This is a genomic window from Corynebacterium sp. HMSC074H12 (assembly GCF_001813755.1).
GTDB classification, from domain to species: domain Bacteria; phylum Actinomycetota; class Actinomycetes; order Mycobacteriales; family Mycobacteriaceae; genus Corynebacterium; species Corynebacterium hiratae.
Map to the genome: position 1 here is coordinate 1 of NZ_KV813882.1, position 56,290 is coordinate 56,290.

Consider the following 56,290-nt stretch of genomic DNA (forward strand, 5'->3'; position numbering starts at 1 on the left):
ACACTATTGAGTTCTCAAACATCATCCGCACACCACAACAAAAGTTAACCAAACGTTAACCCTCTTGCGGCGGCCCGAACAACCTTACCCAACAAGCTCAACCAAAGTCAAACCCGCCGAACAAACATTGCCCGAACATCTACCACCAGTTAACTTCCCGGCTACCTCGCGGCGACCTCGATAAATATACGCACACCCCCAACAAACAACAAATCCCCAGGTAGTTCACCGAAACGGTGTGTTACATGGGGACGTCGCCAAGCACTGCTGCCTAGTAGAGCTCTTCCTCCTGAGTGCGCTCGATGGTCGCCCCCAGCGTTTGCAGGTTCTCTACAAAGTTGGGATATCCGCGATCGATGTGGAAAACATCGTGGACGGTAGTCGTCTCATCTGCACAGAGCGCAGAGAGCACCAAACCGGCGCCCGCGCGAATGTCGGAGCTCCAGACATGCGTTGAAGACAACCGCTCCTGGCCGCGGATGACAACATGGTGGCCATCCACCTGAGCGTCGGCGCCGAGGCGCAACATCTCATCGACGAATCGGAAACGGGACTCGAACACGTTCTCCGTAATTATGGAAGTACCTTCCGCAACCGCGGACAGTCCAATAGCGATGGGCTGAAGATCCGTTGGAAAGCCTGGGTAAGGCAGCGTTTGGTAGTCCACGGCGGTGGGGCGCCCATCCATACGCACGCGGAAGCCGTTGACATAGTCCTCAATATCGGCACCGGCCGACTTGAGCTTTTCCAAAGGCAGGTGCAGGTGCTTGGGAGCGATGCCGCCCACCGTAATATCTCCGCGCGTCATGACTGCGGCATAGGCCCACGTCCCGGCCACGATGCGGTCACCGATGACCTCGTGTTCCGTCGGCTGAAGCTTGTCCACACCGCGAATCGTGATGGTGGACGTACCTTCACCAGTGATGTCAGCACCCATTTCCTTAAGCATCAGGCACAGATCGACGATTTCCGGTTCGCGGGCGGCGTTGTGGAGCTGAGTTTCGCCGTCGGCAAGCACGGCAGCGGTAAGAATATTCTCTGTGGCGCCCACAGAGGGGAAATCGAGCTTGATGCTTGCGCCGTGCAGGTGGTCAACCTCCGCTACGACGGCACCGTGCTCAATACGCGTGCTCGCACCCATTTTTTCGAGTCCGGACTGGTGCATGTCCAAGGGGCGGGAGCCAATGGCATCTCCACCCGGCAAAGCCACCTTGGCGTGACCGCACCGCGCCGTCAGCGGACCTAGCACGCACACGGACGCGCGGAACTGCCGCACGGCGTCGAAGTCCGCGTTGGAGTGCAGCTCGGCCGGAGTGGTGATGCGCACTGTGTGGCCATCGATCTCCACTGAGCACCCGAGACCTTCGAGGACCTTGCGCATCAGGGGAACATCAAGAATTTCAGGACAGTTGGTCAGCGTGGTCGTGCCCTCCGCCAACAGTGCCGCAGCCATCAGCTTCAGCACACTGTTTTTGGCACCGTCCACCTTGACGGTGCCCTGCAGGCGCGCCCCACCGGAGACAATAAATTGGTCTTTCACGCCCACCCAACTTACCTACAATCAGGGCAGCGCGCCGATACGACGGGCCGCATTGACCGCTTCATAGCGGGTGTGGGCACCCAGTTTGCGCATGACAGAACGCAGATAAGACTTCACCGTTTCGGCTCCGATGCCCATTTCCTCTGCCGCCTCAACGTTGGTGTGCCCCAACGCCACGCAAGACAAAACATCGAGCTCGCGCGCAGACAACTTGGTGGTCTGCTTCACGCGCACCGGGGAGACCATCTGGTCGCAGAGGGCTTCCAATTCCTTGCGGAGGTCCTCATCGTTGACGCGGTTAGCCAGCATCCGCAGCTTGGAGTGCGTCGAGCGCACCTGCTCCCATTCGGCGCCGTTCATCACGTGCCCGCGAGCGGCGCCGCCCTTGCCCCCATCGGCGCGGCGCAGTGCGGAATTAACCGCTAAATCCTGCTCGAGGCAGCGGGCGGTCATGGTGACCTCCTCGATGACCTTGTCACCCAAGCGGACCGGCGAATGAACACCAACATAAAGAACGCCGCGGATCTCACGCTGCACAGTCACCGGCACCGCCACGATGGAGTGCAGTCCCTCATCCTGGATGTAACGGTCGTTCTCGTGGCTGATCGTCGTGGCGCGGGTGTAATCGGATACACCTACAGCGCGGCGAGTGCTGACAACGCGCCCGCCGACGCCCACATTCGCGTCAATCACCAAGTTCTGCAAGGCCGGGGTGCGCAGACCTACCCAGTGGGTAATCTGCAAACGATTATCCGGCAGCAAGGTTCCGTACATCGTAACGGGAATTCCCGTTGCGGTCTTCAGCGACGATAGCGCTGCGCGTACGGCTTCGTCATCATCCTTGAGTCGGTGCGGCTCCATGAGGCTCTCTCTTACTCGGGGGTAACCAGCAGGTGCACCCACATTCCCCGCCTGAAACGGGGGTAGGTGAACACTATTTGCGAAGTATAACCGTCCGACGGGGGTAATTCTAAATCGCACCGCGCCCTACTCCGTCACCCCAAATCCCACATACCATGCCCGAATGCTCTGTTCAGAATTTATATACTACTTTGTCTAGTAGCGGGGTGTAAGGTGTCTGCTGTACATCGGAAGTTATTTACAAGGAGTCCACATCGTGGCTGTATACGACAACATTCTAGAAACCATCGGCGGAACCCCGCTGGTCCGCCTCAACCGTTTGACCGAGGGCCTCGGCGCCGAGGTGCTCGTGAAGGTTGAGTCCTTCAACCCCGCAAATTCCGTCAAGGACCGCATCGCCAAGGCGATTGTCGACACCGCCGTAGAAGCCGGCGAGCTGAAGCCGGGCGGCACCATCGTTGAAGCCACCTCCGGCAACACCGGTATTGGCTTGGCGCTTGTCGGCGCAGCCCAGGGTTACAAGGTCATCCTGACCATGCCGGAGACCATGTCTAACGAGCGCAAGGTGCTGCTGCGCGCTTATGGCGCTGAGATCGTGTTGACCCCGGGCGCTGCCGGAATGAAGGGTGCCGTAGAGAAGGCCAACGAAATTATTGCCGAAACCCCCAACGCGATCCTGGCTTCCCAGTTCGCTAATGAAGCAAACCCGAAGATCCACGAGGCAACCACCGGCCCCGAGATCTGGGAGGACGCCGAGGGCAAGGTTGATGCTTTCGTAGCCGGCGTCGGCACCGGCGGCACCGTCACCGGCGTTGGTCGCTACCTGCGCTCCCAGAACCCGGATACCTACTTGGTAGCTGTAGAGCCCTCCGACTCCCCCGTCCTGTCCGAGGGCAAGGCAGGCCCGCACAAGATCCAGGGCATCGGCGCTAACTTCGTCCCGGAGGTTCTGGACCGCGAGATCCTCAACGAGGTTCTCACCGCCACCACCGAGGAATCTGTCTCCACTGCCCGCAAGCTGGCCACCGAGGAGGGCCTGCTCGTCGGCATTTCCTCCGGTGCCAACGTCTCCGCTGCTCTCAAGCTGGCTGCACGCGAAGAGTTCAAGGGCAAGACCATCGTGGTTGTCGCCCCGGACTTTGGTGAGCGTTATGTCTCCACCATCCTCTTCGAGGACATCCGCGAGGCTTAGAGTTCCCAGCGTGGCTTTCCGCGGGGCGTCGCAAAGCGCACTGCGGTGAGCACCCCGAATAAAAGCGCCCTCTGTGCTAGGGGGCGCTTTTTCTTTCTAGATAGGATGGTTTGCATGCACATCTTGAAGATGATTCGTGAAGACCTCGCCAACGCGCGCGAGCATGATCCGGCCGCGCGCGGCGACGTCGAGAACGCCGTGGTCTACTCCGGCCTCCACGCTATTTGGGCGCACCGCATTGCCCACCGCATGTGGAAGCGTGGCTGGCGCGGGCCGGCACGCATCTTGGCCCAGGTGAACCGCTTCTTCACCGGAATTGAGATCCACCCCGGCGCCACAATTGGTCGGCGCTTCTTCATTGACCACGGAATGGGAATCGTCATTGGTGAGACTGCCGAGATCGGCGATGGCGTTATGCTTTACCACGGTGTCACGCTCGGCGGCCAAGTTCTCACGCAGACAAAGCGCCACCCAACGATTGGGGATAATGTGACTATCGGCGCCGGCGCCAAGGTGCTGGGCCCCATCACTATCGGTGAGGGCTCCGCGGTAGGCGCTAACGCCGTGGTGACGAAAGATGTGCCCGCGTATCACACCGCTACGGGTATTCCCGCTAAGAACCGTCCTCGCAAGAAGGACGAACGCATCAAGCTGGTGGACCCGGACTACTACATCTAAGGGCGGCCGACTCCGTATTTAGAGGCTGCCCTCGCGGGCGGTCAACCGCTGGTACTCGGGGTTCTTCTCGATGAACCGCGCCACGGCGCTGCACGTTGGGATGACTTGGCGGCCTGCCGTCGAGTCATCATCCAACGCCGCCTTAATCAGAGGTTTGGACAGGCCTTGGCCTTGAAAAGACTCAAAAATTTCCGTGTGCGTAAATTCGCGCGTGGTGGCGGAGTCACTGTATTCAGCGAAGCCTGCTTCCTCGCCATCGACGGTGATGACGAAGCGGGATCGATCGGTTTGGTGCGCAACTGAAGTAGTCATGGTGCCCCATTAAACCAAAAAGCAGCAGACCACTAGAGCAACTCCGGGGGAACAAGGAAACAAAAGAGCCCCCTCCAGTACTGGAGGGGGCTTTCTTGTGGCCAGAGCCAGGATCGAACTGGCGACCCCACACTTTTCAGGCGTGTGCTCTACCGACTGAGCTATCTGGCCAGAAGCCACAAGGACTTCGGCGACCCTGACGGGACTTGAACCCGCGACCTCCGCCGTGACAGGGCGGCGCGCTAACCAACTGCGCCACAGGGCCATTTTCAATTATCTCTTGTGCGCTGGGCACGAATAAGTACTCTACACAAAGCTTGAGAAACACACCAAATCAGCATGTCATATACGGTTTTTAAGAGTAAAGAAGTACCGTCCACGCGACTGCCGCACAGCACCTAGACCTATCGGTCCCGACCCCGCCTTGAGTGGGCTATGACAAGCAAAACAATTCAAGCCTCGAAGCGTGTTTCTACAAACACCGCTCCGAGGCTTGGTATGGCGACCCTGACGGGACTTGAACCCGCGACCTCCGCCGTGACAGGGCGGCGCGCTAACCAACTGCGCCACAGGGCCATACATATTGACTTATGTACCAACACGTTAGTGTTGGTACCCCCAACGGGATTCGAACCCGTGCCGCCGCCGTGAAAGGGCGGTGTCCTAGGCCGCTAGACGATGGGGGCCCGTTGCCTTGAGGCAACTTTGTAAAAATATACTGGAGACATCCCTACTTAACCAAATCGCCCCGGCAGAAAGGCGGAAAACCATGGCTGACCAGCGCGATACTTGCTCCTGCCACGAGCCCGGCGTTCACGGCTACAACTCCGATAGCGAGCAAAAGGCAAAATACTTAGCGCGTCTCAAGCGCATCGAGGGCCAAACCAGAGGCATCCACCGCATGATTGCGGAAGACCAATATTGCATCGACATCATCACGCAGATCTCCGCGGTCACCTCAGCGCTCGAGAACGTCTCCCTAGCGCTGCTAGAAGACCACATAGAGCACTGCGTGGCAGGAGCCGCCGCCGAGGACGGGCAAGTAGCCACAGAGAAGCTAGAGGAGGCCATGCGGGCCATCCGGAAGCTCGTGAAGAGCTAGAGGAGCAAAGCCTGCTGAGTGGGCCACCCTACAACGCAAAAGAGCCGCCCGAAGGCGGCTCTTTCTGTGGGCCCTGCGGGGCTCGAACCCGCGACCTGCGGATTAAAAGTCCGTAGCTCTACCAACTGAGCTAAAGGCCCAACGCCCATCCATCTTAGTAGGTGACACTAAGGAAAAGGAAATGGCCCTCACCTCCAGCGGTAAGGGCCACGACCGAGCGGCATGAGCGATTAACCGCGCATGTCACCCTTCTCCATGAAGTTCACCTGGAAGTCAAAGGCGGTCTTCAGATCGTGCGGGGTGTGCTGGAACTTATTAGCCTTGGCACGCTCGTAGTATTCCTCAAGCAGCGGGCGGTAGTCCGGGTGCGCCACGGCGATAACCTTCTCCACGCGCTCCTTCGGAGCGAGACCACGCAGGTCCGCCACACCGTACTCGGTGATGATGACCATGGTGTCGTGCTCGGTGTGGTCGGTGTGGGACACAAACGGCACGATGGCGGAGATTGCGCCATCCTTGGCCACCGACGGGGAGACGAAGGTGGAGATGTAAGCGTTACGGGTGAAGTCACCGGAGCCGCCGGTACCGTTCATGATGCGGGAACCGGAAACGTTGGTGGAGTTGATGTTGCCGTAAATGTCGCCCTCAATCATGCCGTTGGAGGAAATCAGGCCAACGCGGCGAATAACCTCCGGGTGGTTGGACACCTGCTGCGGGCGCAGGATGATGTGCTTGGCGTAGCGCTCAGCCTCAGCGTTCATCTTGTCCGCGTACTCCGGGGACAGAGCGAAGGAGGTAGCAGAGGCGACGGTCATCTTGCCGGCGTCGATCAGATCCAGCATGCCGTCCTGGATAACCTCGGTGTACGCCTGAATGTTTTCAAACTTGGAGTCCAGCAGGCCGGCCATCACAGCGTTCGGGACGTTACCCACACCGGACTGCATGATGAACTTGTCATACTCAAGGCGGCCGGCAGCGACCTCGCCCTCAAGGAACTCGATGAAGTTCGCAGCAATCTTCTCGGAGACCTCATCCGGAGCCTTGAACGGTGCGTTGCGGTCCGGAGCGTCGGTCTTGACCACTGCCACGACCTTTTCTTCCGGGATCTCAATGTAGGTGGTTCCAACGCGGTCGGCCGGCTTGGTGATCGGAATGGGCTGACGGTTCGGCAGCTTCTCAATCCGGTAGATATCGTGCATGCCCTCAAGGTTGAGGGACTGCCACTCGTTCACCTCGATGATGATCTTGTCGGCGGCCTCAATGTATTCGAGGTTGTTGCCCACGGCCGAGGACGGAATGATGTTTCCGTTCTCGTCGATACGCACGGCCTCAATAATGGCTACCTGGAAGTCACCGTAGAAGCCCTCCTCGACCTGCTGACCGGAGTGCGAAAGGTGGATGTCCTGGTACAGCGCGGAGCCGTCGTTGAAGCGGCCACGCAGAACTGGGTCGGAGTTGTACGGGGAGCGGAAGCGAATGGCGTTAGCCTCAGCCAGCACGCCGTCGCAGTCCGGGGCAGTCGAAGCGCCAGAGAAGACGTCAATCTTGAACTCTTCACCCGCCTCGTGCGCTGCCTTTGCCTTTTCCGCGATGGCGGTAGGCAGGGCCTTGGGGTAGCCAGCACCAGTAAAGCCGGAGATTCCCACACGGTCACCGTGATTGACGAACTTAGCTGCCTCGTCAGCGCTCATAACGAGCTTTTCAAACGGCGCGTATGCAATTCTCTCAGACATGAGTCCTCCTTTTATGTGCAGAAAAGACCTAGGTTACGGTCCTTTCCTATTAGTTACATGCACCACACTAGCGAATCGGTGGCGAATTTACCGCACTCTGCCCCAAACCGTGTGCACCCCTCACTTTTTTCATCAGAATTTGCCACCCTAGGCTTGTTCCGCGCACAATTGGCGGCGTGACTCTTGCTATCGGAAAAATCCAGCTCAACTCCCCCGTTGTCCTCGCCCCTATGGCGGGCGTGACCAACGTGGCCTTTCGCGTGCTGTGCCGCGAGCAAGAGATAGCGAAGACCGGAACCGTCTCCGGCCTCTACGTGTGTGAAATGGTCACCGCACGCGCCCTCGTTGAGCGCAACCCAAAGACCTTGCACATGACCACGTTTGACCCACAAGAACAGCCGCGCTCACTGCAGCTGTACACCGTCGATCCGGAGTACACGTACAAGGCGGCCAAAATGATCGTGGACGAGAACCTCGCAGACCACATCGACATGAACTTCGGCTGCCCGGTTCCCAAGGTCACGCGCCGCGGCGGTGGTTCTGCCCTGCCCTATAAGCGCCGTTTGTTTGGCAACATCATTGCTGCGGCTGTCAAAGCGACGGAGGGCACGGACATTCCAGTCACCGTCAAGATGCGCGTCGGCATCGATGACGAGCACAAAACGCACCTCGACGCCGGCCGGATCGCCGTTGCTGAGGGTGCCGCAGCCGTCGCTCTACACGGTCGCACGGCGGCACAACGCTACTCCGGCCACGCCGACTGGGGTGAGATTGCCCGCTTGAAGGAACACTTGGCGGACACCGGCATCCCGGTCTTGGGTAACGGCGATATCTTCAAGGCAACCGATGCGCACGACATGATGGAGCAAACGGGATGTGACGGCGTCGTCGTAGGCCGTGGCTGTTTGGGACGCCCGTGGCTCTTCGCGGAGCTCTCCGCCCACCTGCGGGGTGAGCCGGTGCCGCCGGAGCCCACGCTAGGCGAAGTCACGCGCATCATGATCCGCCATGCGGAGCTTCTGGCCCAGCATGAGGGCGAGGCTCAAGCCAGCCGCGATATTCGCAAGCACATTGGCTGGTACCTGCGTGGTTTTCCCGTGGGCGGACAGGTACGTGCGGGGCTTTCTCGCGTCAATTCCTTGGAGGATCTGCGCGAGCTATTGGCGCCGTGGGCCGACTCGCCCGCGCTTGCCGACGACGCCGATGGTGCCCGCGGCCGCCAGGGCTCACCCGCCAAGGTAGTCCTTCCCGAGGGTTGGCTCGATGATCCGGAGGATGCCACTGTGCCGGAAGGCGCGGAGATCATGCACTCCGGAGGCTAAGAGCAGAACCTGCCTTGATCGTGTTGCCCGACAGGCACTAGACCAATAGTTGGGCTAAAGTACGTGGCATGCGCGCTGCTTACCGTGAACAGTTGGATAACTTTGCCCATGATCTGATCATCATGAGCACGACCGTCCACAGGTTGATGACTCTTGCCTCCCAGGCATTAATCGAGGCTTCCCTGCAACCAGCTGAGGAGGCCGTGTCGCTGCGCGATGAACTGGATGAGGTCCGCACGCGCTGTGAAGACCGTGCGGTGTCCCTTCTGGCCTTGGAGAACCCCATGGCCAAGGACCTACGCCAAGTGATCTCCTCCATCTATATTGTGGAAGATTTCTACCGCATGGGCCGCCTATCCCAGCACATTGCAACGAGCGCGCGTCGCCGCCACCCAGAGCCGGTTGTACCGGCAGAAATCATGGGCTATTTCGAGGAGTACACCCGCCTCGTCCTCGACATGTCTGCAGGGCTCAAAGACATCCTCATCACCCGCGATCCGGAGCTCGCGCTGCGCCTGACCGAAGATGACGATGCCGTGGATGACATCAACCATCACCTGCTGCGCATGCTGACCCAGCGGGAGTGGAAGGGAACGGTGCGCCAAGCCGTGGAGACTTCGCAGCTGTCACGCTACTACGAGCGATTCGCAGATCATTGTGCCGCCGCTGCCGGGCGCATCATCTACCTGGCCACGGGCTTGGACCCGGATCGCTATATGCGCAAGCGCGACCAGGAGCAGCGCGACGCCGAGATGGAAGCCCGCATGGCGGAGCTCGAGCGCCAATTCCGCAACTAGGCAGGCGTGTGGGCGTGGGTGATCCACCCGGCTCGATCCGAAGCACAAGAAAGCCGGCGCCTCTCCTAGACCTTAAACAGGTGAGAGAGGGCGCCGGCTTTGGGCACTAGTGGCATTTAGCCGAAGCGGCCAGAGATGTAATCCTCGGTGTCCTTCTTGGACGGGTTTTCGAAGATCTTGGTGGTGTCATCGAACTCGACGAGGTGGCCCGGCTTGCCGGTGGCCTCTAGAGAGAAGAAACCAGTCTTATCGGACACGCGGGCTGCCTGCTGCATGTTGTGGGTCACGATAACGATGGTGAAGTTTTCCTTCAGCTCGTGGATGAGGTCCTCAACAGCCAGGGTGGAAATCGGGTCCAGCGCCGAGCACGGCTCATCCATGAGGAGAACCTCCGGCTCCACGGCAATCGCACGGGCGATGCACAGGCGCTGCTGCTGACCACCCGACAAGCCGCCGCCCGGCTTATCCAGACGGTCCTTCACCTCGTCCCAGAGGTTAGCGCCGCGCAGGGACTTCTCGGCGACTTCCTTGAGCTTCTTCTTGTTCTTCTCACCGGACAGCTTCAGGCCGGCGACAACGTTGTCCTCGATGGACATGGTCGGGAACGGGTTGGCCTTCTGGAATACCATGCCGATGGTGTTGCGGACAGACACCGGGTCAACCTTGGAGCCGTAGATGTTCTGTCCATCCAAGAGGATCTCACCCTTGACGTAGGCGCCGGGGATGACCTCGTGCATACGGTTGAGGGTGCGCAGAACGGTGGACTTACCGCAGCCGGAGGGGCCGATGAAGGCGGTGACGGCCTTCGCCGGAATTTGCATGTTGACATTCTGTACGGCGTGGAAGTCACCGTAGTAGATGTTCACGTCGTTGAGCTCAAGCTTGGACATGAGTAGTGCTCCTATGGGGGTAGGTAGAAAGTGAAGACGGTTACTTCTTGACGGAGAATTTCGCCGAAACGATGCGCGCGCCAATGTTGAGAATCGCGATGAGGACAACCAACGTGAGGGCCGCGCCCCACAGCTTGTCCAGAACAGCCGGATCAGCACCGGACTTGTACATATCCAGCATCATCAGTGGCAGCGAGGACTGCGCGCCCTTGAGGGCATCCCAGTTGATGGAGGACGTAGAGCCCACCAACACCAGCACCGGCGCGGACTCACCCATGATGCGGGCCACGGCGAGCATGATGCCGGTGACGATGCCGGAGAGAGCGGTCGGCAGAACGATGCGGGCGATGGTCTTCCACTTCGGTACACCGAGGGCATAGGAAGCCTCACGCAGGTCCATGGGGACCACACGGAGCATCTCCTCCGTATTGCGGACCACAATCGGAATCATCAGGAGTACCAAGGACAGTGCCACAGCCATACCGGAGCGCTTGAAGCCGAACAGCGTAATCCACATGGCGAAGATGAACAGTGCGGCCACGATGGAGGGCACACCGGACAGAATGTCCACCATGAAGGTGGTGAGGCGGCTCAGGGGGCCACCGCGGGAGTACTCCACAAGGTAAATCGCGGTAAAGATACCAATCGGAACCGAAATAACGGTCGCGATGATGGTCTGAACGAACGTACCGATGATGGCGTGCAGTGCACCACCGCCGGCTTCAGTATCCAGGATGCCGCGCTGGGATTCGGTCCACCACTCGGGGCTCAGGACAGCACCGGAACCGCGAACGATGAGCTCGAAGAGGACCCACAGCAGCGGGATCATGGCGATGATCATCGTCGCCCACACGAGAACGGTGGCGATGTTGTTGGTGGTCTTGCGGCTCGAGGAAATATCCAGGAAGGTCGGGCCGGAAGAAGCCGGGACAGAGTTAGAGGTTGTAGTCGTAGTCATCTCTGTTCCCTCCTTACTTGCTCTTCACGATGGAACGGGCAATTGCGTTGACCACGAAGGTCAGAAGGAACAGCATGAGGCCTGCAGCGATGTAGGCGCCGGCACGCATCTCATTACCGAACTCTGCGGCCGCCAAGGCAATGGCGGTGGCGAAGGTGGTACCGCCATCGAACAGCGAGAAGCGGAAGTCGACCAACGGGGAGACAACCATGTACAGCGCCATGGTCTCACCCAGCGCGCGACCCAGGCCCAGCATCGAGCCGGCAATATAGCCGGACATACCGAAGGGAAGGACCGTCATACGAATAACTTCCCAGCGGGTGGCGCCGAGTGCCAAGGCAGACTCGATCTGGCCCGGAGGGGTCTGCACGAAGACCTCGCGGGCGGTGGCGGCGATGATCGGCAGGATCATCACTGCCAGAACGATGCCACCGGTGAGGACGTTGCGGCCCGTCGCAAAGTGCGGGGAGTTGTCGTAGACCTTGAACAGGAAGAAGCCACCTGCCCAGGAGTGCAGCCACGTGTAGAAGCCGGACAATGCGGGGCCGAGAACCTGCCAGCCCCACAGGCCGTACACGATGGACGGCACGGCAGCGAGCATGTCGACGAGGAAGCCCAGCGGCTTCACCAGCTTGGCCGGTGCGTAGTTGGACAAGAAGATAGCAATACCGAGTGCCACCGGCATCGCGATGATGAGTGCCACGATGGAAATCAGCACGGTATGGCCGAACATGGTCGGAATACCGAACTTCATTGCGTCGGTATCATTGGTTTCCCAACGCTCGCCGTAGGTGAAGAAACCTACGATGCCGCCCTCATTGACGGCAAGCGAGGGAACCGCTTGCCACACAAGGAAGACTGCGATGGCAGCGATCATCACCGTGATCAGCGTGGCGGACGCAGTGGACAGGAATTCAAAGACACGATCGCCCGGGCGCTTGACGCCCGTCTTAACGGCTGGGGTAGGGGCAGCATCAGCGGTGGATGCATGCACGCTAGGACGAATCGCCGAAACGGCATCCTCCCTCGCGGATGACGCTGTGGTGAGATTATTGTCTGCCATGAGACTAGGGAATCCTTTTCAACGGGATCAATAAAAAATGCGGGACACGCTACCGCCCCCAAAGCGCTCGTTAACGGCGGATTGGGGGCGGAAGTGTGTATTTAAACGGCAACTACGGCACTAAGGCCCGCAGTTAACGCGCTTACTGGATAGCGTCGACAGCTGCCTTCAGGCGCTCGAGGTGGTCACCAGCAACCGGGATGAAGCCTGCGTTCTCCAGCTCGTCATTCTGGTTGTCCAGAACGGTGTTGAAGAATGCCTTCACCAGAGCGGAGGTTTCCTCATCGTAGCCAGCAGAGCAGACGATGTTGTAAGTGGTCAGGATGAGCGGGTAGGCGCCCTCGTCGTTGGAAGCAAAGAGCTTGTCGGAGTCAACAACCATGTTGTGCTCGGAGCCGGTGTCCTTGAAAGCAAGGTGGTCCAGAGCAACACCGACGGACTCAGCGTTGAGCTCAACCGGGCCGTTGCCGAAGTCAATCTTGGCAATCTTGACGCCATCGGCTTCCTTCTGGTGAGCGTAGCCAGCTTCAACGTAGGTGATAGCACCCTCGATGGAAGCGACCTGGTCAGCCACACCGGAGGAACCGTTAGCGCCCTCACCAACAGCATCCGGGAACTGCTTGCCCTCGCTGTCCCAGTTGCCGGTAGCGGCGGTCAGGAACTTCTGGAAGTTGTCGGAGGTACCGGACTCATCAGAGCGGAAGATAACGGTGATGTTCTTGTCCGGCAGGTCGGTGCCCTCGTTCTCAGCCTTGATGGCGTCATCATTCCACTTGGTGATCTCGCCCTTGAAAATCTTAGCCAGGGTGTCGGTGGAGAGGTTGACCTCGGTGTCACCCAGGTTGTAGGCGATAGCAACCGGGCCGATGGTGGTCGGCAGGTGCCATGCATCGTTGCCATCGCAACGCTCCTTAGCAGCCTCAACCTCACCCTTGTCCTCCTTCAGGGCGGAGTCGGAACCAGCGAAGTCAACGGTGCCACCGTTGAAAGCCTTCACACCAGCGCCGGAACCGGAGGAGGTGTAGGAGAAGTTAGCATCCGGATGCTCGTTCAGGAAGGCCTTCTCGAAGACAGACATTGCGGACTTCTGGGAGGAAGCGCCCTCACCAGAGAGGTCACCGGAGACCTCTACGGAGTCGGAGCCGCCATCGGCGGAATCAGACTCGTTGGACTCGGAGCAGGCAACGAGAGCGGTGGAGGTGGCGGCGACGATGCCGAAGATAGCGGCAGTGCGCTTGAAGTTGCGAATCACGGGGAACCTTTCCGGTACGGATACAAGAGAATGATTTTTCGAGGAAATCGCCCCCAACCCTCTCCAAAGGCAAGCGCGATTAACTCACGGGAAGTAAAGCTATATGCGGAGGGTTAACCCCACAGGGATCAAGAGGTGAACAATCGGTTAACTTGTACCAAAAGGCGGTGAGACTAGTCACTTTTCGCCCAGACGCAGTGCTCCTCCGCAGTACCAAAGCCGAGCTTCTCATAGGCCTTTACTGCCGGCTCATTGTCCGCCTCGACGTACAAGATGACCTTGTCCGCTCCTTTAGCGACCATGCGCTGCAAGCCAGCGGTGAGCAACGGGCCGCCGAGCCCGCGCCCGCGATAGTCCTCGCTCAGCCCCACAACATAGACCTCACCGAAGGCTGGGATGTCCTCCTCATGCCATTTCAGCCAGTGAAAGCCGGCCATGGTTGGGGCACTGTGCTCACCACCGTGCGAATCCCACAGGAAGAGCACGTCGGCCGGATCGAACCATTCGGCTTCCATCCCGCGGTGTAAACGCTCCAGGTCCCACCCACCTTGCTCTGGGTGCCAGGAAAAAGCCTCGTTGTTGGCTCGTAACCACTCCGCCTCGACGTACTCGCGCCCGAAACGCTCGACCGACTCCGTGTACGTGCAGATCTCTAGGCCTTCGACCTTTGCGGACGCTTCCTCCGCCGCGCGTAGGTCCCGTCCCTCAATCGCCATGACGAGCAGGCGCCTGACGACGTCCATCCCATTGCGCTTCGCCAGCGCCTGGGCGGCCGGGAGGTTGCCATGAGCCCAGATCTGGGGGGAGGTTGGGAGGGCGTCGACAAGCGCCTGCCCCACCCCGCGCCCGCGGTGTTCGACGTCGACGACGAGCTCTACCGTCTGCCCTTCGACGGCAGCCACACCTGTTATCTCACCGTCTTCAAGTGCGAGCAGGTGGCGGTGCCCAAGGCGACCATCTCGCAGGCCGACCACAAACTGCTCGGAGAACGGCGCATAACCATCGTGCGTTTCGGCGCGTGTGGCCAGCTCCTCCACGCGCTGTGCCAAATCCGGATTCTGCGGCAGGGTAAGGGTCCCAATATTCATGTTTCCCAGCTTACGTGCGGTAGTAATAGAAGGGTGACCGTCATCTACCTCAGCCGCCCCGTCGTCCGACTCGCCGCCGTCGCGGGAGTGGTTCTGACCGCATGGCTGGCGGATTCCGCGGTGGCGATGCATGCCGAGCACACCGTGGCACAGAAGGCGAAAGCCAGTTCCCAGCTGGAAAATAGCCCCAATGTGTATATCGGCGGCGTTCCTTTTACCCTCGGCGCTCTGACCAAAGAGGTTCCTTACCTCGAGGTCAACTCCTCCGACGTGGAGGTGCCCAAGCTCGGGATGGTCAACGCCTCCACGACGCTGCGCGATATCACCATTCGTCCCGAACAGCTCTTCAGCGGGGACCTAGAAGGTGCACCGGTCTCCACTTACACGCGCAGCATTAGCATCGACGGAGTAGCCCTCGGCCGCCTGCTGGGCATTACGGACCTATCCATCGCCAACCCAGATGACATGTCCCCCACCGGCGGCCCGTCTGCCGAAGCGGAGCTCACCGGCACGCTGCCGGGAGACACCACCAAGTCCACGGCGACGGTAACGTTGCGCCTCGTTGGGCCGGAATTTCGCATGAGCGTCTACGGGACCGATGATGAGCGCCTCAAGAAAGCATTCGGGTTGGTCTTGGATACCCGTCAACTACCGTTGCCTGCCCAGGCCACCTCCGTGAAGCTGCACGGCGGTTCCATTACGTTCGAGGTGCAGCGCCGCAACATCACTTTGAAGACGGCGCAGCTCTCCCCTCTCGAAATCGATGGATCGGAGGAAAAGGCCGTCGAGGATGCAGCGCAAAAGGCACAGGACACCGCCAACGAAGTAGGCAGCGCACCGACGACGCCGCCGAGTTGGCGCCAAAACTAGTTGATGCGAACGAGGTCGCGCAGGATCCTGCGGACGTTGCGGTGTATGGGCGGGGCCGGATCGGTAGGAGCGAAGACTTCCAACGCGTCCGCCTCCGATTCCAGATGCACCTCCGTGAAGGTTCCCTCCGACTCTCCGTCTGCCTGGAAGCGGTGCGGCTTCGGGCACACCAAATCCACCTCGACGGCATCCTCAAAGTGCAGCGTTCGGGCATCCGTGACCTTATTCAGCCAGTGGCGGTGATCCACGCCAAAGAGGTGGAGCACGCCCACAAGACCATCAATGCCACCGAGGTCTGACACCCCGAAGAGGCCAAGGCCTTGGTCGAAAGAGTTGCGCGGATTCGTCACCACCGGCAGCGGTCCGAGGAAGGTCCACGGGTTGGTATTCGAGGTGAACATGACGGGCACGTCATCAGCCGAGAAGGTGTCTCCCGAGCCGGAGCGCGCACGCACGCTAATGCGCGGTGGGCGAATGCGGGCGCGCTGATAGGCCTGAAAGGCCACGGCCAAATAGCGCAACGGGGTAGCTGCAAAGCCCATTTCCCGAGCACGGTCCACGCGAGCGAGCACGTCGGCATCCAATCCGAAACCAGCGTTGACCGCGAACCACCGGTCATTCCACACCCCCAAGGACACGGTGCGGCGCGTATTGCGTTCCAGCATCCGAGCCAGCACGTGTGCTGCCTCGACTGGAGTATTGGGGAAGCCGAGGGCGCGGACGAAGACGTTGGCGGAGCCCGTGGGAATCACCGCGAGAGCCGGAATGTCCTGGGGGCTGGGACGTTCCGCGGAATCTGCGGGGCCCAACAGCCCGTTCACAATTTCGTTCACCGTGCCATCTCCCCCGAAAACCAAGATGACATCGAAGTCTTCCCTGGTCATGCCCCGCACTATATCCTCCGCGTGCCCCGGATAATGCGTAAAGCGAGCAAGCAGCTGCAGCCCCTCCACGTCCCGAATGACGGGCAGAACCTCACGGAAAAGGGCCGAATTCTGGCTCGTGGAGTTCGGGTTTGAGATCAGCAATGCGCGCATGACCCCCTAGACTACTGGAGCCTAGTGGTTTCCGCGGCGCCCCCACGACTACGCTGGGGCAGCATGAGCGAACAGACGAATAATGAGAATCACCCGGAAAACACCCAGCCGGAGAACGGCAAGATTGATGGCAACGCAGCCGTCAACCAAGCCGCGGAAGCATGGAAGGATGCTGCCTCCCGCAACATCCCCACCGTTGATGTAGCAGAGAATCCTTTGCCCGATGAGACGGCAAACCTGCGTCAGGGTCCGTCGCTGCACGATGGACTCTTGGGGCTTCTCCCCCTCGTCGGCGTGTGGCAGGGCGAAGGCCAGGCCCACAGCGCCGACGGCGAGCAGTACGCCTTTGGCCAGCAGCTCATCATCGCCCACGACGGTGAGAACTACCTGACCTACACCTCCCGCACCTGGAAGATCGATTCCGAGGGCAACCCGGCGGGCCCGGACGTGCGCGAATCCGGATTCTGGCGCATCTCTCTCAAGGACGAGATTGAGATGACCTACACCTCCTCCAATGGTGTCAACGAGATCTTCTACGGCTCCCTGTTCAACGAGCGCGCTTGGCAGCTGGAGTCCGCCTCCACCATGGTGACGGAGACAGGCCCCGCCAACCTCGGCCCCGGCAAGCGCATGTACGGCCTGATGCCGAACAACAACTTGGGCTGGGTCGATGAGCGGCTTGTCGACGGCGAGATGCGCCCCTTCATGTCCGCCGAGCTCACCCGTGTGGCAGGCTAGCTAGCAGGCGAGCTAGCCGCATAAGGGAATCTAGCGGGCCAGGGCGACGTCGATCAGCGCGCGTATTTCTTCTGCGTTCGCCGGCGCCTTGAGCTTCGTGTCATCGAGGCGCGTCACCCGCACCGCTGTGCGCACCGAGGAGACCAGCCACACCGAGTCAGCCTCCTCGAGGTAGCTCAGGTTGAGCTCCTTCGCCTTGCAGCGATATCCCTGTTCTGAGGCGTATTCAAACAGCGCGGCCTGCGTGGTTCCGGGGAGTATCCCCTTACCCGCGGGGGTGCGCAGCTTGGTTCCCTTAACCGCCACCACGGTTGAGGTAGCCCCCTCCAAGACCTGCCCCGTGTCGGGGTCGGTAAAGATCACATCATCAAATCCGCGCTCGCGGGCCAGCCGCAGTGTGGCCATGGTTGCCGCATAGTTCAACGTCTTGGCCGGCAGCTCCTCCGCCACCTGCCACAATCGCGGCGTACTCATGACCTTGACGCCCTTCGCACGCTGCGCCACCACATCCTCCGGGATTTCCTGAACCGCGACCCAGGCCGTGGGCACCCCGGTGGAGGCCCGGCCGCGGGTATAGGTCCACGTGCACTTGGCTTCGAGCGGCGATTCACCCGTGTCCCCCGCGCCGGCGGGGCCATAAAAATCGGCGATAGCCAGCGCGGTGGCTTCCTCCCACTTGTGCATCGGCGGCTCCGGCAAATTCAGAGCCTGGGCGGAGTGTCGGAAGCGCTCCGCGTGGCGGTGAAGGTTCGCCGCCTTGCCATCACGCACTAGAAGGGATTCAAAAATCCCGTCTCCGCGCGTGACCGCGGCATCATCCCAGTAGACCAACGGTAGGTTCGGCATGTGGCGCCGCACCGATCCCCCAAACGGCTCCACGACGTAGATGACCGGCTCTTTTCTGCGCTGAAGGCTCATAGCCCCGATTATGCCCTACCATCGGAGGGCGTGAGTTACTCTTCGCCACTTCTTTCCCGGCCCGGAGCCGCTGAGTTCCAGGGCACCACGCTCGTCGATGTCTCCGGGGTCCCCTGGCACTACGGCAACCCCCTCGTCGAGCAGCGCGCGGTGGAAACAGGTTCAGCCGTCATCGACCGCTCCCATCGCCGCGTCATCGCGGTTTCTGGGCCCGATGCCCGAGCCTTCCTGAATAACCTCCTGAGTCAAAAGCTCGATGACGTGGACGCCGGCTTTTCCGCAGGTGCCCTTGACCTCAATATTCAGGGCCACGTCCTGCACCACATGGATCTATCTTTCGACGGGAAAACCTTCTACCTCGATGTGCCGGCGGCGCAGTTCGAGTCTTTGCGAGATTTCCTCACCGCCATGGTGTTCTGGTCCCAGGTCACCGTAGAGGAAGTAGACGTGGCGGTCATCAGCATCCTCGGTCAAGCGCTGGACAAACCTTCCACAGCTCTGGTGGAAAGGCCCGTGCACTGGCCGGGCTGCCCGCGCCAGGATTTCCTCGTGCCGCGGGACAAACTAGACGCAGCGGTGCAAGAGTTGGAGGCCCAGGGCGGAAGCTTAGCGGGGCTCATGGCTTTTACCGCCGAGCGCGTGCGGGCACGCGAGCCCGAACTAGCTGCAGATCTCGATGCAAAGACTATTGCCCACGAGGTTCCGCATTGGATCCGGCGCAGCGAGGATCAGCCCGCGTTCGTTCACTTGGACAAGGGCTGCTACCGCGGGCAGGAGACCGTCGCGCGCGTAGAAAACCTTGGGCGCTCTCCCCGTTTATTGGTGCTGCTCTACCTCGACGGCTCCGCCCCGGAGCAACCGAAGAGCGGAGCGGACATCACGTCGGGCGGGCGTCGCGTGGGCAGGCTCGGCACCGTGGTGGAGGACTGTGAGTATGGCCCCATCGCGCTTGGTCTAGTAAAGCGCAGCGCCCTCGACCATGGAGAGCTGGCCATTGGTCCGGTAGCAGCATCGATCGAGCCGTATTCCATCCCTGCCGATGAAGGCCCGAAGGCCGGCCGTACCGCTGTGGATCGCCTGCGCGGAAAATAGTGGCGCATTACACAATGGACTATTTGCCGCAGGGTGGAGCACTTTTCAGCACACCGCTAGGGGGTAGTTCGGAATTTTTTCGTCACACAGGCTATGGTGTCTTACAGGAACATACACATATCTGACTAAGACGATGGGGCGGCCAAGAATCCCTGGACCGCCCTACACACCTCAAGGGGGTCATGCACATGGGACGCGGACGCGCCAAGGCAAAGCAGACCAAAGTTGCACGCCAGCTGAAGTACAATTCGCCCGAGATGGATCTGGATTCGCTCCAGCGTGAACTCGCCTCACAGAACTCCAAGCGCTCCAGCGATGAGGACGAGGATCAATACTCGGAGTACGCGGATTACGAGGACTATGCGGATCGCTGGGACTCGGACGAGTGGGATGAGGATGATTCCGAGGAGCGCTAAGCGCGCGAATCACTTCCCCATTCTGTACATGCACAGCACGTAAGCGAAGGGCCGGAGATGCCTCCCCTCTTAGTGAGGGGCGCCTCCGGCCCTGTTCCTTTTCTTCAGAACCTAGAACCCTGGGTGCTCGCCGGTCATGAGGACGCGCGGCTCGCCTTCTTCGGCGACACGGACGGTGCCCAGCTCCCATGCCTCAACGTGGCGGGCGGTCATCATGGCCAACGCGCGCTCGCGATCCTCCGGCGCAACGACGGCGATCATGCCAACGCCCATGTTGAACGTCTTCTCCATTTCCTCGAGGGCAACCTTGCCCACGGAGGAGATGGTCTTGAAGATCTGGCCCGGAGTCCACGTCGAGCGATTAACCTCAGCGGTCAGGCCCTCTGGGATCACGCGCTCGAGGTTGCCCGCGAGGCCACCGCCGGTGACGTGGCAGAAGGTCGACACCGCGCACTCAGATACCAGCGCCAGGCAGTCCTTGGCGTAGATGCGGGTAGGCTCCAAAAGCTCCTCACCGAGGGTGCGGCCCAAGTCTTCCATGTAGCCATCGAGCGGCAGACCGGCCTGCTCCAGCAGCACGTAGCGCGCCAAGGAGTAGCCGTTGGAGTGCAGGCCAGAGGACTTCATAGCGATAAGGACGTCGCCGTCACGTACCTTGTCGGGGCCGAGGAGCTCATCGGCCTCCACCACACCGACGGCGGTGGCGGAAACATCGTACTCATCCTTGCCCATGACGCCTGGGTGCTCAGCGGTCTCGCCGCCCAGCAGCGCTGCACCTGCCTGCACGCAGCCCTCAGCAATGCCCTTGACAATGTCCGCGACCTTTTCCGGAACAACCTCGCCCACGGCGATGTAGTCCTGGAGGAAGAGCGGCTCGGCGCCGCACACGACGAGGTCATCAACACACATGGCAACCAGGTCAATGCCGATGGTGTCGTGCTTATCCATGGCTTGAGCCACGGCCAGCTTGGTGCCCACGCCGTCTGACCCGGCCGCGAGGACCGGCTCCTTGTACTCGCCCAGCTTAAACAGGCCGGCGAAACCGCCCAGCCCGCCCATGACCTCCGGGCGGGAGGCACGCTTGGCGTGCGGGGTGATTAGCTCAACTGCGCGGTCGCCTTCCTCAATGTTGACGCCGGCGGCAGCATACGTGTTCTCGCTCATGAGTGACTTAGTCCTTAATCGTTAGTTGTCGTCGAGCCCTGCAGGGTACGCACGGCCTCAGCATTGGGGTTTCCGGCGGGCAGTCCAAGCGGGTACTCGCCATCGAAGCAGGCACAGCACAATTCGCTGCGGGGCTGCTCGGTGGCCGCCACCATCTCATCGGTGGAGACGAAGCCCAGCGAATCTGCACCGATTGCCGTGCAGATGGTCTGCGCCACTTCCTCCGGGTCATCGGAGGGGTTGGCATTAGCAATCAGTTCACCCGGGGAGGCGAAGTCGATGCCGTAGAAGCACGGCCACTTTACCGGCGGGGAGGCGATGCGCACGTGGACCTCGGCAGCGCCGGCTTCCCGCAACATCCGGATCAGGGCGCGCTGCGTGTTGCCGCGGACGATCGAATCATCCACCACCACGATGGACTTGCCGTCAATGACCTCCCGCAACGGGTTGAGCTTGAGGCGGATGCCCATCTGGCGTTGAGACTGCGTGGGCTGGATAAAGGTGCGGCCCACGTAGGAATTCTTGACCAAGCCATGTGCAAAGGTCAGCCCAGATTCGCGGGCATAGCCCACGGCGGCCGGGTTGCCGGACTCGGGAACGGGGATCACCATGTCCGCGTCGGGCGCTGGGTACTGGCGCGCTAGGCGACGCCCAATTTCCACACGCGTGGCATTGACGGAGCGGCCTTTGATGTTTGTATCCGGCCGCGCCAGGTAGACGTATTCGAAGACGCAGCCGTGGCGCTTGGTCTCCGCGAAGCGCTCGGAGCGAATACCGGTCTCATCAATAGCGACGAGCTCGCCGGGTTCGATCTCCCGGATGAACTGCGCACCCACGATATCGAGGGCGCAGGTCTCGCTCGCCACCACCCAGCCGGTGCTAAGGCGGCCGAGGGCGAGCGGACGCACGCCGTGCGGATCGCGGGCGGCATACAGCGTGTGACCGTCGGTAAAGGTCAGGCAGTATGCCCCCTTGACCCTGGGCAACAGCTGAAGTGCCGAGTCGAAGACTGAATTATTTTCGCTGACGCCATCCGCCAACAAGATGGACAGGCACATGGAGTCCGAGACGGATTCTTCGTGCGGCTTGATGAGCCCGCGTTCCACGGCCTCGGCGCGCAGCTCCACGTAATTCACCAAGTTTCCATTGTGGCCGAGTGCAATGTCGACGCCGCTGGGCGACGTCCCAAACATCGGCTGCACATTCGACCATTCCTTGCCGCCCGCAGTGGAGTACCGCGTGTGGCCAACAGCCACGTTTCCGTGCAGAGAGGTCAGGATGGATTCATCGAAGACATTGGACACTAGGCCCATGTCTTTGAAGACCACGATGCGGTCATCATCCCCCACCGCGATGCCCGCGGCCTCCTGGCCGCGGTGTTGGAGGGCAAAGAGGCCGAAGTAGGTTAGCTTGGAAACCTCTTCGCCTGGTGCCCAGACACCGAAAACTCCGCATTCTTCGCGGGGCTCGGGATCCAGGCTGGGATCCGTCGACAGGGGCTTAGTTATGCTCTGGACGTGTTCAGCTACCACGGCGCTAATCCTAGCCGTTCCGGCCAGTGAAAACTAACGGAATCACGGGCAAGTAGGCAGCAATCTCGTGGGCACGGGAGCCGGAGGCGTCCACACGGCCGTCGCCAAGCGCCTGCTCCCACCCCATGGCACCCGTAGCCAGCTGCAGCCACGTCAGGGGATCCATCTCCACCACGTTCGGAGGGGTGCCCCGGGTATGGCGAGGCCCGGCGATACACTGCACTGCCACGAATGGGGGGACCCGCAGCTCCACGGAGTGGCCCGGCGCGTCTGCCTCCACCAGGCGGGCCGTGGTGCGTGTAGCGGCCGCAAGCGCAGCGCGACCTGGTTTTTCCGCCCCTTGAGGATCGTGGATCCACTCCGCCACTGCTTCGACGGCGGCGCGGGCCGTGGCGGCATCAACGGCCTTCTTCATCTGGTCACCACGCTCCCTGATACTTTGTTATCCATGTCACCAACCATGCCATCAAGCTCGTCGGAAGAAAAGAAGTCCGTTCCCCACGAGAAGTCCCCTTCCCTCACCCTGCGGTTTATGGCCGCCCCCACCGATCTCACCATCGCCGGCGCCCAGGGCATCGGCGGCGGCCGCGTCCTGGAATGGATCGATAAGGCCGCCTATGCGTGCGCGGTTCAATGGTCCGGTACCTACTGCGTGACTGCCTACGTGGGCCATATTCACTTCACGCGCCCCATCCCCTCAGGCCACCTCGTGGAGGTGCGCTCGCGCATCGCGATGACGGGGCGCTCCTCCATGCACATCGTCAACGAGGTGCTTTCCGCCGACCCGCGCGATGGCATTTTTACTCGCGCGTGCGACTGCCTCGTCATCTTCGTGGCCAAAGACACGGAAACCGGTAAGTCGGTCGCCGTGCCGCCGCTGGTTCCGGACACCGTGGAGCACCAACGCGTGTGGGAAGCCGCGGAATCCCGCATCGAGCTGCGCCAAGCCATCGAAGCGGAGATGGAAAAGCAGACTTATGATGGCCCTTCCGATGCCCCTCGAATGGTCACCCGCTTCTTGGCTAAGCCCACTGACGTCAACTGGGGCGGCAATGTCCACGGTGGTACGGCCATGGAATGGATTGATGAGGCCGGCGCTGCCTGCACCATGGAGTGGTCAGGAGAGCACACAGTGGCGGTCTATGCCGGCGGCATTCGCTTCTACCGGCCTATCCATATTGGAGACCTCATCGAGGTAGATGCCCGTATGATGCGCACGGATACCCGCTCGATGCAGATGTCGATCCACGTCCGCGCGGGTAACCCGCGCGGTGGCCGCGAGAAACTAGAAACCGCCATCCACGCCACTGTGGCCTACATGGGCATGGACGCTGACTGGCAGCCGCTCGCCGCCCGCCAGTTTGTCCCCCGCACCGAAGAAGACAAGCGCCTGTGGGAGCACGCCGGCATCCTTCGTGGCTTGCGCGGCAAGTACTCCCCGAAGCCGCTGGTGGTGGCGCCACAGCATCAGCACGTGGATTAGCCTATGGCTAATCCAGCACCACGCAGCTAGTTCAGCGGCTCAACTCGACACGCCACGTGGAGGGTGCTCGGATCCTTGGCTTTGCGCAACGTGACGTCGCGCGCTCCGACCTCAGTGTTTGTGGCGACGCGCGCTCCGGCCTCAGTGTTTGTGGCGACACTCGGAGCCACAAACACGCCCGTCGTCGCCGGAAGAATAACCGGCTTGTAGAAGTCCGCGCTGATGCGTACAGCACCGGGGAGGGTGCCGTCGAGCACCGACAACATCCGGGCGTGTGTATACATGCCGTGCGCGATGGGTGCGGGGAAACCGAAGAGCTTGGCGCCCACGGTGGAGACGTGGATGGGGTTCTTATCGCCGGATGCCGCGGCATAGACGCGGGTGCTCTCGGGGCTAAAGCGCAGCGTCGCCGTGGGGGTTCCTACCTCATCGCCCGGAAAATCGAGGAAGCGCTCGGCTTCAGGGCGCGTTCGCACCTGCCGCGGGGTGTCCTTGGTGAATTTCGCGCCCTGGCCTAGGAAAACCGAAGTCTGGCGCCAGATCTCCTCACCACCCACGCTGTACGTGGTCACCATATCGATAACCAGCCCCTTGCGGTGCGGGTGGAGGTTTTCCGCGTGCACGGAGATGTCGCAGCTTTCGTCGACGCGTAGCGGGCGGGTCTGCTCGATGCGGTTCGACAAGTGCACCACGCCGACTGCGGGAAAAGGAAAGTCCTGTGCCGCCATCACCTTGATTGCGAGTGGGAAGGCCAGCGCATACAGGTAGGTGGCGGGCAGCTCATTGCCCAGACGCAGGCCCGTGGCTTGGCAGTAGCGGGCCAGGTGCGCGGTATCGACGCGCACTCCCTCGACGCGGTAGGCGGTCTGCGGGTCGTCGACCTTGCGCTTGCCGGCCCCCAGCCCGGGGATGGGCACCGCGCCCACCATGAGTGAGCGGTAAAGGGCGGGAAGGTCAGGAATCTCGTTGAGTGTGGTGACGTTCATTTATGCTCCCATGAGGTTCTGGCCGCACACGCGGACCGTGTTGCCGCTCACCGCGGCGGAGGCCGAGGCAGCGAAGAAGGCGACGGTCTCTGCGACGTCGACAGGCAAACCACCTTGCTGCAATGAGTTCAAGCGCCGGCCGATTTCCCGCGGCCCAGTGGGCATCGCCGCAGTCATGGCGGTTTCGATGAATCCGGGGGCAACAGCGTTGATGGTGGAGCCATTCTCCGCCAAGACGGAGCGCAAGGAATCAACGAGCCCGATGATTCCTGCCTTCGTCGTGGCGTAGTTGGTCTGGCCGCGGTTGCCGGAAATGCCGGCCATGGAGGACACACCAACCACGGCCGCCCCCGGCGCGAGGGCTCCGGATTCGAGGAGGTTTTCGGTAATGCGTACCGGTGCCAGCAGGTTAACAGCAAGGACAGCGTCCCACTGCCCCTCGTTCATATTGGCCAGCAGCTTGTCGCGGGTGATTCCAGCGTTGTGGACGATGACGTCAATAGCTCGACCATGGCGCTCCTGGGCGTGCTGGGCAATCTTGTCCGCGGCGTGAGGGTCAGTGACATCGAGAGGCAGCGCGGTGCCTTTGACCTTGTTCGCGGTCTTTGCCAGATGCTCGCTAGCTTGCGGGACGTCGATACAAATAACGCTGGCACCGTCGCGCGCCAGCACCTCGGCGATGGTAGCGCCAATGCCGCGAGCAGCACCGGTGACCACCGCGAGGCGCCCGTCGAGCGGCTTCTCCCACTTCGCTGACTCACCGCCGCGTACAGGGGAGCCCTCACTCTGCGCGCCCACGCGGACCACCTGGCCATCCACGAAGGCCGACTTCCCGGAGAGGAAGAAGCGGAGGGTGGACTCCACCTCCGCGGTGGCCGCAGGATCTACCCACACCAGGTTCACGGTACCGCCCTTGCGCATCTCCTTGGCCAAGGAGCGCGTAAAGCCTTCGAGTGCGCGCGCGGTAATGCGGGCGTCAATGGTATCTGCTGCCTCCGGGGTGGTGCCGACAACCACGAGGCGCGCGCACGGCAGGAGGTTGCGCATCTGTGGGTTGAAGAAGTCATACAGCTCGCGCAACTGCTCCGGAGTCTCTAGGCCGGTGGCATCAAAGACGAGGGCGGCGCGCGTCGCCTCCGCAGAGGCGTTGATGATCTGGTAATCCACGGCTAGCTGGGAGCGAAGAAAGTCGGCGATGCGTCCCTGGCCGCCAATGACGATAGGACCATCGAGCGCCGGTTCGCCTACTTTATGACGGCGCAGGGGGTGGCCCTGGGGCACACCCGCTTTGGCAGCAAGCGGAGAGTTGATGAGCTTCTCGGCAATGGTGACGTGCGGCATAAGGTGACGCATTCCTTTCTGGGATCTTCGCAACCTTGCGAGCATTATTTTGCTAGTTGCAAGGCCCGTTAATTGAGTGATAGAACTAACAATATCACCTTAGTTGTGATGCGAAACGCGCGGTGGGATTTCTCCCCCTCCCACTGGGGCGATTCGCACCAGACCACTCGCGAAGGAGTTTTTGATGACCAACCCCCCGCACCGCGTAGCCATCCTCGGAGGCAACCGCATTCCCTTTGCTCGCTCCAATAAGCAGTACGCTCACGCGTCCAACCAAGATATGCTCACCAGTGCGCTCGACGGCCTCGTGGCGCGCTACGGGCTGCACGACGAACGCCTCGGACTCGTCGCCGCCGGTGCCGTGCTCAAGCACTCCCGCGATTTCAACCTCACCCGCGAGTCGGTCCTCGGTTCCGCGCTCGACTCGACCACTCCAGCACTCGACATGCAGCAGGCTTGCTGCACCTCCCTGGCGGCAGCTATCCACGTCGGTGATGCCATTGCCCAGGGCCGAATCTCCGCCGGCATCGCAGGAGGCACGGACACCACCTCGGATGCCCCGCTGGCCGTCAATGACACGCTGCGCCGCACACTGCTCAACCTCACCCGCGCCAAGACCGCCGCTCAGCGCGCCCAGCTCATCGGCTCCATCCGCCCCTCGCAGTTAGCCCCGGAGCAGCCGCAGAACGGCGAGCCGCGCACTGGGTTGTCCATGGGGGATCACGCCGCTATCACCGCCCGCGAAATGAACGTGAGCCGCGAAGCCCAGGACGCGCTGGCGCTCGCCTCCCACCAGAACCTCCATAAGGCCTGGGAAGAGGGCTTCTTCGATGACCTCACCACCGGATTCCTCGGCGTCAACCGCGATACCAACCTGCGCCCGGATTCCTCCATGGAGGCCCTGGCCAAGCTCAAGCCGGTCTTCGGCAAGCGCGATGCCGAACAGCACGGCACGCAGGCCACCATGACCGCGGGCAATTCCACACCGCTGACCGACGGCGCCTCCGTCGCCTTGCTGAGCTCCGAGGAGTGGGCAGCCGAGCACAATATCGAGCCCCGCGCCTTCCTCGTCGATTCCGAGACCGCGGCGGTCGATTTTGTCCACGGCCCCGACGGGCTTCTCATGGCCCCCACATACGCGGTCCCGCGCCTGCTGGAGCGCAACAACCTGTCGCTACAGGACTTCGACTTTTACGAAGTCCACGAGGCCTTCGCCTCCCAGGTACTCGCCACCCTGTCCGCATGGGAGGACGAGACCTACTGCCGCGAGCGCCTCGGCCTGCAGTCTGCGCTGGGCCCCATCGACCGCGCCAAGCTCAACGTCAAGGGCTCCTCCCTTGCCGCTGGGCACCCCTTCGCCGCCACCGGCACCCGCATCCTCGCCACCACCGCCAAGATTCTCGAAGAAAACGGTGGCGGGCGCGCCCTCGTCTCCATCTGTGCGGCCGGTGGACAGGGTGTTGCAGCCATCGTCGAGCGTTAAGAAACTTCCCTCCCCAGAAAGGAACCCCACCATGGCACTCACCAAGTCCTCCTCGGACACGAAACCCGTCTCACCAGAACTCAACAATCAAGCCACGACCGACGCCCCCAAGGCCGAGGCCCGCAGCCCGCACCGCCTGCCCACCACCCCGAAGCCCTCAGTGGCCACAGAACTGGCTGCGCTTCTCGACGGCCCCCACGCCGCCTTCCGCCAGGAGCTGCGCACCTTCCTCAACGACCCTTCGCTCTTCCCGAAGCCGGACCTGCCGATGGCAGAGCAGCGCCAGCACACCTTTGACAACCTCTCCAAGGTCCGCGATTTCGGCGGTTTCAACCACGGCCTGCGCCGCGCCAACGGCGGTTCCGGTAAGCCGAACCTGTCCACCTTCACCCTGGAGGGCCTAGCCTGGGTTGATGGTTCACTGGCTATTAAGTCCGGCGTGCAGTGGGGCCTGTGGGGCGGCGCCCTGGATCAGCTCGGCACTGAACGCCACCTCGAGTGGGTCAAGAAAGCCGCCAGCCTGGAGCTGCCAGGCTGCTTCGCTATGACCGAGCGCGGCCACGGCTCTGACGTGCAGTCCCTGGAAACCACCGCCACCTTCGACCCAGAGACCAACGAGTTCGTCATCAACACCCCCTCCGATTCCGCGGTGAAGAACTACATCGGCAACGCCGCCAAGGACGGCCGTGCGGCCGTCGTCTTCACCCAGCTGATCACCCCTGACAGCGATGGCCGCTCCCACGGCGTGCACGCCATCATCGTCCCGATCCGCGATGAAGAAGGCAACGAGCTGCCGGGCGTGACCTTGGGCGATCATGGCCACAAGGGTGGTTTGGTGGGCGTCGACAATGGCACCCTGCGCTTCGACAATGTCCGCGTGCCGCGCGAGAACCTCCTCAACCGCTTCGCCGATGTCGATGAGAAGGGTAAGTACACCTCCCCCATCGAGTCCAAGAATGCCCGCTTCTTCACCATGCTGGGCACTCTCATCCGCGGCCGCATCGGCGTCTCCGGTGCGGCGGGCGCGGCCACCGAGGCATCCCTGGACATCGCCATCCGCTACGCCAACCGCCGCCGCCAGTTTGAGGGCGCGACCGGCGCTGAGAAGCGCCTCATCGAGCACCGCCAGCACCGCCGCCGTCTGCTCATTCCGTTGGCCCGCACTTATGCGCTGCACCTGCTCTACAACCAGATTCTGGAGCGCTACCAGGAGCAAAACGATCAGCACGAGGCTGGCACCTGGTCAGTGACGGAGCCGACCGAGGAGCAGAAGTTCGCCTCCCGCGAGATGGAATCCCTGGCCGCGGCCATCAAAACTGCGCAGACCCAGCACGCCACCCGCACCATCCAGGAATGCCGCGAGGCTTGCGGCGGCGCTGGCTACATGTCGGAGAACCGCCTGACTACCTACCGTGCCGACTCCGATGTCTTCGCCACCTTCGAGGGCGATAACACCGTGCTCATCCAGATGGTGGGCAAGAACCTGCTCACCGCCTATGGCCGCGCGATGAATGACATGAGCCCGTGGGACACCGTGAAATACGCGGCCTCCACCGCCACCGATGTGGTTCGTCGCCGCTATGGATTCACCACCCGCCTGCAAAGCCTCGTGGACCGCGTGAATCCTTCAGAAGCTTCGCTTTTCGACGCCACCTACCAGGCCAAGCTCATCGACGACCGCGCCCAGTCCATCCTCTTCTCCCTCGTGCGCCGCATCCAGCCGGCCCGCAAGGCTGATAAGGTGCAGGCTGCCGCCATCATGGACCAGTGCCAGGATCACCTCATCGCCGCCGGCTGGGCCCGCGTGGATACCTTGTTGGTCCAGGCCATGATTGAGGCCGAGGAGCGCCTTGAGGAAGGTTCGCTGGCACGCCAGGTCTTTGAGCAGCTGCGCCACCTCTTCGTCTTCGACACCTTGGTCCAGCACGCGGGCTGGTACCAGGAACACAACCTGATCCCGGCAGGCCGCATCAAGGCCGCCCGCGCCGCCATCAACGACCTCGTGGATTCGCTGGCACCGTGGTCCGTCGTGCTCGTCGATGCCTTCGGCGTTCCGCCTGAGGTACACAACATCCCGATGCTCACCGAGGCTGGAGTGGATCCGCTCCACGTCTAGTCACTCCACGCATAGGGAGGGCACTTCCGCCATCCGGCGGGGTGCTCTCCCTAGTTTTCTGCCAGTAGCGATAGGGACTGTTTACTCTCTGAGCTATGACCACACAGCATCCGATGTTCTCCAGTTCCTTCCCACCCTCCGATGATCTCCTTGAGCCAAGCCCGCTTCGCAATGACATCGCATTGCGCCTCTGCCACGGCGAATCTCGCCAGGACATCCACAACGACTACATTGAAGTCCTCGATGACCCCTCCGAATGGGAGGCCAGCTACGAGGAACCTTATCCAGAGGATTTTGACACCATCATCGACGAAGTTGCCGCAGAATACGGCCGGTTGGTCACAGAAAAGTCGGAGGATGTTAAGCGCCTCGAAGCCCTGCGCGAGGAGCTTGCTCAGCGCGATATCTCCTTCACGTTCAACGAGGCCTGGGATCTCTCAGACGGCGTCTGGGTAGGCTCCAAGCTCGCTGAGAAGGAAGGCCGCAGCGGCTATGCCTACTGCCACCGACAGGACATCAGCCGAGTTATTTACGACGGCGAGCTGTACTTCGGTTTCTCCGCGATGGAGGAAAACGAAGAAGCAACCATCAAGGTCGGCGAGCAACTCGTCGAGGCCCTACGCGCCGTGGGCTTCGATCCCGAGTGGAATGGCTCGACGACAGCGCGCGTTCTGTGCCAGGACGTCGCTCTCGAATTCCCCCTCGCCGAAGATCTCACCGATGCCGAGTAAATGGCCCCGCAACGCTAGCCCTGTATAGGGCTAGCCCACCACAACCATCCAGATGGCTACCATGTGCACCACCGCCGCGGCAATCGTCGCGGTGTGGAAGTGTTCGTGGTAGCCATACCAGCGCGCGTTGCGCCCCGGCCACTTGAAGCCGTACATCAACGCACCCAGCGAGTAGACCACCCCACCTGCGAACAGCAGCCACACTACAGCCGGTCCCGCGGACTGCCACAGGTTCGGCAGTAGCGGCAGGATGAGCCAGCCTAGGACGAGGTAGACCACCACATCCAACCACCGCGGATGATTGATCCACACCAAATTCAAGACCACGCCCATGATGGCGCCCACCCACGCCGCGGTTAGCATCCATAGCGCCTGCGTCGGCTCCAGCACGATGGCGCACAGCGGCGTATACGTTGCCGCGATAAACACAGAAATCGTCGCGTGGTCAGCACGCCGCCACCATTGCACCGCGCGCATCGATACCCACGGCCAGCGGTGGTACAGGGCCGAGACCGTAAAGAGCCCCACCACTCCCACGCAGTAGACCGTCACCGCGAGCCCCTGCCACCACGGCAGCGTCATCCACCCAAAGGTGATGAGGACGGTCGATGCGATGAGGGAAGCAATCGCAGCAAAGAAATGGCCCCAGCCGCGCGTCAGCGGACGCGGACCACGGTCCGCCATCCAATAGGTGCGCTGGATGAGCTGCTCCATCGTGCTGTGTTCGCGCATAGAGCTGTCTTCAACTGGAAACTCTTGCGGGGAGGATATGTGAGCACTGGGTGCGTTCATAGTGAGGGCCCTTGCCTTGTCTGAAATGAGGGTCATGCGAATAACGCATTCACCCTCAAAACTTACGTACCCGTAACTATACGGCGGGGCGCTGCAGCGGACAAGGGCTAAGCGAAAGTTACCGCCAGGTTTTCTGCCGCTATGTGCAGTTCGAAGGCGCCGACAAAGTAAACTTCACTATTTGTGTTTTCCTATGTCTCAGTTCCTCGCCGCACCGCGACGTTGCTCGCGGCCGTCATGGTGGCGCTGGGGGCGGCGTCGGCAGGCGTCGGCTCCGCTTCCGCTCAGCCCAGCACGATCGGCGAGGTTTCCTCGCGCGTGACCAACCCGCAGCCCTGGCTGGGCGACGAGCCTTTCATCACCTCACAGCGCCACATGGGCGGCAACCACTGGGTGGTGGACGTGTGGTCCCCGGCCAACCGTGCGGTGATTTCCAATAACGTCCTGCTCCCCGAGGGCGATAAGCCGCGCCCCTCCTTCTACCTGCTGCCCGGCGTGGAGGGCGGCCAGGCGGGCATGAACTGGATGACGCACACCGATATTCGCCAATGGGCCGTGGGCAAGAACGTCAACGTGGTGATGCCACTCGGCGGCGCCTATTCTCTCTACACCGATTGGGATAACGAGGATCCCATCTTGGGCGTCAACAAGTGGAACACCTACATGACCACTGAGTTGCCCCCGCTGATCGACGCCGAATTCCACGGCACCGGCCGCGATGCCATTGGTGGTGTTTCCTCCACCGGCGGTGCTGCACTCGACATCGCCGGCCACGCCCCACAGCGCTACAAGGCCGCGGCCTCCTACTCCGGCTGCCCGGTGCGCTCCGGCGCGATTGGCTTCCCCACTTCCACCGCGATGATGGCCTACGGCGGCGGCTCCTCCTTCAACGCGTGGGGCCTGCCGGGCTCCCCGCAGTGGTTCGACCACGACCCCAACGCTAATCCCGGCCGCCTTCGCGACGTCGAGGTCTTCGTGGGCTCGGCCTCCGGCACCCCGGGCCCCATCGATGGCACGAACAAGCCCAGCCAGTGGCTCGGGCCCCGCGCGATAGAGATGGTGGCCAACCACTGCTCGGAGGAATTCACCCGCAACGCCCGCAACGCCGGGGTGCGCGTGAACCGTTACTTCAGCCCCCAAGGCTCGCACACCTTCGGCCTCTTCTCTCACCAGATGAAGCTGAGCTGGGACCAGACCATCGCCCGCACCATCGGTGCTTAAGTAATAACAGGTTGCCGCCTCACTTCGGGCGATGTCCCCGATGCACCCTAATTTCACAGAGCCTCGGATGAACAACTAGACCTTCAACGTGCACGTCTACCTGAAAAGTGAGATTGACGCATTTCAAGGTCCTGCGGTAAAATGCTGGTTAATAGTTCAGCCCGCCCGGTTTCTCTTCGGAAACTCGGAGTGGGCTGGATCTCTATTTACGCCGTTCCGCCGAACCGATCCCCACAACAACTCGTCCCCTCTCTAGATTGGCTTCCCATGTCTTCATCGCTCAAGCCAGCAGCGACCATTGACGAGCATATTATTCGGTTGCAAAGCCGTGGCATGAAGATCGACAAAGCTTTAGCTGAACAATGGTTTTCACACGTTAGCTACTACCGACTTTCTGCCTATTGGTATCCAGCCAGACAATTCAATGAAGACGGAACTAGTCGTTCAAGTCACTTCGTCGATGGTACCGATTTTGTGCACGTCATCTCCTTATATGAAGCCGTTAGGAAACTCCGCACCCTGATCCATGACGGAATGGAGCGAATCGAAGTAGCGATGCGAACCAAGCTCGTCGAGCTGCTATGTACTCGACACCCCAATGATCCTACTTTCTACCTCCGCTCAGACGACTTTCGGCCAAACTTCGACCACGTGTCGTGGCTGAGTACAGCGTATGGACGACTCGCGAGGGCAAAGAAGAACGACGCCGTGAAGCACTACATTGATGAATACGGTGGACAGTATCCCATGTGGGTTGTGGCTGAAGTGCTCGATTTTTCGGATATTTCAAAGCTCTATGCAGGCTTAGGATCCAACGATCAGCGATCGATTTCGGAAGCGCTGGATATAAAGATCGACTTCGCTAGTTTGAATAGGAATCAGAAGCAAAAACTTACGAAAAAACATCCGCTGGCAAGTTGGCTCGAGCAGCTAACTATCATTCGGAATACGTGTGCGCACCATGGAAGGCTATGGAATCGTTCTTTTGCTCCGGCTCCAACTGAAGTTATCCGTAGCAATGGGAGCCTTTACCTCCTGCCAGAGATTCAAAGTGAAAAGCTATTCGGCGCTTTAATTGTCATGGCGCATATGCTACGAACCGTGTCCCCTGGGACTACCTGGCCTGACAAAGTAGTGGCATCATTAAACCAGCACTTCCTCACGAATCCTCTTGTTGAAAAAGCCAGTATCGGAATTCAAAGCGACTGGGATGAAAAGACACTTTAAGTTCTTTTCATGCCTTTGAAGCAACAAACAGTTGCGAATTTCGTGGGTCTTACGAAGCGGCTCTTCGGGGAAAGAAAAGCCCAGCCGAAGCTGGGCTTTTCTTCTAGAAACTGCGGGACAAGCAGCGTGAGTGGGGCCTACTCCACCACGGAGTTTGCCCCGACCGCGTGGCCGAAGAGGTCCGGCAGGGTTGCAGCCCAGGCCTCACGCAGCTCAGAAACGGCGATGGACTCGCCGCCGAGTTCCAGTTCACCGTTGTCGGTGGTCTGGCCGACGACGACGGCCGGTACACCGCACTCCTCAGCGCGCTGCAGCAGCATGTCGACGCGGTCCGCGGTCGTCGCCACGAGCACGCGGGAGGCGGACTCGGAGAAGGCAGCCACGAAGGCATCCTCATGGACCTTGGACAGGTCCAGACTCAAGCCCACGCCGCTGCGCTTGGCCATCTCGAATGCGGTGACGGCAAGGCCACCCTCGGAGATGTCGTGTGCAGCGGTCAAGCCTTCGTTGCCCACGAAGAAGTCCGCGAGGCGCTGCTCGTTGGCCAGGTCCACCTGCGGCGGCAGACCATTCAAACCATTCTCCGACTCATTTCCTTGCTCACGAGCGCTGACCTGCTGCCAGATGGAGCCGCCAAATTCATCCTTGGTCTCACCCAGCAGCACGAGTACCTCCGGCTCCTCCACGAGGCCGAGCTCGTTGCCGATGGACTTGTGGACGTCATCGATAACGCCGAGGACACCCACGACGGGCGTCGGCAAGATCGGCTCCTCGCCGGTCTGGTTGTAGAAGGAGACGTTGCCACCGGAGACGGGGATGCCGAGTTCCACGGCGCCGTCGGCAAGCCCATGCACGGACTCGCGGAACTGCCACATCACGTCCGGGTTTTCCGGGGAGCCGTAGTTGAGGCAGTTGGTAATGGCCACCGGGCGGGCACCGGTGACGGCGACGTTGCGGTAGGCCTCCGCCAGCGCCAGGCGGGTGCCCATGTTCGGGTCCAGCTTGGTGTAGCGACCAGAGGCATCGGCCGATACCGCGATACCGCGGCCGGTCTCCTCGTCGATGCGCAGCACACCAGCGTTCGCGTGGTGGGACTGCACGGTGTTGCCGCGCACGTAGCGGTCGTACTGGTTGGTGATGAAATCACGCGAGCACAGCGCCGGGGAGGCCACGAGCTTCTTCAGCGCCACGGTGAGGTCCTGCTTCTCGACGCCCTGGAACTCCTGCAGCGCATCCTGCCACTCCGGGCGGGCATAGGGGCGGTCGTAGACCGGGGCCTCGTCCGCGATGGTGCCGGCCGGGGCGTCCACGACGACCTCGCCCTGGTGGCGGATAATGAGGTGCTTGCCGGTGGTAACCTCACCGATCTCAGCGCAGGTGACATCCCAATGCGCGCAGATCTCCTTGAACTTCTCCACGTTCTCCGGGGTCACCACGGCACACATGCGCTCCTGGGACTCGGAGGCGAGGATCTCTGCAGCGGTCATATCCATTGCGCGCAGCGGGACGTTGTCCAGGTTGATCTCCATGCCACCATCGCCGGCGGCGGCCAGCTCGGAGGTGGCGCAGGCCAGGCCCGCACCGCCCAAGTCCTGGATGCCCACGACGATGCCGGACTTGTACAGCTCCAGGCAGCACTCGATGAGAACCTTCTCCGCGAACGGGTCACCCACCTGCACGGCCGGCAGCTTGCGCTCGGCGCCGTCCTCGAAGGTGTCAGAAGCCAGCACGGACACGCCACCGATGCCGTCGAGGCCGGTGCGCGAACCGAAGAGCATGACCTTGTTGCCGGTACCGGAGGCAAAAGCGAGCTTTAGGTCCTCCACCTTCAGCGTGCCCACGCACAGCGCGTTGACCAGCGGGTTGCCCGCATAGGACTCATCAAAAACGGTTTCGCCGCCAATGTTGGGCAGGCCCAAGCAGTTGCCGTAGTGCGAAATACCGCCGACAACACCGGGCAAAACGCGCTTGGTGTCGGGGGCATCAGCCGGGCCGAAGCGCAGCTGGTCCATCACGGCAATCGGGCGCGCACCCATCGCCATGATGTCGCGGACGATGCCGCCGACACCCGTGGCCGCACCCTGGTGCGGCTCCACGTAGGACGGGTGGTTGTGGGACTCCACGCGGAAGGTCACCGCGTTGCCGTCTCCGATGTCCACCACGCCGGCGTTCTCACCGATGCCGGCGAGGATCTTGGAGCCCATCTCCTCGGTCATGGTCTCGCCGAAGTAGCGAAGGTGCGTCTTGGAGGACTTATAAGAACAGTGCTCCGACCACATCACCGAGTACATGGTCAGCTCGGCGTCGGTGGGGCGGCGGCCCAGGATCTCGCGGATGTGCGCGTACTCGTCATCCTTCAGGCCCAACTCGCGGTAGGGCTGCTCCAGCTCGGGCTGCGCGGCCGCCTGCTCGACGGTGTCGTTGTGTACGGTCATTGTTTCTCCTTATAACCGTCGGCGCGGGTTAAGCGACGACCTTGAGGGCGGACACAAACAAACCCAGACCGTCGGTGGACGGGCCGGTGAGAAGATCGATGGCGTGCTCCGGGTGCGGCATGAGTCCCACCACGTTGCCGGCCTCGTTGGTGATACCGGCGATGTCGTTGATGGAGCCATTGAAGTTATCCGTGTAGCGGAAGACCACGCGGCCTTCGCCTTCGAGGCGCTCCACGGTCTCCGCGTCCGCCTGGAAGCGGCCCTCGCCGTGCTTAGCCGGAATCAGGATCCGCTGGCCCTGCTCAAACTCGCTGGTCCAGGAGGTCTGCGCGTTCGCCACCTCGAGGTAGGTATCCACACAGTGGAAGTGCAGCCCCTGGTTGCGGGTCAAGGCGCCGGGCAGCAGGCCGGCCTCCGTCAAAATCTGGAAGCCGTTGCAAATGCCGAGCACCGGCATGCCCTTATTCGCTGCTTCCACCACCGCGCGCATGACCGGGGCCAGCGCAGAGATGGCGCCGGAGCGCAGGTAGTCACCGTAGGAAAAGCCGCCGGGAACAACGACGGCGTCCACTCCTCGCAGGTCCTCGTCCGCATGCCACAGGGACACGACGTCGGCGCCGGCGGTGCGGGCGGCGCGGGCCGCGTCGACGTCGTCAAGCGTGCCGGGGAAGGTAATAACGCCGATCTTCATTACTGGATAACCTCGTAGTCCTCGATCACGGTGTTCGCCAGAAGGGTGGACGCAACCTTCTCGAGTTCCTCGGCGCTGACCGAATCATCGACTTCAATTTCAAAGCGCTTGCCCTGGCGCACGTCGCTGACACCAGCAACCCCCAGGCGGCCCAGCGCGCGGACGACGGCCTGACCTTGCGGGTCCAAAATCTCGGCCTTGGGCATGACATTGACAACTACACGAGCCATGAAAATTCTGCCTTACTGTGCGTGAGTATAGGTGCCCCGCCAGTCTATCCCGCCAGCGGGAAAGATTCGGAATCTTTGGGGGTGGTGAATTCAAACCAAACGGCTGAAGAATTCTTGGGGAATCCCGGCTTAACCCCCAGCTCGCGCGTTGTCCTCCGGTATCCCGTGGCGGCGAAGGCAGGTAGAACCAGATGCGTTGTCATTTTCTCGCTGATTAAAGGAACCTCTCATGCGCCTCACACGCATCGGCTCTCTCGCCATCGCTGCATTAGTGTCTACCTGCGTCGTTGTCCCCCAGGCCGGCGCCGCGGTGGATGGCTCCACTGCCGTCATCTCGGAGGTCTACGGTGGCGGCGGCAACAAGAACGCCCCTTTCACCAACGACTTCATCGAGCTCTACAACCCAACGGGTTCCGCCATCGACCTCACCGGATGGTCCGTGGAGTATTTCTCGTCCAAGGGCAACTCCGGCGGAAAGACCACGCTTAACGGTTCCATCCCGGCTGGCGGCTACTACCTCATCCAGGAAGGTGGCGGCGGCACAGGCGAGCCGCTGCCCACCCCGGATGCTGAGGGCGGTCTCAGCATGTCCGGCTCCAAGGGCTCGGTGAAGCTTTACGACGCCTCCGGGGCCGAGGTCGACGTGGTGGGGTACGGGGAGACGTCGCTCAGCGAGGGCTCCCCTACCTCCTCCTTGAGCAACACCACCTCCGCGCAGCGTGATGACGCCGGCACCGACACCGACGACAACGCCGCCGACTTCAGCACCGCCGGCCCGACTCCTACCTCCTCCGGCGGCGGCGCCACCGCGCCGGAGAACCCGCAACCGGAGGACCCGCAGCCGGCCGAGCCGGGCGCTACCGTTACCATCCCGGAAATCCAGGGCACCGGCGCGGAGTCCCCACTCAAGGGCCAGAACGTCACCACCCAGGGTGTTGTCACCGCCATGTGGCAGGGTGAGAAGTCCCTCAACGGTTTCACCATCCAGACTCCGGGCACGGGTCAAACTGCGCCGACCGAGGCCTCTGAGGCCGTCTTCGTCTACACCGGCGGCACCGGCTTCTACCCAAAGATTGGGGAATCCGTCGAGGTTACTGGCTCCGTCGACGAGTACTACGGCCAGACCCAAATCGCCCTAGCCCAAGGCTCCGTCCTCGACACCGCACTCGATCCCGTCACCCCGCTGACCATCGATGCCCTGCCGGAAGGCGACGAGGCCCGCGAAAAGCTCGAGTCCATGCTGCTCAAGCCCGGCGTGCACACGGTGACCGATAACTACGGCCTCAACCGCTACGGCGAGTTGGGCCTGGCCCCGGGTACGGAGGCGCTGCGCCAGCCGACGGACAAGTTCGCCCCAGGCAGCGCGGAAATGCATGCTCTGGAAGAGTCCAACGCGGCGAAGTACGTCATCCTCGATGACGGCTCTACCCGTGACTTCACCCGCGATGGTGCCTCGACGAAGCTGCCGTACATCATGCAGAACGGCTCGGAGGTCAAGACCATCCGCACCACCAACCAGGTGGAGTTTGCGGACTCCGGCGTAATCCTGGGCTACGGCCACAACCAATGGCGCTTCCAGCCCACCACGATGATTACCGGTGACTCTGCCACCGCAGACCTGCCGATTACGTGGGACCCGGCCCGTCCGGAGGCCCCGCAGGTGGAAGGCGACTACACCGTGGCGGCGTTTAACGTGCTGAACTTCTTCATCAACCTAGGTGAGGACAACGGCGCGAAGGCGTACAAGGACCGTTTCGGTAACGGTGTGGGTTCTGATAGCGGCACCTTCCGCGGCGCGTGGTCGGAGTCTGCGTTCAACGACCAGAAGGGCAAGATCCTCACCGCGCTGGAGGGCCTCGATGCCGACGTCATTGGCTTGTCGGAGATTGAGAACGCCGCGAATACCGTGGGTGGCTCCTACGACGATGCTGTGAAGTACCTCGTAGATGAACTCAACACCCGCGCGGAATCCGAAAAGTGGGATTACGTCAAGGCCCCGGCGAACTCCGCGGCGGACTCGGATGTCATCCGCACTGCGATCATCTACAAGAAGGACCGCGTCCAGCCAGTAGGTGAGGCCACCTTGCTGGAGGACGAGCGTTTCAAGGGCACCGCCCGCACCCCGCTCGCTGCGGAGTTCAAGCCGGTTGCTGACAAGTGCGCTCCTGAGGGCCCAGATTCCTTCGTGGTGGTCACCAAACATTTCAAGTCCAAGGGTTCGGTGGCTAACGGCGACAAGGACACCGGCGACGGCCAGGGCAACAACCCCAACGTGCGCAATGCCCACGCCCAGGCTGTCCTCGATGGTTTGTCCAAGCAGCCGCAGTGGCAGGAGAAGGCCACCTTCGTCATGGGTGACTTGAACGCTTACTCCAAGGAAGACGCCATCTCCATCTTCCGCAACGCTGGCTACACCATCCCGGTTGAGGAACTCAACCCGGAGTCTGAGTGGCAGGCAGTGGCCTCTTACCAGTTCTCCGGCCGCATTGGCTCCCTGGACCACATCCTGGCCAACGAGCACGTCGATGCCCAGGCTGCACAGACCTGGAACATCAACTCCGATGAGCCGATTGCCATGGAGTACTCTCGCCGCAACTACACCGGCGGCGATGTCTTTGAGGCCGATAACCCCTACCGCTCCTCCGACCACGACCCGGTCAAGGTGGGTTTCAACCTTGCCCAGGTTTCCCGCTCTGCTGACGATCTTAAGGACTGTGACAAGACCGAGGACCCAGCGCCGACTGACGAAGCCCGCGGCATCAAGTCCGTCACCATTGACGACAATGGACATCTCATCATCACCTACACCGACGGCACCACCGAGGATGCTGGCAAGGTCGTCGGCTCCGATGGCAAGGACGGTAAAGACGGCGACAAGGGCGACAAGGGCGATGCCGGCCAGGACGGTAAGGACGGCGCCGACGGTAAAGGCGGCCGTGGTATCAAGTCCGTGACTACCAACGACAAGGGCGAGGTGGTCGTCACCTACACCGACGGCACCTCTGAGATTCTCGGTACCCTCGCCGGTTCGAAGGGCGACCAGGGCATGCCGGGCCGCGATGGCTTCGATGGCGCACCAGGCCGCGACGGCACCGATGGCCGCGATGGCGCAAACGGTAAAGACGGCAAGGACGGCCGCGGTATTAAGTCCGTGACCACGGATGCCGACGGTAACCTCGTCATCACCTACACCGACGGCACCTCAGAAACCGTCAAGTCCGGCGACAAGCCGGCGACCCCGGCAGGTGGTTCCTCTGTGAGTGAGCGTTGCTTGCCGACGGTCCTCGGCCTCACCATCCCAGCAGCCCTCGCCATCCCACTGGCCTTCCTCGGGAACATCAGCGCGCAGTTCAATATCCCGGGCCTTGAGCCGGTACAGAAGCAAATTGAGTCGCTGACGTACAACGTCACGCGCAACATCCCACGCGAGGCTCAGTACGCAGCTGGTGGTATCGGCCTGCTGGCAGTCCTCGGCATCATTGCCGCTGCCTGTGTCCCAACCGAGTCTGAATAGAGCGCTCTCCCGAGTTTAATGTGTGCGTTTTGTATGTAAGCCTTGGACTCAAGGTCATTTTTCTCCGAGCGTAACGGACATTTCGTGTGGATTTAGGAACCCCGCCCCAGCCTTTTCTTACGCCTAGGCTGGGGTTCCATTCGTAGTCGATGTGGGCGTCGTATGTGGCTGGTCGCCGTTTGGGTGGCCGCGCCGTTTGAGTTCTTCTTTCGCCCAGGTAGCGCGTGGTGCTTTTCTCCTTGGCGTTCGAAGTCTTGTTACTTGGCTAACTCCAGTGGCGCTACAGGTTCTTCGGTGTGGGTATCGAGCCACCAGTCTGAAGGGTCCCAAGTTTTGTCCGTCATGGATAAGCTTTCAAGTCATGCCCGGAGACAACAGGTCCATATAGCTCCCGCAGAGAAAACCAACCCCGACTAACCCACCCACGAGGTTGGCAACCTATATAGGATCCCCAGCGCAGCCGGCCAGTCGGACCCGATGAAACAAGAGGCCACCCCTCCCCTATTTGGGGGAACACGAGGCAACATCAAACCGCCTGACGGTTGCACGGCCCTTTTCGATGCCTCATAATTCACTGCAAGGTGAATGGGAATTACCCCAGTTCACCCCACACATCATCATCTCTCACCTGCAAAGGATACTCATGAAGTTCTCTCTTCGGAAATCTACTATCGCAGCAATAGTGGCTACAATAACCTGTCTGTCCCCCACCGTAGCAAATGCTCAAACCCAAGCATTTCACGACTCTGTGGTGGGCGTGTCAGAAACAGGCGAGGAGCTATTCCTGCCAATTGCAACTGATAACGATGACCTCAACTCTGGCACGGAGGCAGTTGGACTTTCCGGATTTCCAAACACGGCGACCTCCCAAGACCGCGAAACCACGGTAGGGACTTACTCGATTATCGGTACCGATGATCGGCAAAAGGCATCTCCCAACCCGGCTATCGTCCAGATCCAGCGAGACGGCTTTAACCATTGTACTGGCTGGATGATTTCACCAGATACTCTCATTACGGCTGCCCACTGCCTTTACGAAAAAGATAAGCAGCGATGGACTCCAAAGCTCATTTTCCGTCCATCAGATTGGAGCCAGTGGTCTTATACCTTTGCGTCCCAAAAGTGGGTATCCGCCAAATACCCCACTACCGGGTCCGCCGATCACGACTGGGGAGTTGTAAAGTTTGCAAAGCCGATTTCTTCCAGCTGGTTTGGAATTAAACCGAGCGATACTTCTTCCGCTTTCTCCGGGCAAAAAGCAACTGTCACCGGATTTCCAGGAGAAAAAGGCGAGGGCCTGATTCGCGACTACGGACAACTGTGGACAATGAGCGGAATCCTTCAACCAGGAACCCAAACTCGACTCTGCTATAACTTGGACACCACGGGCGGACAAAGCGGCTCGCCAGTCTATACCACAGACAACGCTGCCATCGGCATTCACACGCATGGCATCAGCGATCTCGGCTGCCCTGAAAACAGTGCCCTACGTATCAGCCCAAGCATGCTAAATACCTTCAATGACATTAAGGAGATCCAAAACAATGCAACCACAGATCCCGGTTCCAGCTCAGGTTCAAGCTCTCATTAATAACCCCAGTAACCTTCTCGGACTCATTGGTACCGTTCTGGGCATTATTTCCCTAGTTGTTGCAATCAGTGTCGGCCAAGGCCTCCCCAACGATGGGCAGTCCAAGCCTAATGCAGGAGAATCAACGATTCGCGTTGTAACCTCCAGTGGTAACTCGGCAGGCGAATGTAAGCTTATTGGCCTTTCGCAGGAAAAGGTACACACGACTAATGCCAAAGGCGTGTACTTCTACGCGTTGGAACCTGGTTCGCATACCATCAACGCATCTTGTTCAGGGCTTTCCAGTCTTTCCTCCGCGCGAGCGCTCGAGGGTAGTCAGGAAGTAACCGTGAATGACGAGCCGGTGATGGTAAAGATTGTTGTTAAGTAGATTGGCCCTAACTTTCTTGGTTCTAAAGAGCTAAGAGAAACACGCGTGTGCCCCCAGGGAAACCTCCTGGGGGCACACGCTTTTCAATGAACCACACCTAATTCGAGAGGGAACCGTACTTTCGTACGCGCCCGTATGAGAAGCTGGCGCATTTAATGACAGCAGCAAAACATCATTTTCAAACAAATGAACGCTTTTAAACCTCTGCCCCAAGAGCGCCAAACGCTTATCTGCATGTGTTTACACGGGCAGTTGGCTGTAAACCTGTAAAGACCCCATCACCTTCAATGCACATCGCGATGATCTGTTTGAAGTTAGCCACAAGAACTAGCTTTTCCAAGTAGAAGTTGACGCAACGCCACCGAGTCGTGGCGCCTCCAACACCCCCATGTAGTACCGAGTACGCGCTAGACGCCGCCAACAGTGCAGCCGGACACCCGCCAGCATTACTGACGGAGCTTCCTGCCACTAACTCACTGACCCGCGACGCCGGAATACTCGCTAAGTTCGTCTCTGCTCAGCCAGGTCAAGCCCCTCATAAGAGAGGCTTTTCTCGCTCCGATTGCGGGTGGGGCAATTGAAACCTACGTCCGCTACCGCAATTCGGGGATTGCGCTCGTGAAACACGCAGCCAGCACACCCGACGGGTTCACAAACCTACACCGCGTCTAATTCGGCCACACCCCAAAGAAAAAGAGGTTGGTGGGCTATTCGGCGTGCGTGAAAACGGAATAGTCGGCGGGGCGGGCACCTGCTGCCATGGCGCGCTCGGCAGCCTTGAGGAAATCGGAAACAACCTTGCGGTCATCAAGGTTGCGTCCCGAAATGGACAGGCGCACGGTATTGCCGCGCTCGGCGGAGCGCTCCGCGGCGCGGATGATGTTGCGGCGCCACCACTTCGCAGAACCAAAACCCTCACCAAAGGACAGGTTGCGGGCTTGGTGGAGCTCGCCAGAGCGCAAATCATGGATACCTCGGGTAGAGGCGGCGAAGTCGAAGTCAAACTCGGGAAGGACAGTGAGCGTGCCTTCCGACATGCGCCAGCGCGGCGGCGCAAAGATAGTGGGTTCGAAACCGATCTTTGCCATCTGCCGCGTCGCCCCCTTCAGGCGCAGACGTGCCTCGTGCGCATCCAAGTTCGCGAACTCCGCGCGGCGGCCCTGAACTGCTTGGTCGAAGCCGTTGAGAATGAGCACGCGGCCGCCCTCCGCTTGATCACGCAACCACGATCGCGTCGACTCATCCTTAGCTAGGTGCCAATTGCCATCGATGTGTGGCGCTACGAGCAAGGACACCGGGATATCCGCTTTATCGAACTGCTCCAGCAGGTCAGCGGCCTGCCTTCGGGTGTCGTCGAAGATACTGGAAATCGAAACCAAAAGGTGGCCATGCATAAGGAAAATTATCGCATAGCCACCGCGCCGCCGCGCGCCGAGCGGGGGTGATGCTTAAGCCTCCGCCCCCGTAGCTTGGTTAATCAGCCACGCATACTCGAATGCTGCTTGCCGCCACTTGGCATAGCGGCCAGACACACCACCATGGCCGGCGGCCATCTCCGTCTTGAGGAGGAACTCGCCGCCGGTGGCGACGTCGCGAAGCTTGGCTACCCACTTCGCCGGCTCCACATAGAGCACGCGGGTGTCATTGAGCGAGGTCAACGCCAGGATATTGGGATACTCCTGCGGCGCAATATTTTCATACGGCGAGTAGGAGGCCATGTAGTCGTAGACCTCCGGGTCATGGTACGGGTCGCCCCATTCTTCCCACTCCACCACCGTGAGCGGCAACTCCGGCATCAGAATAGACGTCAACGGATCCACGAACGGCACGTTCGCCTCGATGGCCTTGAACCTATCCGGTGCCATGTTGGCCACCGCGCCCATGAGCAGGCCACCGGCGGAACCGCCCTCCGCTACCAAGGTGTCAGGCGTGGTCACCCGGCGCGCGATGAGGTCATCGGCCACCGCGATGAAGTCCGTAAACGTATTCTTCTTCGCCAGCATTTTGCCGTCGTCGTACCAGTTGCGGCCCATCTCACCACCACCGCGCACGTGCGCCATGGCAAAGATCATGCCGCGGTCCATGAGAGACAAACGGAAGACCGAGAAATACGGGTCCATGTTCGCCTCATAGGAGCCGTAGCCATACAGCAGCGTCGGGTTCGGCTGCGTGCGGTCGAGGTCCGCGCGGTGCACGATGGACACCGGCACCTTCGTCCCGTCAGGTGCTTCAGACCAGACGCGGTAAGCCACGTACTCATCCTTGTCATAGCCGCCAGGGACTTCCTGTTCCTTCAGCAGCGTGTACTCGCCGGTCGCCACGCGGTAATCAAAGAGCTGGGCCGGCTGGATGAAGGAGGTATAGCTCACGCGCAGCACCGGCGCGTCCCACTCGGGGTTACCGGCCACGCCGACGGTGTAGAGCTCCTCGTTGAAGTGAAGCTCGTCGAAGCGCGCCCACCCTTGGCGCACATCCATCACCGCTGCACGGCCGATCCCGCCGCGGCGATAGCCCACGATAATCTGGTCGCGGTAACAATCCACGCCCTCAATGCGCACTGTGTCATCGTGTGGCATGAGGACGGTGAGTTCGCGCAAGGCTGGAAGGTCATCGGAGACAGGACAGTAACCTAAGGCAAAGTTGGGGCCGGTGGCATTGTGCGTGACCACCCAATAATCGGTGCCGCCCACCACGGCGTGGTCGACGTCGTAGTCCACGCCGGTCTCGCGCGCCCACAGGCAGCGGAAATCGCCCTCCGGGTTGTCCTGCTCGAGCACCCACGCCTCATTCGTCGTCTTCGAGCCGGAGACAATCATGATGTACTTCTCGCTGCGTGTCGTGCCCACGCCGATGCCGAAGCGCGAATCCTCCTCGCGCATGACCACGACGTCCTCCGACTGTGGGGTGCCAACGCGGTGGCGCCACACGGTGTCCGGCCGCCACGCGTCATCCACGGTGGTGTAGAAGATGAATTCCTCCCCGACCCACGTCGCACCATAGAAGATGCCTTCCAGACGATCCTCCAACAGCTCGCCTGAACGCAGGTCCTTGATGAAAAGCTCAAAGCGCTCATCGCCGGCCACGTCGACCGAATAGGCCAGCAAATCACCGGAATCGCTCACCGAAGAAGCACCCAGGGCGAAGAAGTCGTGGCCTTCGGCGAGCGCGTTGACGTCGAGAAGCACCTGCTCCCCTTCCGGCGCCCCCGTCTCCGGGATGGTCGGCGGGGTCCACGGATCGGAGCCTTCCGAGACCGGGATGCGGCAGCTATAGCCGTACTCCTTACCTTCCTCGGTACGGCCGTAGTACCAGTACTTGCCGCGGCGCTGGGGCACGGACATGTCCGTCTGCTTGATGCGGGACTTGACCTCGGAGAAGATATTCTCCGTCAAGGTCTCCAGGTGTGCGGTGCGCTCCTTGGTGTAGGCGTTTTCAGCCTCCAGATACTCGCGGGTTTCCGGCGCCTCCTTCGCGCGCAGCCACTCGTAGTTATCGACGAAGCTGCGGCCATGAAACTCACGCGTCACCGGGCGCTTAGCAGCAATCGGTGCGTTCATTCAGCCTCCTTAAAAGGTGGTTCCGGACAGGCGCTCAAAGGCCTCAACATAACGCGCGCGGGTAGCCTGGACAACGTCATCCGGCAGGCGCGGCGGCGTGGACTCCTTGTCCCAGCCGGAATTGGTGAGCCAATCGCGCACATACTGCTTATCAAAGGAAGGCTGGACTTTGCCTTCCTCATAGGTATCGGCCGGCCAGTAGCGCGAGGAGTCCGGTGTGAGGACTTCATCGGCCAAGACCAAAGTGCCGTGCTTATCGACGCCAAACTCGAACTTCGTATCCGCCAAAATAATGCCCTTCTCCTCCGCCAACGCGGCGGCCTTGGCATAAATGCGCAGGGTGGCATCGCGCAGCTCTTCGGCGCGCTCGCGGCCGAGCTTGTCCACGACGACATCGAAGGAAACGTTTTCGTCGTGCTCGCCCTGCTCCGCCTTGGTGGCTGGGGTGAAGATGGGCTCGGGCAGGCGGGAAGCCTCGGTGAGTCCCTCGGGCAGCTCGACCCCGCACACGCTGCCGGATGCCTTGTACTCCTTGAGCCCGGAGCCGGTGAGGTAGCCGCGGGCGACGCACTCGAAAGGAAGCATGTCGAGCTTCTGCACGACCATTGCGCGGCCAAGGACTTCCTCGGGGATGCGCTCGTCATCGAGCGGTCCGGCCAAGTGGTTGGGGAAGTCGATGGCGTCGAAGAAGAACTTCGACGTCGCCGTGAGCACGCGGCCCTTGTCGGGGATGGCCGGCTCGAGAGCGTGGTCATAGGCGGAAATGCGGTCGGAGACCACCATGAGCAGGGTGTTGTCATCGATTTCGTAGATATCGCGCACCTTGCCGGAGGCGATGTGGGCATAGGAAGAAAGTTCTGGACGCATGACATACATTCTAGACCCGTCTAGACTGCTTCAAGATACGTCCCAATCCCGAGGAGCTAAGCCCGTGCACTCTCGCCTGACCTCCCTTTTGACCTCCGCTGCGCTGGTGGGCGCCGCCCTGTCTGTGCCCGCTGCGCACGCAGCCGACATCTCCGTGCGCGAGTCCGCCCACGGACAGTGGCTGTGCACGATGTCGGCGTCGGCCACGGATCGCGCACTAGCCCGCGATGTCCGGGCGGGCTACATCAACACCATCCGCGCGACCTCGGAGAAGATTCAAGCGCAGTTCCCGAAGCTGGACTTCTCCGCGTACACCTCGCGCGATATCAGCAAGGCTCCGGGCTACGCGGCGACGGTGGCCGCGCTGGGCAAGGCCGGCTACACGGGCGCGGATATGGTCATCATCATGGTCGGCGCGTCCGCCCCGGAGGACCTGGTGGAGGATGAATCGGTGCTGTTGCCGGGGGATGCCGAATACTCCATCAATGCGGCGAAGTCCCGGACTGAGAAGGGACCGGCACCGTTGTTGTCGACGGGTAGCGATTTCAGCCCTAAGCTGCGCGCCGCTCTGGCAGAAAACCAGGCTCAAGAAAAGGAAGCCGTCGACGCCTTCAACGCCGCCCAATCGCAGTCTTTCGCGGAGTGTGTAGAGGAGCTGCGCGGGCGCGGCGCTCAGGAGGGCATCCAGCCGGTGCCCGAGCTGCCCATTCCGGGGCAGACGACGCAGCAGCAAACCTCGTCCACGGGAGCGGCGGTCCTCGGCGTCATGACGGTGCTCACCGTGCTGGTGATCGGCGGCTACCTCGCCTCCAACGGCGCCTCTTTCGGCGGCTTTGAGCTGCCGGTTCTGCGCCTCCCCGGGATGGCCTAATGGCTGAGAGCGACGCCGAGCTAACCGTCATTACCGGTGAGGAAGGCGCACTTGTTATCGGCCCCGAATCCGAGTTGAAACGGCTTTCCGACCAGGCGGAGCTCTCTCCCGTCACTCCCCAGCTCCTCCGCCGCGCGAGTCAGGTGCTCGCAGGTATCGAGGACTACCAGAAGGAATCTGGACGGTGGCTCAAGCTCGATGCTGAGTCCGCTGCGTACCTCAAGCGCCTGGGCATCAAGCCGGGGGATATCCGCGCCGGTGTAATCCGCACCAAGGATGTCGGCCGCGGCGTTGCTTCGCACAACGGTGGAAGCCTGCTCAAGCACCTGACGTTTGATAAGGCCGGCCTGCTCACGCCGGCGGCTCCGATGGTGCTGGCGTCGATGATGCAGCAGGCGGGCGTCGAGAAGCAGATGGAGCAGATGCAGGCTTACCTGGAGCATATCGACGCCAAGCTCGATGAGGTGCTGCGCTTCCAGAAGGATTCGCTGGCTGGTGAGATTGATGGCGTCGCGGAGATGCTGACGGAGGCCGCCCTCGTCCTCGAGGACACCGCTGAGGTGACCGATACGCAGTGGGCAACCATCGCCCACCTCACTGCGGACCTGGCTAAGCTGCAAGGCCAGGTACTGCGACACCTGCGGGCCGTGGCGGAGACGATGGCGAGGTCAAAGACTTCGCCCGGGAAGGTGCGCGCGACCTTCCAGAAGACTAACGACGACGCAGGCTCGTGGTTCTACGAGCTTGCCCGAACCGTGCAGCTGCAGAACCAGATGTATGTGCTTCAGCTCAGCCGCGCCAATGCCGTGGAGGGCGAGGTGGCCAAAGACTACGCCGCGGCCGTTGCTCGGGCGCGGCAGAGGCGCGCCGCTCGTTTGCTGGAAGACCTCACCAGCATCGCCCACATTGCCCACGAGCTGGGCAGCTTCTCGACGCTGCGCAAAGCCATCGACTGGAACTCTCCCCGCGCCGTAGCGGAGGTCAACCATTTCTTTGCCCAACTGCGTGACTTCGCCGACGCTGCCAACCTTGCTGTCGAAGGAACCGAGGGCTTAGAGCCCGTCCGGCGCATCGATGCTTTCCGCGAGCTGACTGCCACCGGCACCAACATGGCCCGCGAAGCCGCTGGTGTTGCGCAGCAACGCACCTTAGAAGCCCGCGAAACCGTAACCAACCGCGCCCGGCAAGCCTGGGGTACAACCCGCAGCGCCATCGAGTCCGCAACGAAGGGCGCAGACAAAGCGCCGAATAAAGCAGAAAGTGACTAGCTGATCGTTTCGATCAAATAAGGGCCAGAAAATTCGATCTGGGCAACCTTATTTGATCGAAACGTACATGGACCGGGCCAGCGAGGTACGTTTTCGTAAATAGCGCCCCGAAAACTCGCGTTTGAGAGGGATTGTCTGCGAAAACGTACCACGCCCGGTGGCCCCAGATCACTGGATGCCCCCTGGCAGCGTGGGCTAGAGGATCTCGCCCGGGGTGTAGGCCGCGGCCTTCGGATGCTGGTCAACAATCGCCTTGATGCGGCCCAGAATCTGGCTCACCTGCGATTCGGCAGCGCCGATGAAAGCGTGCTTGTCCGACAGCGCGGCCTCGAGGGCGGCGGCATCGAGCGGCAGGCGCTCGTCGGCAGCCAGGCGCTCAATCAGATCCTGCTCCCCGCCATTCTCACGCATGTTGAGCGCCACGGCGACAGCATTTTCCTTGATGACCTCGTGCGCGGTCTCGCGGCCTACGCCCGCGCGCACCGCCGCCATGAGGATGCGGGTGGTGGCGAGGAACGGCAGGTAGCGCTCCAGCTCGCGGTCAATCATGGCCGGGAAAGCGCCGAACTCGTCGAGCACGGTGAGGAAGGTTTCAAACATGCCGTCGATAGCGAAGAAGGCGTCGGGCAGCGCCACGCGGCGTACCACCGAACAGAACACGTCACCCTCGTTCCACTGCTGGCCGGACAGGTCCGCCACCATCGTCAGGTAGCCGCGCAGGATGACCTGGAAGCCACCGACGCGCTCGCAAGAGCGGGCATTCATCTTGTGCGGCATCGCGGAGGAACCAACCTGGCCCTCCTTGAAGCCTTCCGTCACGGTTTCGTTGCCAGCCATGAGGCGAATGGTCGTTGCCAGCGAGGAAGGCCCAGCGCCCAGCTCCACCAGCGCGGACACAGCATCAAAGTCGAGGGAGCGCGGGTAGACCTGGCCCACCGAGTTAAAGACGCGGGAGAATCCCAGGTGATCCGCAATGCGGGTCTCCAACGCGGCGAGCTTGTCTTCGGATCCGCCCATGAGGTCGAGCATGTCCTGCGAGGTGCCCATCGGGCCCTTGATGCCGCGCAGCGGATAGCGGCTCAGCAGCGATTCCACGCGCTCGATGCCCAGCAGGAGCTCGTCGGCAGCGGAGGCGAAACGCTTGCCCAGGGTCGTGGCCTGGGCAGCGACGTTGTGGGAACGACCCGCCATGACCAGCGTCTGATACTGCGCCGCGCGCTCACCAATGCGCGAGACCACCGCGATGGCCTTATCGCGGGTTAGCTCCAAAGAACGCAGAATCTGCAGCTGCTCCACGTTCTCCGTCAGGTCACGCGAGGTCATGCCCTTGTGGATGTGCTCGCAGCCGGCTAGGGCGTTGAACTCCTCGATGCGCGCCTTGACGTCGTGGCGCGTAACGCGCTCACGCTCCGCGATGGAGGCGAGGTTGACGTTCTCAACCTGCGCCTCGTAAGCGGCGATAGCCGAGGCAGGGATGTCGACGCCAAGATCCTTCTGCGCCGTCATCACCGCAATCCACAGCTGGCGCTCCAGAATAATCTTGTGCTCCGGGGACCAGATTTCAGCCATCTCGGGGGAGGCGTATCGAGCGGACAGGACGTTGGAAATGTTCTTCTTTTCAGCCACGTCGCTCATTATTCCACGCCGCACCCCAAAGGAGGCATTATCAGGGGATTAGATGCTAATCTGCCCCTTCTCCGCCGGCAGTGCAATGTCCGTGCGGAAGAAGCTGCCCTCCAGCTCGATGCCGCCGAGAACCTCGTAGGCGGCTGCGCGGGCATCAGCGAGGGTGGCACCGCGACCGAGAACGTTGAGGACGCGACCACCGTTGGAGACGTAGCCGCCCTCCCCCGTGGTGGTACCGGCGTGCAGAACCCGGGTGGGATCATCAAGATCCGGCGAGGCAATCGGGTCGCCCTTGCGCGGCGAAGCCGGGTAGCCCTCGGCAGCCAGCACCACGGTGACGGCATAGCCGTCTTCCCACTCCAGCGGCGCCAGCTCCGCTAGCTGTCCGGTAGCGGTGGCGCTCAAAACCTCACCCAGCGGAGACTTCAGCAAAGCGAGCACCGCCTGCGTTTCCGGGTCACCGAAGCGGGCATTGAATTCCACCACGGCTGGGCCTTCCTTGCCCCACGCCAGGCCGGCGTACAGCAAGCCAGAGTACGGGGTGCCGCGCTTGACCATTTCCTTAGCCACGGGCACGCAGACTTCGTCGACGATGCGCTGGACGCCGTCGGCAGGCAGCCACGGCAGCGGGGTGTAGGCGCCCATGCCGCCGGTGTTGGGGCCTTCATCGTTGTCATAGGCGCGCTTATGGTCCTGCGCCGGGAGCAGCGGGACGACGGTCTCGCCGTCCACCAAGCAGAACAAGGAGACCTCCGGGCCGTCGAGGAAGGACTCGAGCAGCACTGGGTTGCCGGCAGCATGAACGGCATCGACGTGCGCGCGGGCTGCCTCGCGAGACTCGGTCACCACCACGCCCTTGCCGCCGGCCAAGCCGTCGTCCTTAACCACGAAGTGTGGGCCGAAGCGGTCGAGGGCGGCCTCGATGTCCGCATCGGTGGCACCGGGGGCGAGCTGCTCCGCGCGGGCGGTGCGCACGCCGGCGGCCGCCATGACATCCTTGGCGAAGGCTTTGGATCCCTCGATCTGTGCCGCGCTTGCCGACGGCCCGAAGACCGCAATGCCGCGCTCGCGCAAAGCATCCGCCACGCCTTTCACCAGCGGTACCTCCGGGCCGATGACGACCAGATCCGCGTCAATATCAACCGCCAGCTCCGTCATACGCGCAGGATCGTCCACCTGGGAATACTCCGGGTGAATGGTGGCTTGCTTGGCATGTGCCGGGGAACCCGGTGCGATGTGCAAATCGGTAACAGAGGGATCAGATTTAAGGCCAGTGAGCAGGGCGTGTTCGCGGCCGCCCGAGCCAATAACGAGAATGCGCATGCCGTCTATCTTAACTGGCGGTAGCCTAGGGGCCATGTCTTCCGTATTTACAAAGATCATCGAGGGCGAGCTGCCTGCTCGCTTTGTGTACCGCGACGAGAAGTGCGTGGCGTTTTTGTCCATCGAGCCGCTGCGTTATGGCCACACCTTGGTGGTGCCGGTCGAGGAGGTCGATAAGTGGACTGACCTCGATTCAGAAACCTGGGCACACCTCAACGAGATCGCTCTAGAGATCGGTGGCGCCATCAAGACGGCCTTCGATACCCCGCGTACGGGCTACATCATCGCCGGCTTCGACGTTCCCCATACCCACATCCACCTCTTCCCCACCGAGAAGATGGAAGACTACGACTTCGCCAAGGCCTTCGCTGCCGACGCCACCGACCCCGCCGCCATGGACGAGGCCGCCGCGCGCATCCGCCAGCACCTCGGCACGGACGAGGATGGCCGCCGCGACAGCTAAGAGCTGACTGCTACCTTTCGGCAGCTAGGCACTAGCTGCCGCCTTGGGCAGCTGGACGGTAAACACCGAGCCGCTGCCCAGCTCCGAATCCACGGAGATTGAACCGCCGTGCTGCTCCACTAGGGACTTCACAATGGCCAAGCCTAAGCCCGAGCCACCCGTATCGCGGGTGCGCGAGGTGTCTGCACGGTAGAAGCGCTCAAAGATATGGGCCGCGTCTTCGGGGGAGATGCCCTTGCCGTCATCGGCGACGTCGATAAACACGTGCTCCTCGTCGTCGCGCAAGGTCAGCGTCACCGACGCCTCCTCGCCGCCGTGGCGGATACCGTTGGATACCAAGTTGAGCAACACCTGGTGCAGGCGGTCCGCGTCACCGTTGACCATCGGAATCCCGGAGGCCTCATTATTGACGTTGATGGTGCGGCCCGCAAAAGCCGCCCGCGCCGAAGAGCCCACAGAGAGCACGAGCTCCAGCATGTCAACCTCGCGCATGTCCAGGCGTGAGCCCTCCGCGCGCGTCAGGGCCAGCAGATCCTCCACGAGCAACGACATCCGCTTAGACTCGGCATCGATCTTGCTGAAGACAAACCCCGCGTCCTGGGTAGCCCCCGAGCGGTACAGCTCCGTGTAGCCGCGCAGGCTGGTCAGCGGCGTGCGCAGCTCGTGGGAGGCATCGCCGACGAAGCGGCGCATTTGCTGTTCTTTTTCCTGCGCATCGACGACGGAATTCTGCAGCTGCCCCAGCATGACGTTGAGCGCTGCGGCAAGCTGCCCCACTTCAGTGTGCAGCGGCCACTCCGGCACGCGCTTGTCCAAGTTGCCCGCCGCGATCTGGGAAGCCGTTTTCTCGACCACACGCAGCGGCCGCAGAGCCCGGTGGATCAGCCACATGCCCACCAGCGCGATGATCAGCATGACCAAGGCCGCGATGATCACCTGGACAATCGCCAACCCTTTCAGGATGGAGTTTTCCGTCGTCATGTCTTTGGCGACGACCACCACGGAACCATCCGGTTGGAGCTTGGCCACGGCCCGCCATTCGGTCTCGCCCTGAATCGAGCGCACGGTAGTGGGTTCCCCGCCGACGATCACGTTGCGCGCATCGGGCAACGCGGCCATCGGCCGCGTGGTCACCACGGAACCATCGGGATAGTACGCCAGCGCCACATAGTCCGTCGGGGGTCGGCGGCTTCCGTCCTGCGGCATATAAAAGGACTCGTCGAGGTTGCTGGCCCAGGAGCTGTGGGCGTCGTTAAGCTCGGTGTCCACTCGGGTGTAGAGCACGTTGCGCATGATCGACGACACCGCCAGGGAGGACATGGCCAGGCCAAGCCCCGATACCAGCACCATGAGGACAAGTAGCCACGTGCGCAGGGGCAACGCTTTGGGGCGCTGCATACGCCGGCGCGGGGCTTTATCCCGCACCAGCGTCACCCCAGATTGTGGGGCCTGAATATTCGCGGTGGGTTCGCTCATAGTGGATGAGCCTACGAGCGCGGCATGCGCAGCACGTAACCGACACCGCGGACGGTGTGAATAAGCGGTGTATCGCCGGTATCAATTTTGCGGCGTAGGTAAGAAATATAAGACTCCACCACGTTGCCGTCGCCGCCGAAGTCGTAGTGCCAGACATTATCCAGGATCTTAGACTTGGACAGCACGACCTCGCGGTTCTGCATGAGGTAGCGCAGCAGGTTGAACTCGGTGGGCGAAAGCTCCACGATCTCCCCCGCCTTGGTGACCTCGTGGGTGTCATCGTTGAGGGTGAGGTCGGCATAGGTCATGGTGGCGTCGCCGTCCTGGTCATCCACCGCGTTACCGCGGCGCAGAATCACGCGCAGGCGGGTGATGACCTCTTCCAGGCTGAAGGGCTTGGTGACGTAATCATCCGCGCCAATGGTCAAGCCATGGATGCGCTGGTCCACGCTGTCCTTGGCGGTCAGGTAGAGCACGGGGCCGTCGAGGCCCTCTGCGCGTAGCTTGCCCAGCAGCTCAAAGCCGTCCATGCCCGGCATCATGACGTCCATGATGTAAGCGTCTGGATTGATCTCACGCGCGATGCGCAGGGCCTCGTTGCCGGAGTTGGCGCTGTGTACGTCGAAACCTTGAAACTTTAGGGAGACGGTGAGCAACTCAACGATATTGGGCTCGTCATCGACGACAAGTACCTTGACGTCCTTCGAATCATCCATGGTCCCGCTTTGGTCCTTTCTCCGCTTCTCTTAACGCCTGGTGGCGCCAGGGATATCTCATTCAAGGTGAGAAGTATTGCACTCTGGCTTCCAAGGGTACTGAGCGGAGTCTGTACGTGCGCTGTGAACCGACTAGTCCCAGGCGAGATTGTCCAGATCCACCCCTTCCGCCTGCGCTTGCGCCTCAATCAGCTGACGCAAATAGTCGGCATTACCGCGGTAGGTCTCGTTAAACCGCGGGTCCTCGCAGTACATGCGCGCCAGGATCACCTGCTTGGACCTCGACACCGGGTACCACTGGGCGATGAGGGCGCGGTGCTTGTCGACGATTACCTTCGCCTCCTCGCCGCCCGGTTCAAGTCCTGCGTCCGCGGCCTCCTCTAGCTCGGCCGCAAAGTTCTCATGGTCCACTGAGAATTCCTCCCAGTCCTTCTTTCCCATCGAATCTGCGACGGCCGCACTGGCCGCCCATTCTTTGCTGTCTCCCCACTTCTCGTGGGCTTCTTCCTGCAGTTGGGGCCATGCGTCACCCAGGTTCCGCACTTTTTGGCTGGGGCTTAGGTTCTTATCCATTTCAGTCTCCTCAATTAGTCTTTCCACTGCGTACAACATGGCGTCGACGTCGGCTCGCCGCTTCTGCAAGGCCTCGTGTTGGGCGCGGAGGCGGGCCAGGGTGGCTGCGGAAGGGGCGTCGAGAAGCACTGCGATGTCCTTCAGCTCAATTCCCACGCTGCGATAAATCAGGATGTCCATCCCGCGTTGCACATCGTCTTCGGTGTAGAGGCGGTGATCGCCCCCGGTGCGCCACTGGGGGCTAAGCAGGCCGATGTCATCCCAGTGCCGCAGGGTGCGGGTGGTGACTTTCAAAATGCCGGCCACATCGCCGATGCTGTAGTCGTTACGCATGTCGTTGAGCCTAAAAGTTGACGTCGCGTTAAGTGCAACTCCATCCACTCGGCAGGTGTTTTTGCCTACGATAATGAAGCATGACGCAAGCCTCGACACGCACTGACCGCCTCACCGTGGCTGCCTGGGCCCTGTGGGACTGGGGTTCGGCCGCCTTCAACGCGGTGCTCGTGACGTTTATTTTCTCGGTCTACCTCACCGACTCGGTGGGCCAGCAGATTGACTCGCAGTTCACCCCGGCGCAGTGGCTGTCGTGGTCCATGACGGTGGCGGGCCTGGTGATCTTTGCGGTGACCCCCGTGATGGGGCAGCGCTCGGACCGGTTGGGCACGCGGCGGCGCGCGCTGGGTTTCTGGTCGCTGCTGACCTTCCTGGTCATGGCCAGCCTGTTCTTCATCCGCAATGATGCGCCCGCGTATTTCTGGCTCGGCCTCATCGGCCTAGCGGTAGG

The 56,290-nt window shown here is 61.5% G+C and carries 50 protein-coding genes, 5 tRNA genes and 1 pseudogene (1 of these 56 cut by a window edge); 22 read left to right on the plus strand and 34 right to left on the minus strand.

Annotated elements, in window-relative coordinates; all coding sequences use genetic code 11:
- Positions 1–271: 271 nt before the first annotated feature.
- A complete protein-coding gene (gene murA, locus HMPREF2932_RS01725; protein WP_046649321.1) occupies positions 272–1,540 on the minus strand; it encodes a UDP-N-acetylglucosamine 1-carboxyvinyltransferase in 1,269 nt (422 codons plus the stop codon).
- 21 nt (positions 1,541–1,561) lie between these two features.
- Positions 1,562–2,401: an acetate metabolism transcriptional regulator RamA gene (ramA, locus tag HMPREF2932_RS01730; protein ID WP_046649294.1), complete on the minus strand. Its 840-nt coding sequence runs from the start codon at positions 2,399–2,401 to the stop codon at positions 1,562–1,564.
- Between the two features lie 253 nt (positions 2,402–2,654).
- Here ramA and cysK point away from each other — a divergent pair, with 253 nt between their 5' ends.
- Positions 2,655–3,593 (plus strand): cysteine synthase A, encoded by a 939-nt coding sequence (gene cysK / locus HMPREF2932_RS01735; protein ID WP_175973585.1) that lies wholly within the window; start codon positions 2,655–2,657, stop codon positions 3,591–3,593.
- A gap of 114 nt (positions 3,594–3,707) precedes the next feature.
- The gene (epsC, locus tag HMPREF2932_RS01740; RefSeq protein ID WP_141745899.1) at positions 3,708–4,271 is read left to right on the plus strand and encodes a serine O-acetyltransferase EpsC; all 564 of its coding nucleotides are present in this window, start codon (positions 3,708–3,710) and stop codon (positions 4,269–4,271) included.
- Between the two features lie 18 nt (positions 4,272–4,289).
- Here epsC and HMPREF2932_RS01745 read toward each other — a convergent pair whose 3' ends face one another.
- From HMPREF2932_RS01745 to HMPREF2932_RS01765, 5 genes are all read right to left on the minus strand, one after another.
- The gene (locus tag HMPREF2932_RS01745) at positions 4,290–4,583 is read right to left on the minus strand and encodes a GNAT family N-acetyltransferase (RefSeq protein ID WP_046649296.1); all 294 of its coding nucleotides are present in this window, start codon (positions 4,581–4,583) and stop codon (positions 4,290–4,292) included.
- A gap of 98 nt (positions 4,584–4,681) precedes the next feature.
- Positions 4,682–4,754, minus strand: a tRNA-Phe gene (locus HMPREF2932_RS01750).
- A gap of 20 nt (positions 4,755–4,774) precedes the next feature.
- Positions 4,775–4,848, minus strand: a tRNA-Asp gene (locus HMPREF2932_RS01755).
- A 234-nt stretch (positions 4,849–5,082) separates the two neighbouring features.
- Positions 5,083–5,159: transfer RNA gene (locus HMPREF2932_RS01760), tRNA-Asp, on the minus strand.
- Between the two features lie 34 nt (positions 5,160–5,193).
- A tRNA-Glu gene (locus tag HMPREF2932_RS01765) sits at positions 5,194–5,269 on the minus strand.
- Between the two features lie 83 nt (positions 5,270–5,352).
- On the opposite strand from HMPREF2932_RS01765, the gene HMPREF2932_RS01770 reads away from it, so the two are divergent.
- The gene (locus HMPREF2932_RS01770) at positions 5,353–5,685 is read left to right on the plus strand and encodes a metal-sensitive transcriptional regulator (RefSeq protein WP_046649297.1); all 333 of its coding nucleotides are present in this window, start codon (positions 5,353–5,355) and stop codon (positions 5,683–5,685) included.
- A gap of 67 nt (positions 5,686–5,752) precedes the next feature.
- On the opposite strand, the gene HMPREF2932_RS01775 is transcribed toward HMPREF2932_RS01770, so the two are convergent.
- A tRNA-Lys gene (locus HMPREF2932_RS01775) sits at positions 5,753–5,825 on the minus strand.
- A gap of 90 nt (positions 5,826–5,915) precedes the next feature.
- Positions 5,916–7,418, minus strand: a complete 1,503-nt coding sequence (locus HMPREF2932_RS01780; protein WP_070680178.1) for an acetyl-CoA hydrolase/transferase family protein — start codon at positions 7,416–7,418, stop codon at positions 5,916–5,918.
- A gap of 176 nt (positions 7,419–7,594) precedes the next feature.
- Here HMPREF2932_RS01780 and dusB point away from each other — a divergent pair, with 176 nt between their 5' ends.
- Both dusB and phoU read left to right on the plus strand, forming a co-directional pair.
- Positions 7,595–8,740, plus strand: a complete 1,146-nt coding sequence (dusB, locus tag HMPREF2932_RS01785; protein ID WP_071409467.1) for a tRNA dihydrouridine synthase DusB — start codon at positions 7,595–7,597, stop codon at positions 8,738–8,740.
- A 68-nt stretch (positions 8,741–8,808) separates the two neighbouring features.
- Complete coding sequence (gene phoU, locus HMPREF2932_RS01790; RefSeq protein WP_049157153.1) at positions 8,809–9,537, plus strand: phosphate signaling complex protein PhoU; 729 nt, start codon at positions 8,809–8,811, stop codon at positions 9,535–9,537.
- 116 nt (positions 9,538–9,653) lie between these two features.
- Here the strand turns inward: phoU and pstB are convergent, their stop codons facing one another.
- The 5 genes from pstB to mshD all read right to left on the minus strand — a co-directional run bounded on the left by pstB (position 9,654) and on the right by mshD (position 14,788).
- Positions 9,654–10,427 carry a phosphate ABC transporter ATP-binding protein PstB gene (gene pstB, locus HMPREF2932_RS01795; RefSeq protein WP_046649300.1) on the minus strand — a complete coding sequence of 258 codons (774 nt, stop codon included), beginning with the start codon at positions 10,425–10,427 and terminating at the stop codon, positions 9,654–9,656.
- Between the two features lie 40 nt (positions 10,428–10,467).
- Positions 10,468–11,385 carry a phosphate ABC transporter permease PstA gene (gene pstA, locus HMPREF2932_RS01800; RefSeq protein ID WP_070511015.1) on the minus strand — a complete coding sequence of 306 codons (918 nt, stop codon included), beginning with the start codon at positions 11,383–11,385 and terminating at the stop codon, positions 10,468–10,470.
- A 13-nt stretch (positions 11,386–11,398) separates the two neighbouring features.
- Complete coding sequence (gene pstC, locus HMPREF2932_RS01805; protein WP_071409468.1) at positions 11,399–12,448, minus strand: phosphate ABC transporter permease subunit PstC; 1,050 nt, start codon at positions 12,446–12,448, stop codon at positions 11,399–11,401.
- Between the two features lie 142 nt (positions 12,449–12,590).
- Positions 12,591–13,700, minus strand: a complete 1,110-nt coding sequence (gene pstS, locus HMPREF2932_RS01810) for a phosphate ABC transporter substrate-binding protein PstS (protein ID WP_071409469.1) — start codon at positions 13,698–13,700, stop codon at positions 12,591–12,593.
- Between the two features lie 173 nt (positions 13,701–13,873).
- Positions 13,874–14,788, minus strand: a complete 915-nt coding sequence (gene mshD / locus HMPREF2932_RS01815) for a mycothiol synthase (protein ID WP_070511021.1) — start codon at positions 14,786–14,788, stop codon at positions 13,874–13,876.
- A 33-nt stretch (positions 14,789–14,821) separates the two neighbouring features.
- Here mshD and HMPREF2932_RS01820 point away from each other — a divergent pair, with 33 nt between their 5' ends.
- Positions 14,822–15,658 (plus strand): LmeA family phospholipid-binding protein, encoded by an 837-nt coding sequence (locus HMPREF2932_RS01820; protein WP_046649304.1) that lies wholly within the window; start codon positions 14,822–14,824, stop codon positions 15,656–15,658.
- Here HMPREF2932_RS01820 and HMPREF2932_RS01825 read toward each other — a convergent pair.
- The gene (locus HMPREF2932_RS01825; protein WP_046649305.1) at positions 15,655–16,695 is read right to left on the minus strand and encodes a diacylglycerol/lipid kinase family protein; all 1,041 of its coding nucleotides are present in this window, start codon (positions 16,693–16,695) and stop codon (positions 15,655–15,657) included. The two genes, HMPREF2932_RS01820 and HMPREF2932_RS01825, sit on opposite strands and share 4 nt — an antisense overlap.
- Before the next feature lie 63 nt (positions 16,696–16,758).
- Between HMPREF2932_RS01825 and HMPREF2932_RS01830 the strand changes: the two genes are divergently transcribed.
- Positions 16,759–17,433: a heme-binding beta-barrel domain-containing protein gene (locus HMPREF2932_RS01830; RefSeq protein ID WP_046649306.1), complete on the plus strand. Its 675-nt coding sequence runs from the start codon at positions 16,759–16,761 to the stop codon at positions 17,431–17,433.
- A 30-nt stretch (positions 17,434–17,463) separates the two neighbouring features.
- Here HMPREF2932_RS01830 and HMPREF2932_RS01835 read toward each other — a convergent pair whose 3' ends face one another.
- Entirely contained in the window at positions 17,464–18,351 is an 888-nt protein-coding gene (locus HMPREF2932_RS01835; RefSeq protein ID WP_070511025.1) for an aminodeoxychorismate lyase, read from the minus strand.
- A 30-nt stretch (positions 18,352–18,381) separates the two neighbouring features.
- On the opposite strand from HMPREF2932_RS01835, the gene HMPREF2932_RS01840 reads away from it, so the two are divergent.
- The gene (locus tag HMPREF2932_RS01840; RefSeq protein WP_071409470.1) at positions 18,382–19,443 is read left to right on the plus strand and encodes a CAF17-like 4Fe-4S cluster assembly/insertion protein YgfZ; all 1,062 of its coding nucleotides are present in this window, start codon (positions 18,382–18,384) and stop codon (positions 19,441–19,443) included.
- 188 nt (positions 19,444–19,631) lie between these two features.
- A complete protein-coding gene (locus HMPREF2932_RS01845) occupies positions 19,632–19,859 on the plus strand; it encodes a DUF3073 domain-containing protein (RefSeq protein ID WP_070511197.1) in 228 nt (75 codons plus the stop codon).
- Positions 19,860–19,970: 111 nt separating this feature from the next.
- Here HMPREF2932_RS01845 and purM read toward each other — a convergent pair whose 3' ends face one another.
- From purM to HMPREF2932_RS01860, 3 genes are read right to left on the minus strand one after another with little or no spacing between them, the layout of a single operon-like run.
- On the minus strand, positions 19,971–21,023 hold the full coding sequence (gene purM, locus HMPREF2932_RS01850; protein WP_046649308.1) for a phosphoribosylformylglycinamidine cyclo-ligase: 1,053 nt from the start codon (positions 21,021–21,023) through the stop codon (positions 19,971–19,973).
- Between the two features lie 14 nt (positions 21,024–21,037).
- Positions 21,038–22,555 (minus strand): amidophosphoribosyltransferase, encoded by a 1,518-nt coding sequence (gene purF / locus HMPREF2932_RS01855; RefSeq protein WP_070511030.1) that lies wholly within the window; start codon positions 22,553–22,555, stop codon positions 21,038–21,040.
- Between the two features lie 10 nt (positions 22,556–22,565).
- Positions 22,566–22,970: a sterol carrier family protein gene (locus HMPREF2932_RS01860; protein WP_070511032.1), complete on the minus strand. Its 405-nt coding sequence runs from the start codon at positions 22,968–22,970 to the stop codon at positions 22,566–22,568.
- Between the two features lie 33 nt (positions 22,971–23,003).
- Here HMPREF2932_RS01860 and HMPREF2932_RS01865 point away from each other — a divergent pair, with 33 nt between their 5' ends.
- On the plus strand, positions 23,004–24,038 hold the full coding sequence (locus tag HMPREF2932_RS01865; RefSeq protein ID WP_049157174.1) for an acyl-CoA thioesterase: 1,035 nt from the start codon (positions 23,004–23,006) through the stop codon (positions 24,036–24,038).
- Positions 24,039–24,064: 26 nt separating this feature from the next.
- On the opposite strand, the gene HMPREF2932_RS01870 is transcribed toward HMPREF2932_RS01865, so the two are convergent.
- Both HMPREF2932_RS01870 and HMPREF2932_RS01875 read right to left on the minus strand, forming a co-directional pair.
- Positions 24,065–25,024, minus strand: coding sequence for a MaoC/PaaZ C-terminal domain-containing protein (locus HMPREF2932_RS01870; RefSeq protein ID WP_071409471.1), 960 nt, complete (start codon positions 25,022–25,024; stop codon positions 24,065–24,067).
- Positions 25,025–26,365 carry a 3-oxoacyl-ACP reductase gene (locus tag HMPREF2932_RS01875; protein WP_071409472.1) on the minus strand — a complete coding sequence of 447 codons (1,341 nt, stop codon included), beginning with the start codon at positions 26,363–26,365 and terminating at the stop codon, positions 25,025–25,027.
- Between the two features lie 184 nt (positions 26,366–26,549).
- Between HMPREF2932_RS01875 and HMPREF2932_RS01880 the strand changes: the two genes are divergently transcribed.
- From HMPREF2932_RS01880 to HMPREF2932_RS01890, 3 genes are all read left to right on the plus strand, one after another.
- The gene (locus HMPREF2932_RS01880) at positions 26,550–27,848 is read left to right on the plus strand and encodes an acetyl-CoA C-acetyltransferase (protein ID WP_071409473.1); all 1,299 of its coding nucleotides are present in this window, start codon (positions 26,550–26,552) and stop codon (positions 27,846–27,848) included.
- 31 nt (positions 27,849–27,879) lie between these two features.
- A complete protein-coding gene (locus HMPREF2932_RS01885; protein WP_070821321.1) occupies positions 27,880–29,964 on the plus strand; it encodes an acyl-CoA dehydrogenase family protein in 2,085 nt (694 codons plus the stop codon).
- Between the two features lie 95 nt (positions 29,965–30,059).
- Positions 30,060–30,695: a DUF6891 domain-containing protein gene (locus tag HMPREF2932_RS01890; protein ID WP_046649316.1), complete on the plus strand. Its 636-nt coding sequence runs from the start codon at positions 30,060–30,062 to the stop codon at positions 30,693–30,695.
- 30 nt (positions 30,696–30,725) lie between these two features.
- Here the strand turns inward: HMPREF2932_RS01890 and HMPREF2932_RS01895 are convergent, their stop codons facing one another.
- The gene (locus tag HMPREF2932_RS01895; protein WP_070821322.1) at positions 30,726–31,427 is read right to left on the minus strand and encodes a PAQR family membrane homeostasis protein TrhA; all 702 of its coding nucleotides are present in this window, start codon (positions 31,425–31,427) and stop codon (positions 30,726–30,728) included.
- 243 nt (positions 31,428–31,670) lie between these two features.
- On the opposite strand from HMPREF2932_RS01895, the gene HMPREF2932_RS01900 reads away from it, so the two are divergent.
- Together HMPREF2932_RS01900 and HMPREF2932_RS01905 are read left to right on the plus strand one after the other, a co-directional pair.
- Complete coding sequence (locus tag HMPREF2932_RS01900) at positions 31,671–32,708, plus strand: alpha/beta hydrolase (RefSeq protein WP_049157186.1); 1,038 nt, start codon at positions 31,671–31,673, stop codon at positions 32,706–32,708.
- Between the two features lie 267 nt (positions 32,709–32,975).
- Positions 32,976–33,935, plus strand: coding sequence for an Abi family protein (locus HMPREF2932_RS01905; RefSeq protein ID WP_071409474.1), 960 nt, complete (start codon positions 32,976–32,978; stop codon positions 33,933–33,935).
- Positions 33,936–34,072: 137 nt separating this feature from the next.
- Here the strand turns inward: HMPREF2932_RS01905 and purL are convergent, their stop codons facing one another.
- From purL to purS, 3 genes are read right to left on the minus strand one after another with little or no spacing between them, the layout of a single operon-like run.
- Positions 34,073–36,370: a phosphoribosylformylglycinamidine synthase subunit PurL gene (purL, locus tag HMPREF2932_RS01910; protein WP_070700878.1), complete on the minus strand. Its 2,298-nt coding sequence runs from the start codon at positions 36,368–36,370 to the stop codon at positions 34,073–34,075.
- 28 nt (positions 36,371–36,398) lie between these two features.
- Positions 36,399–37,061 carry a phosphoribosylformylglycinamidine synthase subunit PurQ gene (purQ, locus tag HMPREF2932_RS01915; protein WP_049154757.1) on the minus strand — a complete coding sequence of 221 codons (663 nt, stop codon included), beginning with the start codon at positions 37,059–37,061 and terminating at the stop codon, positions 36,399–36,401.
- Positions 37,061–37,291 (minus strand): phosphoribosylformylglycinamidine synthase subunit PurS, encoded by a 231-nt coding sequence (gene purS, locus HMPREF2932_RS01920; protein WP_039676532.1) that lies wholly within the window; start codon positions 37,289–37,291, stop codon positions 37,061–37,063. The genes purQ and purS overlap by 1 nt, the downstream gene beginning before the upstream one ends.
- A gap of 229 nt (positions 37,292–37,520) precedes the next feature.
- On the opposite strand from purS, the gene HMPREF2932_RS01925 reads away from it, so the two are divergent.
- On the plus strand, positions 37,521–40,805 hold the full coding sequence (locus HMPREF2932_RS01925; protein ID WP_246818608.1) for an ExeM/NucH family extracellular endonuclease: 3,285 nt from the start codon (positions 37,521–37,523) through the stop codon (positions 40,803–40,805).
- Positions 40,806–40,905: 100 nt separating this feature from the next.
- Here HMPREF2932_RS01925 and HMPREF2932_RS13355 read toward each other — a convergent pair.
- Positions 40,906–41,122: pseudogene (locus HMPREF2932_RS13355) on the minus strand (IS256 family transposase); the annotation flags it as partial.
- Positions 41,123–41,448: 326 nt separating this feature from the next.
- Here HMPREF2932_RS13355 and HMPREF2932_RS12965 point away from each other — a divergent pair.
- Positions 41,449–42,396 (plus strand): trypsin-like serine peptidase, encoded by a 948-nt coding sequence (locus HMPREF2932_RS12965; protein WP_158010531.1) that lies wholly within the window; start codon positions 41,449–41,451, stop codon positions 42,394–42,396.
- On the plus strand, positions 42,350–42,766 hold the full coding sequence (locus HMPREF2932_RS13360) for a hypothetical protein (protein WP_049154756.1): 417 nt from the start codon (positions 42,350–42,352) through the stop codon (positions 42,764–42,766). The genes HMPREF2932_RS12965 and HMPREF2932_RS13360 overlap by 47 nt, the downstream gene beginning before the upstream one ends.
- A 707-nt stretch (positions 42,767–43,473) precedes the next feature.
- On the opposite strand, the gene HMPREF2932_RS01935 is transcribed toward HMPREF2932_RS13360, so the two are convergent.
- From HMPREF2932_RS01935 to HMPREF2932_RS13365, 3 genes are read right to left on the minus strand one after another with little or no spacing between them, the layout of a single operon-like run.
- Complete coding sequence (locus HMPREF2932_RS01935) at positions 43,474–44,160, minus strand: DUF2334 domain-containing protein (protein ID WP_049154755.1); 687 nt, start codon at positions 44,158–44,160, stop codon at positions 43,474–43,476.
- Positions 44,161–44,214: 54 nt separating this feature from the next.
- Positions 44,215–46,323, minus strand: a complete 2,109-nt coding sequence (locus HMPREF2932_RS01940; RefSeq protein ID WP_070511044.1) for a S9 family peptidase — start codon at positions 46,321–46,323, stop codon at positions 44,215–44,217.
- Positions 46,324–46,332: 9 nt separating this feature from the next.
- Complete coding sequence (locus HMPREF2932_RS13365; RefSeq protein ID WP_070522876.1) at positions 46,333–47,190, minus strand: phosphoribosylaminoimidazolesuccinocarboxamide synthase; 858 nt, start codon at positions 47,188–47,190, stop codon at positions 46,333–46,335.
- A 64-nt stretch (positions 47,191–47,254) separates the two neighbouring features.
- Between HMPREF2932_RS13365 and HMPREF2932_RS01950 the strand changes: the two genes are divergently transcribed.
- Together HMPREF2932_RS01950 and HMPREF2932_RS01955 are read left to right on the plus strand one after the other, a co-directional pair.
- Positions 47,255–48,061 (plus strand): serine/threonine protein kinase, encoded by an 807-nt coding sequence (locus tag HMPREF2932_RS01950; RefSeq protein ID WP_071409475.1) that lies wholly within the window; start codon positions 47,255–47,257, stop codon positions 48,059–48,061.
- Entirely contained in the window at positions 48,061–49,329 is a 1,269-nt protein-coding gene (locus tag HMPREF2932_RS01955; RefSeq protein WP_071409476.1) for a hypothetical protein, read from the plus strand. Before HMPREF2932_RS01950 ends, HMPREF2932_RS01955 begins: the two co-directional genes overlap by 1 nt.
- 195 nt (positions 49,330–49,524) lie before the next feature.
- Here HMPREF2932_RS01955 and purB read toward each other — a convergent pair whose 3' ends face one another.
- Positions 49,525–50,964 carry an adenylosuccinate lyase gene (purB, locus tag HMPREF2932_RS01960; RefSeq protein ID WP_070821330.1) on the minus strand — a complete coding sequence of 480 codons (1,440 nt, stop codon included), beginning with the start codon at positions 50,962–50,964 and terminating at the stop codon, positions 49,525–49,527.
- 39 nt (positions 50,965–51,003) lie between these two features.
- The gene (gene purD, locus HMPREF2932_RS01965; RefSeq protein ID WP_070515832.1) at positions 51,004–52,278 is read right to left on the minus strand and encodes a phosphoribosylamine--glycine ligase; all 1,275 of its coding nucleotides are present in this window, start codon (positions 52,276–52,278) and stop codon (positions 51,004–51,006) included.
- Positions 52,279–52,312: 34 nt separating this feature from the next.
- On the opposite strand from purD, the gene HMPREF2932_RS01970 reads away from it, so the two are divergent.
- Positions 52,313–52,741 carry an HIT family protein gene (locus tag HMPREF2932_RS01970; protein WP_046649286.1) on the plus strand — a complete coding sequence of 143 codons (429 nt, stop codon included), beginning with the start codon at positions 52,313–52,315 and terminating at the stop codon, positions 52,739–52,741.
- Between the two features lie 24 nt (positions 52,742–52,765).
- On the opposite strand, the gene HMPREF2932_RS01975 is transcribed toward HMPREF2932_RS01970, so the two are convergent.
- The 3 genes from HMPREF2932_RS01975 to HMPREF2932_RS01985 all read right to left on the minus strand — a co-directional run bounded on the left by HMPREF2932_RS01975 (position 52,766) and on the right by HMPREF2932_RS01985 (position 55,839).
- A complete protein-coding gene (locus HMPREF2932_RS01975) occupies positions 52,766–54,217 on the minus strand; it encodes a sensor histidine kinase (RefSeq protein WP_071409477.1) in 1,452 nt (483 codons plus the stop codon).
- 11 nt (positions 54,218–54,228) lie between these two features.
- A complete protein-coding gene (locus HMPREF2932_RS01980) occupies positions 54,229–54,933 on the minus strand; it encodes a response regulator transcription factor (RefSeq protein WP_046649284.1) in 705 nt (234 codons plus the stop codon).
- A gap of 132 nt (positions 54,934–55,065) precedes the next feature.
- On the minus strand, positions 55,066–55,839 hold the full coding sequence (locus HMPREF2932_RS01985) for a MerR family transcriptional regulator (RefSeq protein WP_070546752.1): 774 nt from the start codon (positions 55,837–55,839) through the stop codon (positions 55,066–55,068).
- A gap of 80 nt (positions 55,840–55,919) precedes the next feature.
- Here HMPREF2932_RS01985 and HMPREF2932_RS01990 point away from each other — a divergent pair, with 80 nt between their 5' ends.
- Positions 55,920–56,290, plus strand: partial view of an MFS transporter gene (locus HMPREF2932_RS01990; RefSeq protein ID WP_071409478.1) — the start only. 919 nt of this gene lie beyond the right edge of the window; the window shows 371 of its 1,290 coding nt (coding positions 1–371); its start codon is at positions 55,920–55,922; its stop codon lies beyond the right edge, outside the window.

Bases quoted from the DNA above. Each gene is read 5' to 3' on its own strand.
- HMPREF2932_RS01895 (WP_070821322.1), bottom strand. From the start codon at position 31,427: ATGCGCGAACACAGCACGATGGAGCAGCTCATCCAGCGCACCTATTGG.
- HMPREF2932_RS01860 (WP_070511032.1), bottom strand. From the start codon at position 22,970: ATGAAGAAGGCCGTTGATGCCGCCACGGCCCGCGCCGCCGTCGAAGCA.
- HMPREF2932_RS01770 (WP_046649297.1), top strand. From the start codon at position 5,353: ATGGCTGACCAGCGCGATACTTGCTCCTGCCACGAGCCCGGCGTTCAC.
- purB (WP_070821330.1), bottom strand. From the start codon at position 50,964: ATGAGCGACGTGGCTGAAAAGAAGAACATTTCCAACGTCCTGTCCGCT.
- purM (WP_046649308.1), bottom strand. From the start codon at position 21,023: ATGAGCGAGAACACGTATGCTGCCGCCGGCGTCAACATTGAGGAAGGC.
- HMPREF2932_RS01970 (WP_046649286.1), top strand. From the start codon at position 52,313: ATGTCTTCCGTATTTACAAAGATCATCGAGGGCGAGCTGCCTGCTCGC.
- epsC (WP_141745899.1), top strand. From the start codon at position 3,708: ATGCACATCTTGAAGATGATTCGTGAAGACCTCGCCAACGCGCGCGAG.
- purL (WP_070700878.1), bottom strand. From the start codon at position 36,370: ATGACCGTACACAACGACACCGTCGAGCAGGCGGCCGCGCAGCCCGAG.
- HMPREF2932_RS01975 (WP_071409477.1), bottom strand. From the start codon at position 54,217: ATGAGCGAACCCACCGCGAATATTCAGGCCCCACAATCTGGGGTGACG.
- HMPREF2932_RS01825 (WP_046649305.1), bottom strand. From the start codon at position 16,695: ATGCGCGCATTGCTGATCTCAAACCCGAACTCCACGAGCCAGAATTCG.
- HMPREF2932_RS01835 (WP_070511025.1), bottom strand. From the start codon at position 18,351: ATGAGCCTTCAGCGCAGAAAAGAGCCGGTCATCTACGTCGTGGAGCCG.
- HMPREF2932_RS01870 (WP_071409471.1), bottom strand. From the start codon at position 25,024: ATGAACGTCACCACACTCAACGAGATTCCTGACCTTCCCGCCCTTTAC.
- ramA (WP_046649294.1), bottom strand. From the start codon at position 2,401: ATGGAGCCGCACCGACTCAAGGATGATGACGAAGCCGTACGCGCAGCG.
- purQ (WP_049154757.1), bottom strand. From the start codon at position 37,061: ATGAAGATCGGCGTTATTACCTTCCCCGGCACGCTTGACGACGTCGAC.
- pstB (WP_046649300.1), bottom strand. From the start codon at position 10,427: ATGTCCAAGCTTGAGCTCAACGACGTGAACATCTACTACGGTGACTTC.
- HMPREF2932_RS12965 (WP_158010531.1), top strand. From the start codon at position 41,449: ATGAAGTTCTCTCTTCGGAAATCTACTATCGCAGCAATAGTGGCTACA.
- HMPREF2932_RS01845 (WP_070511197.1), top strand. From the start codon at position 19,632: ATGGGACGCGGACGCGCCAAGGCAAAGCAGACCAAAGTTGCACGCCAG.
- purD (WP_070515832.1), bottom strand. From the start codon at position 52,278: ATGCGCATTCTCGTTATTGGCTCGGGCGGCCGCGAACACGCCCTGCTC.
- HMPREF2932_RS01925 (WP_246818608.1), top strand. From the start codon at position 37,521: ATGCGCCTCACACGCATCGGCTCTCTCGCCATCGCTGCATTAGTGTCT.
- HMPREF2932_RS01780 (WP_070680178.1), bottom strand. From the start codon at position 7,418: ATGTCTGAGAGAATTGCATACGCGCCGTTTGAAAAGCTCGTTATGAGC.
- HMPREF2932_RS01890 (WP_046649316.1), top strand. From the start codon at position 30,060: ATGACCACACAGCATCCGATGTTCTCCAGTTCCTTCCCACCCTCCGAT.
- HMPREF2932_RS13365 (WP_070522876.1), bottom strand. From the start codon at position 47,190: ATGCGTCCAGAACTTTCTTCCTATGCCCACATCGCCTCCGGCAAGGTG.
- HMPREF2932_RS01745 (WP_046649296.1), bottom strand. From the start codon at position 4,583: ATGACTACTTCAGTTGCGCACCAAACCGATCGATCCCGCTTCGTCATC.
- mshD (WP_070511021.1), bottom strand. From the start codon at position 14,788: ATGAATATTGGGACCCTTACCCTGCCGCAGAATCCGGATTTGGCACAG.
- HMPREF2932_RS01980 (WP_046649284.1), bottom strand. From the start codon at position 54,933: ATGGATGATTCGAAGGACGTCAAGGTACTTGTCGTCGATGACGAGCCC.
- HMPREF2932_RS01885 (WP_070821321.1), top strand. From the start codon at position 27,880: ATGGCACTCACCAAGTCCTCCTCGGACACGAAACCCGTCTCACCAGAA.
- HMPREF2932_RS01955 (WP_071409476.1), top strand. From the start codon at position 48,061: ATGGCTGAGAGCGACGCCGAGCTAACCGTCATTACCGGTGAGGAAGGC.
- pstA (WP_070511015.1), bottom strand. From the start codon at position 11,385: ATGACTACGACTACAACCTCTAACTCTGTCCCGGCTTCTTCCGGCCCG.
- HMPREF2932_RS01985 (WP_070546752.1), bottom strand. From the start codon at position 55,839: ATGCGTAACGACTACAGCATCGGCGATGTGGCCGGCATTTTGAAAGTC.
- HMPREF2932_RS01935 (WP_049154755.1), bottom strand. From the start codon at position 44,160: ATGCATGGCCACCTTTTGGTTTCGATTTCCAGTATCTTCGACGACACC.
- purS (WP_039676532.1), bottom strand. From the start codon at position 37,291: ATGGCTCGTGTAGTTGTCAATGTCATGCCCAAGGCCGAGATTTTGGAC.
- HMPREF2932_RS01905 (WP_071409474.1), top strand. From the start codon at position 32,976: ATGTCTTCATCGCTCAAGCCAGCAGCGACCATTGACGAGCATATTATT.
- HMPREF2932_RS01865 (WP_049157174.1), top strand. From the start codon at position 23,004: ATGTCACCAACCATGCCATCAAGCTCGTCGGAAGAAAAGAAGTCCGTT.
- HMPREF2932_RS01830 (WP_046649306.1), top strand. From the start codon at position 16,759: ATGAGCGAACAGACGAATAATGAGAATCACCCGGAAAACACCCAGCCG.
- HMPREF2932_RS01875 (WP_071409472.1), bottom strand. From the start codon at position 26,365: ATGCCGCACGTCACCATTGCCGAGAAGCTCATCAACTCTCCGCTTGCT.
- phoU (WP_049157153.1), top strand. From the start codon at position 8,809: ATGCGCGCTGCTTACCGTGAACAGTTGGATAACTTTGCCCATGATCTG.
- pstC (WP_071409468.1), bottom strand. From the start codon at position 12,448: ATGGCAGACAATAATCTCACCACAGCGTCATCCGCGAGGGAGGATGCC.
- HMPREF2932_RS13360 (WP_049154756.1), top strand. From the start codon at position 42,350: ATGCAACCACAGATCCCGGTTCCAGCTCAGGTTCAAGCTCTCATTAAT.
- HMPREF2932_RS01940 (WP_070511044.1), bottom strand. From the start codon at position 46,323: ATGAACGCACCGATTGCTGCTAAGCGCCCGGTGACGCGTGAGTTTCAT.
- HMPREF2932_RS01880 (WP_071409473.1), top strand. From the start codon at position 26,550: ATGACCAACCCCCCGCACCGCGTAGCCATCCTCGGAGGCAACCGCATT.